The sequence below is a fragment of the Methanobrevibacter sp. genome (assembly GCF_030539665.1).
Taxonomy (GTDB): Archaea; Methanobacteriota; Methanobacteria; order Methanobacteriales; family Methanobacteriaceae; genus Methanocatella.
Map to the genome: position 1 here is coordinate 216,431 of NZ_JAUNXR010000004.1, position 56,793 is coordinate 273,223.

General features: G+C 32.5%; 62 protein-coding genes and 1 tRNA gene (1 of these 63 running past the window's edge). 48 read left to right on the forward strand and 15 right to left on the reverse strand.

Annotation, left to right across the window (positions count from 1 at the left end; genetic code table 11):
• From Q4P18_RS06685 to Q4P18_RS06710, 6 genes are all read left to right on the forward strand, one after another.
• A protein-coding gene (locus Q4P18_RS06685) for an MBL fold metallo-hydrolase (protein ID WP_303337090.1) crosses the window boundary here: on the forward strand, positions 1-92 show its end. 748 nt of this gene lie to the left of the window's left edge; the window shows 92 of its 840 coding nt (coding positions 749-840); its start codon lies off the left edge, out of view; it ends in the stop codon at positions 90-92.
• A gap of 235 nt (positions 93-327) precedes the next feature.
• Positions 328-1,404, forward strand: coding sequence for a Coenzyme F420 hydrogenase/dehydrogenase, beta subunit C-terminal domain (locus tag Q4P18_RS06690; RefSeq protein ID WP_303337093.1), 1,077 nt, complete (start codon positions 328-330; stop codon positions 1,402-1,404).
• A 33-nt stretch (positions 1,405-1,437) separates the two neighbouring features.
• Positions 1,438-1,932 (forward strand): GNAT family N-acetyltransferase, encoded by a 495-nt coding sequence (locus Q4P18_RS06695; RefSeq protein WP_303337095.1) that lies wholly within the window; start codon positions 1,438-1,440, stop codon positions 1,930-1,932.
• An 80-nt stretch (positions 1,933-2,012) separates the two neighbouring features.
• Entirely contained in the window at positions 2,013-3,281 is a 1,269-nt protein-coding gene (locus Q4P18_RS06700) for an ATP-binding protein (RefSeq protein ID WP_303337098.1), read from the forward strand.
• 83 nt (positions 3,282-3,364) lie between these two features.
• Positions 3,365-4,393, forward strand: coding sequence for a M42 family metallopeptidase (locus tag Q4P18_RS06705; protein ID WP_303337100.1), 1,029 nt, complete (start codon positions 3,365-3,367; stop codon positions 4,391-4,393).
• A gap of 37 nt (positions 4,394-4,430) precedes the next feature.
• Entirely contained in the window at positions 4,431-4,850 is a 420-nt protein-coding gene (locus Q4P18_RS06710) for a thioesterase family protein (RefSeq protein WP_303337103.1), read from the forward strand.
• A gap of 20 nt (positions 4,851-4,870) precedes the next feature.
• On the opposite strand, the gene tsaA is transcribed toward Q4P18_RS06710, so the two are convergent.
• Positions 4,871-5,356: a tRNA (N6-threonylcarbamoyladenosine(37)-N6)-methyltransferase TrmO gene (tsaA, locus tag Q4P18_RS06715; RefSeq protein ID WP_303337105.1), complete on the reverse strand. Its 486-nt coding sequence runs from the start codon at positions 5,354-5,356 to the stop codon at positions 4,871-4,873.
• Between the two features lie 118 nt (positions 5,357-5,474).
• Here tsaA and Q4P18_RS06720 point away from each other — a divergent pair, with 118 nt between their 5' ends.
• On the forward strand, positions 5,475-5,681 hold the full coding sequence (locus Q4P18_RS06720) for a molybdopterin-binding protein (RefSeq protein ID WP_303337107.1): 207 nt from the start codon (positions 5,475-5,477) through the stop codon (positions 5,679-5,681).
• A 213-nt stretch (positions 5,682-5,894) separates the two neighbouring features.
• On the opposite strand, the gene Q4P18_RS06725 is transcribed toward Q4P18_RS06720, so the two are convergent.
• Genes Q4P18_RS06725 through Q4P18_RS06735 form a run of 3 tightly spaced genes read right to left on the reverse strand, consistent with a single transcriptional unit; the run spans position 5,895 to position 7,593 of the window.
• Positions 5,895-6,332 carry a molybdenum cofactor biosynthesis protein MoaE gene (locus Q4P18_RS06725; protein WP_303337109.1) on the reverse strand — a complete coding sequence of 146 codons (438 nt, stop codon included), beginning with the start codon at positions 6,330-6,332 and terminating at the stop codon, positions 5,895-5,897.
• Positions 6,333-6,341: 9 nt separating this feature from the next.
• The gene (locus tag Q4P18_RS06730; protein WP_303337111.1) at positions 6,342-6,878 is read right to left on the reverse strand and encodes a nicotinamide-nucleotide adenylyltransferase; all 537 of its coding nucleotides are present in this window, start codon (positions 6,876-6,878) and stop codon (positions 6,342-6,344) included.
• Positions 6,879-6,894: 16 nt separating this feature from the next.
• Positions 6,895-7,593 (reverse strand): hypothetical protein, encoded by a 699-nt coding sequence (locus tag Q4P18_RS06735; protein WP_303337113.1) that lies wholly within the window; start codon positions 7,591-7,593, stop codon positions 6,895-6,897.
• 348 nt (positions 7,594-7,941) lie between these two features.
• On the opposite strand from Q4P18_RS06735, the gene Q4P18_RS06740 reads away from it, so the two are divergent.
• The 8 genes from Q4P18_RS06740 (at position 7,942) to Q4P18_RS06775 (ending at position 16,983) form a co-directional block, all read left to right on the forward strand.
• On the forward strand, positions 7,942-8,601 hold the full coding sequence (locus Q4P18_RS06740; RefSeq protein ID WP_303337115.1) for a hypothetical protein: 660 nt from the start codon (positions 7,942-7,944) through the stop codon (positions 8,599-8,601).
• Positions 8,602-8,605: 4 nt separating this feature from the next.
• Positions 8,606-9,121 (forward strand): DUF367 family protein, encoded by a 516-nt coding sequence (locus Q4P18_RS06745; RefSeq protein ID WP_303337117.1) that lies wholly within the window; start codon positions 8,606-8,608, stop codon positions 9,119-9,121.
• A gap of 138 nt (positions 9,122-9,259) precedes the next feature.
• Complete coding sequence (locus Q4P18_RS06750) at positions 9,260-9,406, forward strand: 50S ribosomal protein L40e (protein ID WP_178648034.1); 147 nt, start codon at positions 9,260-9,262, stop codon at positions 9,404-9,406.
• A gap of 57 nt (positions 9,407-9,463) precedes the next feature.
• Positions 9,464-10,213 (forward strand): geranylgeranylglyceryl/heptaprenylglyceryl phosphate synthase, encoded by a 750-nt coding sequence (locus Q4P18_RS06755; protein WP_303337121.1) that lies wholly within the window; start codon positions 9,464-9,466, stop codon positions 10,211-10,213.
• A gap of 70 nt (positions 10,214-10,283) precedes the next feature.
• Positions 10,284-11,330: a DNA double-strand break repair nuclease NurA gene (locus Q4P18_RS06760; protein ID WP_303337123.1), complete on the forward strand. Its 1,047-nt coding sequence runs from the start codon at positions 10,284-10,286 to the stop codon at positions 11,328-11,330.
• An 11-nt stretch (positions 11,331-11,341) separates the two neighbouring features.
• Positions 11,342-12,853 carry an ATP-binding protein gene (locus Q4P18_RS06765; RefSeq protein WP_303337125.1) on the forward strand — a complete coding sequence of 504 codons (1,512 nt, stop codon included), beginning with the start codon at positions 11,342-11,344 and terminating at the stop codon, positions 12,851-12,853.
• A gap of 138 nt (positions 12,854-12,991) precedes the next feature.
• Positions 12,992-14,227, forward strand: coding sequence for a DNA repair exonuclease (locus Q4P18_RS06770; RefSeq protein WP_303337127.1), 1,236 nt, complete (start codon positions 12,992-12,994; stop codon positions 14,225-14,227).
• Positions 14,227-16,983, forward strand: a complete 2,757-nt coding sequence (locus tag Q4P18_RS06775; RefSeq protein ID WP_303337129.1) for an SMC family ATPase — start codon at positions 14,227-14,229, stop codon at positions 16,981-16,983. Before Q4P18_RS06770 ends, Q4P18_RS06775 begins: the two co-directional genes overlap by 1 nt.
• A 47-nt stretch (positions 16,984-17,030) precedes the next feature.
• Here Q4P18_RS06775 and Q4P18_RS06780 read toward each other — a convergent pair whose 3' ends face one another.
• Complete coding sequence (locus Q4P18_RS06780; RefSeq protein WP_303337131.1) at positions 17,031-17,447, reverse strand: nuclease; 417 nt, start codon at positions 17,445-17,447, stop codon at positions 17,031-17,033.
• Positions 17,448-17,556: 109 nt separating this feature from the next.
• Here Q4P18_RS06780 and Q4P18_RS06785 point away from each other — a divergent pair, with 109 nt between their 5' ends.
• The 3 genes from Q4P18_RS06785 to Q4P18_RS06795 all read left to right on the forward strand — a co-directional run bounded on the left by Q4P18_RS06785 (position 17,557) and on the right by Q4P18_RS06795 (position 20,806).
• Positions 17,557-18,840 (forward strand): Mur ligase family protein, encoded by a 1,284-nt coding sequence (locus tag Q4P18_RS06785; protein WP_303337133.1) that lies wholly within the window; start codon positions 17,557-17,559, stop codon positions 18,838-18,840.
• Between the two features lie 78 nt (positions 18,841-18,918).
• Positions 18,919-20,109, forward strand: coding sequence for a hypothetical protein (locus tag Q4P18_RS06790; protein WP_303337135.1), 1,191 nt, complete (start codon positions 18,919-18,921; stop codon positions 20,107-20,109).
• A gap of 37 nt (positions 20,110-20,146) precedes the next feature.
• Positions 20,147-20,806: an NTP transferase domain-containing protein gene (locus Q4P18_RS06795; protein WP_303337137.1), complete on the forward strand. Its 660-nt coding sequence runs from the start codon at positions 20,147-20,149 to the stop codon at positions 20,804-20,806.
• Here Q4P18_RS06795 and Q4P18_RS06800 read toward each other — a convergent pair.
• Genes Q4P18_RS06800 through Q4P18_RS06810 form a run of 3 tightly spaced genes read right to left on the reverse strand, consistent with a single transcriptional unit; the run spans position 20,792 to position 25,130 of the window.
• Positions 20,792-21,472, reverse strand: a complete 681-nt coding sequence (locus Q4P18_RS06800; protein ID WP_303337139.1) for a DUF169 domain-containing protein — start codon at positions 21,470-21,472, stop codon at positions 20,792-20,794. The two genes, Q4P18_RS06795 and Q4P18_RS06800, sit on opposite strands and share 15 nt — an antisense overlap.
• 26 nt (positions 21,473-21,498) lie before the next feature.
• Positions 21,499-22,710, reverse strand: a complete 1,212-nt coding sequence (locus Q4P18_RS06805; protein WP_303337141.1) for a PD-(D/E)XK nuclease family protein — start codon at positions 22,708-22,710, stop codon at positions 21,499-21,501.
• A gap of 11 nt (positions 22,711-22,721) precedes the next feature.
• Entirely contained in the window at positions 22,722-25,130 is a 2,409-nt protein-coding gene (locus Q4P18_RS06810; protein ID WP_303337143.1) for a UvrD-helicase domain-containing protein, read from the reverse strand.
• Between the two features lie 256 nt (positions 25,131-25,386).
• On the opposite strand from Q4P18_RS06810, the gene Q4P18_RS06815 reads away from it, so the two are divergent.
• From Q4P18_RS06815 to Q4P18_RS06860, 10 genes are all read left to right on the forward strand, one after another.
• Entirely contained in the window at positions 25,387-25,752 is a 366-nt protein-coding gene (locus Q4P18_RS06815) for a hypothetical protein (RefSeq protein ID WP_303337145.1), read from the forward strand.
• 73 nt (positions 25,753-25,825) lie between these two features.
• Positions 25,826-28,483: a DEAD/DEAH box helicase gene (locus tag Q4P18_RS06820; RefSeq protein WP_303337147.1), complete on the forward strand. Its 2,658-nt coding sequence runs from the start codon at positions 25,826-25,828 to the stop codon at positions 28,481-28,483.
• Positions 28,484-28,562: 79 nt separating this feature from the next.
• A complete protein-coding gene (hypA, locus tag Q4P18_RS06825) occupies positions 28,563-28,940 on the forward strand; it encodes a hydrogenase maturation nickel metallochaperone HypA (RefSeq protein WP_303337150.1) in 378 nt (125 codons plus the stop codon).
• An 11-nt stretch (positions 28,941-28,951) separates the two neighbouring features.
• Positions 28,952-29,608 (forward strand): hydrogenase nickel incorporation protein HypB, encoded by a 657-nt coding sequence (gene hypB, locus Q4P18_RS06830; protein ID WP_303337151.1) that lies wholly within the window; start codon positions 28,952-28,954, stop codon positions 29,606-29,608.
• Positions 29,609-30,649: a DUF354 domain-containing protein gene (locus Q4P18_RS06835; RefSeq protein WP_303337153.1), complete on the forward strand. Its 1,041-nt coding sequence runs from the start codon at positions 29,609-29,611 to the stop codon at positions 30,647-30,649.
• Between the two features lie 58 nt (positions 30,650-30,707).
• Positions 30,708-30,780, forward strand: a tRNA-Ala gene (locus Q4P18_RS06840).
• A 38-nt stretch (positions 30,781-30,818) separates the two neighbouring features.
• Positions 30,819-31,904 carry a hypothetical protein gene (locus Q4P18_RS06845; protein WP_303337155.1) on the forward strand — a complete coding sequence of 362 codons (1,086 nt, stop codon included), beginning with the start codon at positions 30,819-30,821 and terminating at the stop codon, positions 31,902-31,904.
• A gap of 14 nt (positions 31,905-31,918) precedes the next feature.
• Positions 31,919-32,374 (forward strand): DUF1890 domain-containing protein, encoded by a 456-nt coding sequence (locus Q4P18_RS06850; protein ID WP_303337157.1) that lies wholly within the window; start codon positions 31,919-31,921, stop codon positions 32,372-32,374.
• A complete protein-coding gene (locus tag Q4P18_RS06855) occupies positions 32,374-32,673 on the forward strand; it encodes a DUF1894 domain-containing protein (protein ID WP_303337159.1) in 300 nt (99 codons plus the stop codon). The genes Q4P18_RS06850 and Q4P18_RS06855 overlap by 1 nt, the downstream gene beginning before the upstream one ends.
• 5 nt (positions 32,674-32,678) lie before the next feature.
• Positions 32,679-33,623 carry a methionine synthase gene (locus Q4P18_RS06860; protein ID WP_303337161.1) on the forward strand — a complete coding sequence of 315 codons (945 nt, stop codon included), beginning with the start codon at positions 32,679-32,681 and terminating at the stop codon, positions 33,621-33,623.
• Between the two features lie 7 nt (positions 33,624-33,630).
• Here Q4P18_RS06860 and cobM read toward each other — a convergent pair whose 3' ends face one another.
• Positions 33,631-34,383 (reverse strand): precorrin-4 C(11)-methyltransferase, encoded by a 753-nt coding sequence (cobM, locus tag Q4P18_RS06865; RefSeq protein WP_303337163.1) that lies wholly within the window; start codon positions 34,381-34,383, stop codon positions 33,631-33,633.
• Positions 34,384-34,586: 203 nt separating this feature from the next.
• Here cobM and Q4P18_RS06870 point away from each other — a divergent pair, with 203 nt between their 5' ends.
• The 5 genes from Q4P18_RS06870 (at position 34,587) to Q4P18_RS06890 (ending at position 37,905) form a co-directional block, all read left to right on the forward strand.
• Positions 34,587-34,937: a hypothetical protein gene (locus Q4P18_RS06870; protein ID WP_303337165.1), complete on the forward strand. Its 351-nt coding sequence runs from the start codon at positions 34,587-34,589 to the stop codon at positions 34,935-34,937.
• On the forward strand, positions 34,937-35,437 hold the full coding sequence (locus Q4P18_RS06875) for a class III signal peptide-containing protein (protein ID WP_303337167.1): 501 nt from the start codon (positions 34,937-34,939) through the stop codon (positions 35,435-35,437). Before Q4P18_RS06870 ends, Q4P18_RS06875 begins: the two co-directional genes overlap by 1 nt.
• Before the next feature lie 61 nt (positions 35,438-35,498).
• Positions 35,499-36,641, forward strand: a complete 1,143-nt coding sequence (cofH, locus tag Q4P18_RS06880; protein ID WP_303337169.1) for a 5-amino-6-(D-ribitylamino)uracil--L-tyrosine 4-hydroxyphenyl transferase CofH — start codon at positions 35,499-35,501, stop codon at positions 36,639-36,641.
• 17 nt (positions 36,642-36,658) lie between these two features.
• Complete coding sequence (locus Q4P18_RS06885; RefSeq protein ID WP_303337171.1) at positions 36,659-37,336, forward strand: diacylglycerol/polyprenol kinase family protein; 678 nt, start codon at positions 36,659-36,661, stop codon at positions 37,334-37,336.
• Positions 37,333-37,905, forward strand: a complete 573-nt coding sequence (locus tag Q4P18_RS06890) for a thymidylate kinase (protein ID WP_303337173.1) — start codon at positions 37,333-37,335, stop codon at positions 37,903-37,905. The genes Q4P18_RS06885 and Q4P18_RS06890 overlap by 4 nt, the downstream gene beginning before the upstream one ends.
• On the opposite strand, the gene Q4P18_RS06895 is transcribed toward Q4P18_RS06890, so the two are convergent.
• Together Q4P18_RS06895 and priS are read right to left on the reverse strand one after the other, a co-directional pair.
• Positions 37,900-38,157, reverse strand: a complete 258-nt coding sequence (locus Q4P18_RS06895) for a hypothetical protein (protein WP_303337175.1) — start codon at positions 38,155-38,157, stop codon at positions 37,900-37,902. The genes Q4P18_RS06890 and Q4P18_RS06895 overlap by 6 nt on opposite strands.
• Positions 38,158-38,172: 15 nt before the next feature.
• Positions 38,173-39,144: a DNA primase catalytic subunit PriS gene (gene priS, locus Q4P18_RS06900; protein WP_303337177.1), complete on the reverse strand. Its 972-nt coding sequence runs from the start codon at positions 39,142-39,144 to the stop codon at positions 38,173-38,175.
• Positions 39,145-39,295: 151 nt separating this feature from the next.
• On the opposite strand from priS, the gene Q4P18_RS06905 reads away from it, so the two are divergent.
• Positions 39,296-39,814 (forward strand): hypothetical protein, encoded by a 519-nt coding sequence (locus tag Q4P18_RS06905; protein WP_303337179.1) that lies wholly within the window; start codon positions 39,296-39,298, stop codon positions 39,812-39,814.
• Here Q4P18_RS06905 and priL read toward each other — a convergent pair.
• Positions 39,811-41,148, reverse strand: a complete 1,338-nt coding sequence (gene priL / locus Q4P18_RS06910; protein WP_303337181.1) for a DNA primase large subunit PriL — start codon at positions 41,146-41,148, stop codon at positions 39,811-39,813. The two genes, Q4P18_RS06905 and priL, sit on opposite strands and share 4 nt — an antisense overlap.
• A 172-nt stretch (positions 41,149-41,320) precedes the next feature.
• On the opposite strand from priL, the gene metG reads away from it, so the two are divergent.
• The 12 genes from metG to Q4P18_RS06970 all read left to right on the forward strand — a co-directional run bounded on the left by metG (position 41,321) and on the right by Q4P18_RS06970 (position 53,618).
• Positions 41,321-43,303, forward strand: coding sequence for a methionine--tRNA ligase (gene metG / locus Q4P18_RS06915; protein WP_303337183.1), 1,983 nt, complete (start codon positions 41,321-41,323; stop codon positions 43,301-43,303).
• A gap of 36 nt (positions 43,304-43,339) precedes the next feature.
• The gene (locus Q4P18_RS06920) at positions 43,340-44,920 is read left to right on the forward strand and encodes a DUF530 domain-containing protein (protein WP_303337185.1); all 1,581 of its coding nucleotides are present in this window, start codon (positions 43,340-43,342) and stop codon (positions 44,918-44,920) included.
• 7 nt (positions 44,921-44,927) lie between these two features.
• Complete coding sequence (locus Q4P18_RS06925; RefSeq protein WP_303337187.1) at positions 44,928-45,410, forward strand: hypothetical protein; 483 nt, start codon at positions 44,928-44,930, stop codon at positions 45,408-45,410.
• Between the two features lie 9 nt (positions 45,411-45,419).
• Entirely contained in the window at positions 45,420-46,436 is a 1,017-nt protein-coding gene (locus Q4P18_RS06930; protein WP_303337188.1) for a multidrug transporter, read from the forward strand.
• 15 nt (positions 46,437-46,451) lie between these two features.
• Complete coding sequence (locus Q4P18_RS06935) at positions 46,452-47,234, forward strand: pyrroline-5-carboxylate reductase (protein WP_303337190.1); 783 nt, start codon at positions 46,452-46,454, stop codon at positions 47,232-47,234.
• Between the two features lie 105 nt (positions 47,235-47,339).
• A complete protein-coding gene (locus Q4P18_RS06940) occupies positions 47,340-47,627 on the forward strand; it encodes a UPF0058 family protein (protein ID WP_303337192.1) in 288 nt (95 codons plus the stop codon).
• Positions 47,628-47,969: 342 nt separating this feature from the next.
• Entirely contained in the window at positions 47,970-49,349 is a 1,380-nt protein-coding gene (locus Q4P18_RS06945; protein ID WP_303337194.1) for a 2,3-diphosphoglycerate synthetase, read from the forward strand.
• Positions 49,350-49,425: 76 nt separating this feature from the next.
• Positions 49,426-50,013: a TetR/AcrR family transcriptional regulator gene (locus tag Q4P18_RS06950; protein WP_303337196.1), complete on the forward strand. Its 588-nt coding sequence runs from the start codon at positions 49,426-49,428 to the stop codon at positions 50,011-50,013.
• A gap of 12 nt (positions 50,014-50,025) precedes the next feature.
• Complete coding sequence (locus tag Q4P18_RS06955) at positions 50,026-51,291, forward strand: YhgE/Pip domain-containing protein (protein ID WP_303337198.1); 1,266 nt, start codon at positions 50,026-50,028, stop codon at positions 51,289-51,291.
• A 70-nt stretch (positions 51,292-51,361) separates the two neighbouring features.
• Entirely contained in the window at positions 51,362-52,078 is a 717-nt protein-coding gene (mtxX, locus tag Q4P18_RS06960) for a methanogenesis marker protein Mmp4/MtxX (protein ID WP_303337200.1), read from the forward strand.
• A gap of 12 nt (positions 52,079-52,090) precedes the next feature.
• Positions 52,091-52,855 (forward strand): polyprenyl diphosphate synthase, encoded by a 765-nt coding sequence (gene uppS / locus Q4P18_RS06965; protein ID WP_303337203.1) that lies wholly within the window; start codon positions 52,091-52,093, stop codon positions 52,853-52,855.
• A 1-nt stretch (position 52,856) separates the two neighbouring features.
• Positions 52,857-53,618 (forward strand): TatD family hydrolase, encoded by a 762-nt coding sequence (locus tag Q4P18_RS06970; protein WP_368660195.1) that lies wholly within the window; start codon positions 52,857-52,859, stop codon positions 53,616-53,618.
• Here Q4P18_RS06970 and Q4P18_RS06975 read toward each other — a convergent pair.
• The gene (locus Q4P18_RS06975; protein ID WP_303337207.1) at positions 53,615-53,785 is read right to left on the reverse strand and encodes a zinc-ribbon domain-containing protein; all 171 of its coding nucleotides are present in this window, start codon (positions 53,783-53,785) and stop codon (positions 53,615-53,617) included. The two genes, Q4P18_RS06970 and Q4P18_RS06975, sit on opposite strands and share 4 nt — an antisense overlap.
• An 11-nt stretch (positions 53,786-53,796) precedes the next feature.
• Entirely contained in the window at positions 53,797-54,183 is a 387-nt protein-coding gene (locus tag Q4P18_RS06980) for a carboxymuconolactone decarboxylase family protein (protein ID WP_303337209.1), read from the reverse strand.
• A 229-nt stretch (positions 54,184-54,412) separates the two neighbouring features.
• Here Q4P18_RS06980 and Q4P18_RS06985 point away from each other — a divergent pair, with 229 nt between their 5' ends.
• Positions 54,413-54,919, forward strand: a complete 507-nt coding sequence (locus tag Q4P18_RS06985; RefSeq protein ID WP_303337211.1) for a hypothetical protein — start codon at positions 54,413-54,415, stop codon at positions 54,917-54,919.
• Here the strand turns inward: Q4P18_RS06985 and Q4P18_RS06990 are convergent.
• Positions 54,916-55,053 carry a hypothetical protein gene (locus Q4P18_RS06990; protein ID WP_303337213.1) on the reverse strand — a complete coding sequence of 46 codons (138 nt, stop codon included), beginning with the start codon at positions 55,051-55,053 and terminating at the stop codon, positions 54,916-54,918. The genes Q4P18_RS06985 and Q4P18_RS06990 overlap by 4 nt on opposite strands.
• Before the next feature lie 186 nt (positions 55,054-55,239).
• Here Q4P18_RS06990 and Q4P18_RS06995 point away from each other — a divergent pair.
• The coding region (locus Q4P18_RS06995) for a DNA methyltransferase (protein ID WP_303337215.1) at positions 55,240-56,793 on the forward strand (1,554 nt) is incomplete at its 3' end.

Below are 56,793 nucleotides of genomic sequence, written 5' to 3' on the forward strand. Positions count from 1 at the left end.
ATTGTACTGGAGATGTTGCAACAGAATGGCTTGGGGAAATTCTTGGGGATAAGTTAGTCAATATTCATTCGGGCATGATTGTTGATTTGTAGTGAGGTAAACAATTCAATAATTAAATCGGAAAACACTTTCCAACAAAACAAATTATTGTTAATTTATGGAATATTTTAATAATTATCTTAATTGATTAGTAAATTTTAAACATTTTAAAGCATTTATTTGATAATTTGAATATCTGTTTATAATTTAGATACATTTAAATTAAATGATTAATAAAAATACTATTAATATAAATCTTATTTATTATTACATTAATGAGGAGAAACAATGAGTAGTGAAAAGATAGCATTAGTAGGAACACCATGTCAAATACTAGCTGCAACCAAAATCAACAAATATGAGGATTATACTGGTGGTTCTGACATTGATTTTAAATTAGGATTATTCTGTATGGAGAACTTCTCATATTCCTACCTTGAAAAGTTCTTAGAAGAAAGAGGAATTAAATTATTTGAAGTAAAGGAATTCAGAATAGATAAAGGATACTTTATAGCATTCTTGATGGACGGTTCCACCTTTAAAATACCAATTGCAGAGACAGAATTATTTACACGTAAAAATTGTCACGTATGTACTGATTTCACTTCTGATGCTTCTGATATCTCAGTAGGTTCTGTAGGTACTCCTGAAGACCATTCAACAGTGATTGTCAGAACAAAAAAAGGAAAGGAAGTAATTGACAATTGTATTAAGAAAGGATATATTCAGGCTGAAAAACTTGATGAAAAAGGAGAAAAAATCCTTAGAAGCGTAGCTAATAAAAAGATATCCGGCAATTCAAAAATAATTGCAAAGAGAGAGGCTGTTGCAAGACCTGTTTTATCCAAAAGATACATGTCTGACGATGAAGTAAAGGCAGAAGCACTTATTTGCCAATTCAAAAACTTAGAAAACGATGTCATTAGTGTTGGATCATGTGTTCTTTGTGGTGCTTGTGAATACGTATGTCCTATTGACTCAATTCAGATTAACCGTAGAAAACCAGTAGCTACAAAAGAATGTGAAGACGATTGTCATGCATGCTACTTTGCATGTCCAAGAACTTATGTAAGTGAAGAAATATTTGATAAGGACATTGATGAAAAGCCATTAGGAGACTACATAGAATTGTTGTCTGTAAAAGCAGAATCAATTATAGGTCAGGATGGTGGTGTAGTATCCGCTATTTTAATTTATTTACTTGAAAACGAAATAGTAGATGAAGTGTCTATTGTAAGACAGGACAAGGATGCTCCATGGAGGCCTCAATCATTCTTAACTTCAAGAGTTCAGGATGTAGTATCTGCTGCTGGAACCAAATACAGTACAGTACCTATTGGATTTAAAGCACTTTCCGACAAATAGAAACTAATGTTTCTATATTTTTCTTTTTTTAACATGACAATCAAGATAACTAAAACAGAATTCGATAATCTGGCCGAAATTGCAGAGTTGGCTGAGGAAATATGGAATGAATGCTTTATTGACATTATTTCACAAGGCCAAATTGACTACATGGTGGAACAATTCCAGTCATTGAAAGCTATGGAAAATCAGGTGAAAAATGACAACTATAGCTATTATGGCGTTTATTTCGACGATAAACTTTGCGGATATTTTGGAATTCGATTAGAGGATGAAAAATTATTTTTAAGCAAATTATATCTTCACAAGGACTATCGTGGCCAAGGAATCGCTTCCAGAATGCTTCAGACCATTTTTGAAATAGGTAGAAATGAAGGCAAGAAATCAGTCTATCTTACAGTTAACAAGTACAACGATCAGGCCGTTGATGTTTACAATGCAAAGGGATTTGAAGTAATTGATAGTGTTGTAACTGACATTGGGGAAGGCTATGTGATGGACGACTATATTTTTGAATATGTCTTATAGCTTTTTCCAATCTTTTTTTTTACAAATGTGTCTAATGAAAGTCTACAAATTTATATAATTTATTAAATGTTGGGATTGGCATGTTTTATTATAATAGGATATTGGATGATTCATTGAAAGAATATTTGGAAATGGTGGGTGCAGTTTTAGTTGTTGGTCCTAAGTGGTGTGGTAAAACCACTACTGCTAAAAGACATGCAAAAAGTGTAATTGAATTTCAAAATCCTGATAAAAGAGATTCCTATTTGGAATTGGCTAATTTCAAACCCTCTCTTCTTTTAGAAGGAGAAAAGCCAAGACTTATTGATGAATGGCAAATAGCACCAGTTGTATGGGATGCTGTTAGAACAAGTGTAGATAAATCAGAAGATGATGGATTATATATTTTGACTGGTTCCACATCTGTTGATGAAAGTCAAATCATGCATAGTGGTACGGGAAGAATAAGTAGGCTAATGATGAGGCCGATGAGTTTATTTGAAAGTAAAGAGTCAAATGGGAAAATCTCTTTAAAAGATTTATTTGAAAATCCCGATTTGGATATTGATGGCATCCAATCAGATTTATCGATAGAAGATTTAGTTTTTGCAGCTTGTAGGGGAGGATGGCCCGACAGCTTAAATAAAAGAACTGATCATGCCAAATTATTTGTAGCTTATAATTATGTTGACAGCATATGTGAAAGTGATGTGTCAAGCGTAGATGGCGTAAAAAGAAATCCTGAAATTGTTAGGGCAATATTAAGGACTTATGCTCGAAATATTTCTACATTAACAACCAACAAGACATTAATTTCCGATATTAGATCTAACTTTACAGAAATGTCCGATGCCACTTTTTATTCTTATGTAAATGCATTGGAAAGGTTATTTGTCATTTCAAATGTGGATTCCTGGAGACCAAACGTGAGATCAAAGTCATCCATCAGGGCTAGTTCTAAAAAGGAGTTCATTGATCCATCTATAGCTGTAGCTGCTTTAAATTTATCTCCTCGTGATTTGTTGTTTGATTTGGAAACATTTGGTTTTATTTTTGAAAATCTATGTATTCGTGATTTAGCTGTTTATTCATCTCTTAAAAGAGGTCATATTTCTTATTATCGTGATAGGGGAGGATTGGAAGCAGATTGTGTAATTCGTTTAAGGGATGGGAGATATGGGTTGATTGAATTTAAATTAGGTTCTAGAGAGCTGGACAAGGGGGCTAAAAACCTTTTGAAATTAAATGATTTAATTAAAGAAAAAGGATTTATGGAGCCAAGTTTTTTAGCTATTCTTACGGGAACTGAAATTGCATATACTCGTCCAGATGGAGTAAAGGTAATTCCGATAGGCACTTTAAGAGATTAAGTATTTTTATATATTCTAAAAACAATATTATAGAATATAAATTTAAATATGATAATAAAATAATTGATAGTAGGTGAATAAGTATGGATTTAATGAAAGAGCTTTCTTTAACCCCAGGTATTTCTGGTTTTGAAGAAAAAATTGCTGATATTATTGAAAGAGAATTAAAAGATAATGTCGACTCCATTGAAAAGGACAGTATGGGAAATATTATAGCTACCAAAAAAGGTGAAAATAAGAAGGCACCTACAATAATGCTTGCATCTCATATGGACGAAATAGGATTGATGGTCAGATACATTGATGATAAAGGATATATTAAATTCTCCAAAATCGGCGGAATCAACGATCAGATGTTGATGAATCAAACCGTAACCATTCATTCCGCCACTGGTGATCATGTTGGAGTCATCGGTTCAAAGCCACCTCACGTTACAAAACCTGAAGAAAGGAACAAGGTTGTCCCGGCTGAGGATATGTTTATTGATATTGGAGCAAAGGATAAGGAAGACGCCGAATCAATGGTCTGTGTAGGAGACCCAATCACATTCAAGTCATGGTATGAAGAATTCCCAAACGACTTGATTATGGGTAAGGCTTTGGATAACCGTGTTGGATGCTATGTGATGATGGAAGTTTTAAAAAGAGTGGACACTAGAGCTACCGTATATGGTGTAGGTACTGTACAGGAGGAAGTTGGTCTTAAAGGAGCTAAAACTTCATCATATAGATTAAATCCTGACATGGCTATTGCTTTAGATGTAACTTTATCTGGTGACCATCCTGGAATCAAGCCAGATGAGGCACCTGCAGTAATCGGCAAAGGACCTGCAATCATTTTGATTGACGCAAGCGGACGTGGAATCATCACTCAAAAGTCAATCAAGGACATGTTAATAAAAGCAGGTGACGAAAATGATATTGATTATCAATTGGAAGTAAGTGACGGCGGAACCACTGATGGTACTGCAATTCACTTGACAAGGGAAGGAATTCCAACAGGGGTTCTTTCAGTTCCAACAAGATATATCCACACTACAGTTAGCGTATGCAGTAAGAAGGATATTGAATCAACTATCGAATTAATCGTAGAAGCTATTAACAATCTCTAGCTTTTACAACTTTTTTTTATATTTTTAAGGGTTTTTTATGTTTAAAATAAGTATGACTCCTAGGTTTGGAGATATTGACGGATTAAGACATGTAAACAATAATGTTTTAGGGGTTTGGTTTGAAACAGGAAGAAATGACATTTTCAGATTCTTCACTCCAAATTTAAGCTTGGATTATGAAGACTGGAAATTGATTCTTGTTCGTACAGAGTATGATTATCTGGGCCAAATGTTCTTTGACGGTGATGTTGAAATAAGAACTTACATTACAAAGATAGGCAACAGTTCATTTACAATAGGTCATGAAGCATGGCAGGATAATGAGCTTAAGGCAAAAGGTTTGGCGGTTCTGGTCCATTTTGACTTTATAGAGCAAAAATCAGTACCGATTCCAGATGATATTAGAACAAAGCTGGAAGAACATTTGATAGATGAGGCCGACATTGGCAAATTATAAAAAAATGAGGATTTGATAGCTTATTTAAATCTATCATCTGATTTTTTAGTTTTTGCATTTTGATGCTTTTTCTCAAACCATCCTATTTTTAATTCATCTATTGTATCTTCATATAAATGAGGAACATAAGGTTTGATGTCAAGCAATGGTGTTCCATTCAAAACATCCACATTACTGATGTGCACAACATTTCCTTCGACTTTTTCTACTTTTACAACAGAAGATCCAATGCGATTTGGTCTTTTTGGTGATCTTGTAGCAAATATTCCATGAGTATTGTCGTCTAAAAAGGGTTTTACTTCAAGTTTATACCCGTCAACTTTGTGCAACAAATAAAGTATGTTGATATGTGAGAAGCCTTCAAGGTCTTTTAAGCCTTCTTGAAACTTTTCATCAACTATGATTTGTCCTTCAACTCCAACTGCTCCAGTTGGTTGGATAGGCATTCCTTCAATTTCATTAAAAGGAGTTTTTATTGTTCCTAATTGTTCCATTTCAATAATCATGGTAATATTTTTTTACTTTTTAATTATTATATTTTAATAAATTTTTTTAACTTAATGTGAAAATATATTAATATCGAATTTTATAATTATATTATATAATACAAATGGAAGTTTTATTATGGAATTAAGTGCAAGAAATCAATTAAAAGGTAAAGTAAGCGAAGTAAATCTTGGTATGATAACTGCAAGTATTAAAATCGAAGTGGAAGATCCTACCACTATCACTGCTGTAATTACCAAAGAGTCTGCTGAAAAATTAGGTCTTAAAGAAGGGGATGATGTTAAAGCTATCATCAAATCCACAGAAATTATTGTTGGAAAATAAATATTTTCCAATCCTTTTTTTTTAACTAGAAGAAATTATGTTCCTTATAATTTCTATTAAACTAAAATCAAAGTAGCTTTGAGCTAATAGTATTAAGAATATTATCAGCAATATTATAAAAATTGTTTTCAGGTGTTTTACAATACAATAAACAATTCCAAACAATAATAGAATTTTTATAAAAAAGAAAATTAGAGAAGATAATTCCATTCATTATCCTCCTGCCATAATGGTTTTCACGCCTTCATTTGAAATTTCTTCTTTTTTAAATTCAACTTCGAATTTAACCCTTTCAATAACATCTTTCAAGGCATCTAAAGTTTCTCCTCTATGGTTTCCGAGAACGGCTACTAAAAACAATGGGTCGCCAGTATAGAATTCACCTATGTGGTGTATTACGGAAATTTCAAATACGTTATATTTTATTTTAGCTGATTCCACAATCTTTTCAATCTCTTCAGTAGTTTTTTCAACGTCAGGTGTAGTTAAAATTAACTTGTCCAGAGTCATTTCGTCTTCTTTTCCACGTACAATTCCTTCAAATGTAAAGATGGCTCCTGAATAGTCAACTTTCTGACTTTTTTTAAGATCAGCTATCAAGTCTGCCATTTCAATTTTTTCTTCCTTGTTTTCAATAATTTTCACGACCATTTCAATCACTCACAAATCACTAATTTCTTTTTTACATAAGTTTTTAAGTCTTTCAACACCATTTATTTCTTCTATGATTCTTACAGTTGATTTTGGAACTAGCTCTTCCCAATCTTCATCATTCAACATTCTTTTTCTAATTTCAGTTCCTGAAAGATGAAGTCTGTCATATAAATGGGGAGTTCTTATTTCATAACCATCTTCTGAAAACAGCTGTTTCACTAAAGGATTTCCAGAATAAACCTTGGAAAATGGTGGTGTCATCATTTTAACATGCGCTGTCCAAATAGCATTGAAATTAATGTCTTCCATTGGGATGACATAGAATCTATTTGGGGCAATATTATTTTCGGCCAATGCCTGTGTCACCATCATAACACGTTCTCCTGCAGTAAACGGATTTTTTAGTTCATGGCTTAATTGTGCACTTCCAATTCCAATAATAATTTCATCAACCTCTTCCAAGGTTTTTTTAATGACTTGGATGTGTCCATTATGGACGGGCTGCATTCTGCCAATCAATATTCCTCTGATTTTGGTATTCATTTTAAATCCCAGCTTTTTAAGGTTTTAAACTGTCAATTGAATAAATTAATTTTTTAGCAATTGCTTCCTTGTCGTGTATGCTGTTTGTGATGGCTGTTTCAAATATCAATGTATTTATTCCCTTTTCTGAAATAGGCTTTGTAACAACTTCAGGACTTGTTCCTTCCGTAAAGTTAAACCTAACTACGTTTATATCTTTAGATATTTTATCTGCATAGTTGTTTGTTATTGAATTGTTTGAAATAGGGCATATGAAGTTTGAATACTCATAATATCCATCAATTTCATGTATGTCCACAACAACAAACGGATTTTCACTTTTTATATTCGGAACAATTACTTGATGGGCTAAACATTCCCCGGCACTTCTTGTTTCTTCCCTAGATGTAATATTGTCATTAACAACTACATAATATATTACAAATTTTTTAGAAAGTTTACTTCCGTCATTGTTTGTTATATTTTTTATAGTTTCATTTACAGCTTCATGGATTTCATGTTCTCTTGGATGGACACCAAGTATTAAGACTGCAGTTTCATTGGAATCCAAATTTCCAGTAGTTATCTTGTAAACAGTCCCATTGGCATTGCTTCCAATTGCGGTTGCTTTTTCATGGTCTGCAGTAGATTCATTAAGAACAATAAAACCAGTATTCGCTATTAATATTACAACTAGTGCTAAAAGTAAAATTTTATATATGTTTCTTTTTTTCATAAAATTCCCTAATAACGCTTTATTTATCTAACTTTTGTTATTTTTAATTAAAATAGTTTATTATTTTGTTTTTAAGTAATTATGCAATTCTCAATTAAAAAAAATTAAGCATTGTTTTAAAAGATCGACAACGGATCTTCTTTTAGTTGGCTGTTATTTTTTCCATTATTCTTCTTTCAATTCTTAATTTTAACATTTGATTGCATATTTTTGCTTATGGATGAATGGGGCATGTTAATTAGCTTTAAAATCTTTAATAATGAAGAATTAGACATTTGATTATTTTTGGATAATTTATATTAAATAGTTTTTATAAATATTTTCTATATAAAACTGGAGTTTTTTAAAATGGATAAAAATAAAAAGATTATTCTAGTAGCGGCAATTGTAGTTGTAGTGGCTATTGTTGCAGGAGCATTATTTTCAGGTATTTTAAATTCTTCATCTAGTGAGGGAACCACTCCTTTTTCCAACGAATTTATGGAAGGGGATTTTGTAGGTACTGTTAACGTAGTTAACAATACTGATAAATGGGCTGTTGCTTATAAGGATCCGGTCCATCACATTGAATATAATGTTTCCACTTGTAAAAACGCATCCTTTTTAGTTGACTTGTACAGTGTTCAGGGAATGACAGGTCCGGAGCATAGAACTTTTAACAACCAGAACTGGGACATATACCTTGGACAAGGTCAGCAGGAAATCAACAATAGGAACGTGACTTTACAGATTTTCATGTGTGTGGCTGATAAAGATAACCAGAGCTATGTTATTTACGCAATATTCAACAACAACACTCAAGTTAAAGTGGGCAACAATCTTTATTGTGATGCATTTACAGAATATATTGAACCTTTACTCACATCCATCACATTGAAACATAATTCCGGAGCTCCGGAACTTTATGATTTGTTGGGTGTAGATAAAGCAACCTTTGATCAACAGGCTGATTTGCTTAAAGAGGTTAAAAAAGGAAACCAAACAGCTATAGCACAATTAAGTGGATGATAATATGAACATAACAGTTTTTCATGCAAATGAATGCGACAGAAAGAAATGTACAACAGTAAAAATGGAAAAACTAGGCAAATGTAGGATTGTCAACAACATTAACAAAATTCCTTCAGGAGCCATTGTCCTGAATCCTTTTGCAGAGAAAGCTGTTTCCTATGAAGATTATCGATTCGTATCAAGAAGGGGAATTGTGGGTCTTGACTGCTCTTGGAATGAAGTTACAAAATCCAAAAAGTTTTTTGCTCTTTCCAAGTATCACAGATCCCTTCCATTCTTAATAGCTACCAATCCTGTAAACTATGGCAAGCCATGTATTCTGTCAACAGTTGAAGCAATCGCTGCAACTCTTTATATTACTCGATTTAAAGAAGAGGCTGAAGATATGCTTCAGGGATTCAAATGGGGTCATACTTTTTTAGAGTTAAATCATGAACTCTTAGAAGCATATAGTGAAGCCGATACAAGTAAAGAAGTTGTAGAAATTCAAAATAATTTCTTAGAATCTAAGAAATAAGGCAGTTTTACTAAAGATTTAAATACTATTAAAATTAAAATATTTATTAATAGTTATATTAAACGGAATTTAAATCTGATTTTGTTATAACGATTATTAATTTAATTTGTTTTTAATATTTATAAGGAGGAATTACCTATGGCAAGATTCGAAGAAGCGGAAAACAGAATGTTTAATGTTAAAATTTGCTTAAAATGTAATGCTCGTAACCCTGCTAGTGCAACCACTTGCAGAAAATGTGGTTACAAAGGTTTAAGGTACAAAGCAAAAGAACCAAGAGGATAGATTTATTCTCTTTTTAACTATTTTTTCTTTTTTTAAAAATTATTATTAGATGATATTATGGCAATTGTAGAAGAACAAATTAAAGAAATCTTAAAAACTAGGAAGATTCATTTCACACTTATTGATCCTGATGAACAAACTCCTGAAGAAGCTTTAAATATTGCAAAATTAGCTATTGAGGCCGGAACCGATGGAATTATGATTGGTGGATCAACTGTTAATAATGAAGATGTTGATAATACTTGTAAAATTTTATCAGAAAATGTTGATGTGCCTATTATTATTTTCCCAGGAAATACTAGTAGTGTAAGCAAATATGCTGATGCAATATTTTATATGAGCTATTTAAACTCAAACAATCCGTACTGGATTATTGGTGCACAAGCTTTGGGTTCAATGGCTGTTAAAAAATCAGGTATTGAAAGATTACCTATGGGATATGTCGTAGCTGAACCTGGCGGAACAGTTGGTTGGGTTGGAGATGCAAAATTGATTCCAAGGGACAAACCAAAACTTGCAGCAGCTTATGCATTAGCTTCTGAATCTTTAGGTCAAAGATTCTTCTACATTGAAGCAGGTTCTGGTGCTGATAAACCAATACCTCCAGAAATGGTGGCTTACATTAAAATGGCTACCGATGACATGGTTTTAGTCGTTGGTGGTGGTATTAGGGATGCAGAATCAGCATACACTGCAGCTAAGGCTGGTGGAGATATCATTGTAACTGGTACTATTGTTGAAGAAACCGATGATATCAAAGCAAAAATATTTGAAATTACATCAGCTATTAGAAAAGCATCAGAGTGATTTCTTTTCAATCACTCTTACTATTTATTTTAATAATACTATTCACATAATATAAATTATGTTAGACTCATTGTATTTAGAAGCAGCTAAAAAAAGAGGCTCTATTAAAGAAATTCTTCCAGAAATCAATGATAATGGAAGCATTTCCGAAATGTGGGAAAATATTCCAATTTCACCTAGTTCTAATAAAATCTCTATCGGAGCCGGAGATGGCAGTTTTAATAAAAAAAAGTTTTTGGCATTTACATTTTACGCAGTAGGATGTGAATCCCTGGTTTTTGACGATGAATTTGTAAAAATTGACGATTCAATCCTGGATACAATAGAACATCACCATAATATTGACGATTTATTAAGATTGTATATGGGTGTTTTAGAAACCAAAAATGCCATAAAAACAATTGAAGGTTTTAATATAGATTATTATCTTTTTGATGGATCATTGTTAGGGGATTTAATAAGGCCCTTCCCATCTGGAATTAACATATCTAAATCAATGAGGAATGAAATATTGGATATGGCCTTGGAGGAACTTAAAGAGAATATTAGATTTTTCAATTTTAAATTACAGGCTCCTAGAATTATTGAAAAATATTACAATATTCACAGGGATAAAACTAATTATATAATGTTTTTAACTTCAATAGAGCAGTTGCTTCTTTTAAAACAACTGCTAAAGTATAAAAAAAAGATAATTGCAGTATCAAAAACTTCAACTAACAGGGATCTATTCAGAAGCAACATTCCAGACATATCCATTTTTGACAAGTATACTAATGGAAAATCAGGAATATCCAAGATAATTTATAAAAAGGTTGCTAATGAGGTTAAATACAACTTTTTAGTTGAAAATGAATTTTTTAAGGATTTGATTTTCACAATTTTTTATTTAAGGCTAGATGATAATAAAAACGTGCTGAAGGTTGAATTGCCTTACAGGGCTTCCAGAGATGAAGTTTTGGAGATTGTAAAAAATATAAAGAAATATTCTACTGACGGTTATCCATATTTGCTTAAAAAAGCACATAATGATGTCGTCATTACTAACCGGGATATGGATTCGTTAGCGGCAATGGTTAATTTAAGGGAAAAAATCGGTAGGGAAATGTTAAGATAGGAGTTCTTTTTATGATAATCGGAAGATGTATTGGAGAAACCTCTCCAACTGAAGTTAATTTTATATCTGATGAAATGCCTCAGGTTGGAGAGTATGTATGTTTAAATTATGATGATAAACAGGTTTTGGGAATGATAGAAACAATGGTTCGTGGAAATGTCTCTTTAAATGAAGATATATACAATCCCGCGACCGTTAAAATGATTACTGAAATTGAAGGAACAGAATCTTACATTAAGGGAAAAGTAAGAATCCTTGGTGATGTTAACGATCATTTAAAGCTTCCAAGAACTCCCGCACCTCCAGGAACTCCTGTAGAGCTTGCCAATAAAGAAATATTGAAGGACGTATTTAAGGTCAAAAATCCTTTAAAACTGGGTTCTTTAATAAATCAAAAGGACATTGATGTTGAAGTAAATGCAAATTCTATTCTAACACGACATTTGGCCATTCTGGCAATGACTGGTGCTGGAAAATCCAATACCGTCTCTGTCCTCATCGATGGGATGCTTGATTATGATGTTCCTGTTTTTGTTTTTGACATGCATGGGGAATACAAGGATGCTGAATTTAAGAATGGGGAAGTAAACGTAATCAAACCTTCTATCAATCCAAGATACATGTCATTTAATGAGATAAAAAAACTAGCCAATATTTCCAAAAATGCATTTAAACAAGAAAGATACTTCAGACGCGCATTTAAAAAGGCAAATAAGCTGGTAGAAGAGGGAGCAGCAAGCACCAATAATTTTTTAATGATAATAAAGGGTGTTTTAATAGAAATGGGCAATGACGAAGAGTTAAGCGCTGGTGAAAAAAATGATATATTGGGCGTGTTGAATAAGGTTGATGACTTAATAGAAAAATATGCTAATTTATTTGATACAAACAGGGGAAACATTCTTGGAAATATTCAAATAGGTAAAGCCAATGTATTGGATTTAAGTCAAACGGATGAATATGCCGCTGAAGTTCTTGTAAGTCATATTTTAAGAAACTCATTGCAAAGACGTAAAAATTACTTTAACAAGAGTTCAAACGAAACTCTGGAATTCCCAGTATTCTTTATTCTTGAAGAGGCTCATATTTTAGCACCTAAAAGAAGAGAATCCGATTCTAAATTCTGGATTCAAAGGGTTGCACGTGAAGGACGTAAGTTTGGTCTTGGTTTGTGTTTGGTAAGCCAATCCCCAAAAACAGTGGATCAGGATGCATTGTCTCAGATGAACAACATGATTATTCTGAGATTGGTTGAGCCTGATGATCAAAGGCATGTTCAATCAGCCAGTGAAAGTCTGTCTGAAGATTTGGTCAAGCAATTGCCTTCTTTAAATGTAGGGGAGGCTGTTTTGTTAGGTTTGATGACAAAAGTTCCTACTTTAGTTAAAATTGATGAATTTAAAGGAAGGATGTATGGAGGGGACATTGACGTTATTGGGGAGATAGCAAAATATAAAAAAGACAGTAAAGAGGAATTAAAACAGCAAGAAGAGGATTTGATGAATTTGGGCTATGATTATTAGCTGCCGGATTGTTTGTTTTTCTCATGAAATATGGGTTTGCAAACAATTAAATAATTCACAAGACAAATATTAAAATACAAAATTTAAATTAATTTTAAAAGTGTTTATTGATTATATAAAAATTTAAGGGTAATTATAATGAAATTTGCACATTTAGCAGATTCTCATTTGGGTTATAGACAATACGGGCTTGAGGCACGTGAAAAAGACCTAATTGAAGAATTTGATAAAATTATAGAAAAGATAATTGATGAAGATGTTGATTTTGTGATTCATTCTGGTGATTTGTTTCAAACTGCAAAACCATCACCAAATGCACTTTTGCCTTTTCAGAAAGGTTTGTTAAGGTTAAAAGGTGCAGGAATTCCAATGTATGCCATTGCTGGAAACCATGACTCTCTTTTATCTAGTGGAGCTATTCCGCCACAAGTTTTATTTAAGAAATTCGGCCTTAAACTCATAAGTACCATCAATACCAATTATGTCCATAATGGGGTATTTATTGGTGGAATACCGTTTATGCCAAGCTCTCATAAAAAAAGCTTGAAAAATTCCTTAGCTAACTTGTCTTCCAAAGCTGAGGATTATGATAAAGCGATTTTAGTTCTTCATCAAGGAATTGATAAGTATCTTCCATTTGCACATGAATTGGAAATCGGAGATTTGCCGGATAACTTTGATTATTATGCATTAGGCCATATTCATAAATTCATTGAAGATGATTTTGGAAAAGGAAAATTGGTATATCCTGGTTCCATGGACATTTTAAGTAAAAGCGAATATGACGATTATGTTAAAAATGGTAAGGGATTCGTTGTTGTTGATTTGGACGGTCCTAAACCAACAGTTAAAAGAGTTCCTGTCAACCCATCAAGAGAATTCATTAGGCGCAATATCGATTTTAACAATTTGGAAAATGATTTGAAATCCATAAAACTTAGTGTTGAGGGTCTTGATAAAAAACCAATGATCTTTTTAAATGTTTACAATGTTGATAGAAGCATTAAAGATATTCATGAACTAATCTCAGCAGAGCTTGGTCCTGTCTCATTAAATGTTAGAACAGTTTTCAAGTTTATTGACGAAGAAGATGTTGTAGATTTCACTTCTTCAGGTAAAATAGGTCCTAAGGAACTTTTAGAAGATAAGCTAAAAGAATTCGGCAACGAAAGCATTGTTAAATTAGGTGTTGATTTGTACAATAAACTTTCAATAAATCATAATGAAGAGGCAGTTAATATAGCTAGAAGCTATTTTGAAAACAACTTTGATTCCATGGTTATTGATAATGACACTGATGAAAAGAAATCTATTGAAGCAGACGATAAAAATCAGGACGATGATTTTAAAATAACTTTTAAAGAGGCTATCTGATGATTTTCAATAAATTAACATTAAAAAATTTCAAATCCTATGAAGATGCTAAAATTACATTCAATAAGGGAATTACTATCATTGTAGGTGAAAACGGGGCTGGAAAATCAACAATTTTAGAGGGAATCAGTTTCGCTTTATTCAAACAGCATGGGGCGAGAAAAATAGATGATCTCGTAAGAAACAACAGTAACGGAAACATGATTGTTGAATTGGAATTCACTTCCAATGGTAAAGAGTATAAAATAGTTAGGGATAAAACCAAGTCAAAGTTATCTTCCACTTTGCTTAGAAAGGCAATTGACAATGGGGATTACATAACAATGTGTGCTGGGGATAAGGAAGTTTCTGCACAGTTGGCTTTAATTTTAGCCATTGATACAGATTTATTCCTAAATGCAATATATGTAAGGCAAGGTGAAATTGCAGAACTGGTTGAAAAGACTCCTGCTGAGAAGAAATTATTGATCGGTAAGCTTTTAGGTTTGGATTCACTAGAAACTGCATGGAATAACATTCGTCCAATCATTGCACAATATGACAATAGGAAGGCTGAACTTAAAGGAAAACTGTCTGTTTCAAATAATCTTGAAGAAGAACACAATAAAAAAGTAGGTCTTCTAAACTCGTTAAAAGAAAATGGCTTGGCCTTGGAAGAAAAAATTAAAGAAATCAAGAATATTCAAGAGAAAAACCACAATGATAAAATTAACATGGAACGTGAAAAGGAAATCTATGATAATTTTGTCAATAATCTAAAATCAGAACAGGATGCCCTAACAATTCTTGAAAAAGACAAGAGGGTAATTCAAGAGAGATTAGATGAAATTGCATCTTCTGAAGAAAAATTGACCAGATTGGAAAAATACGTCAAAAAACTTCCTCTTTATCTTGATTTCGAAAAATCTGTCAACAGCATTCAACAATTGAAAAGAGAAGAGATTGAAATATCTGAAAAGATTGACTCTATCAAAACCCAACAGAAAATTGTTGAAGATGAAAAGGAAGGTTATGCTAATTATAACTCTGCCAATGAAAGCCTCAAAAAGCTCAATGACAAAAAGTCACTAATTGAAAAAGAACTTATTGGCATTGATAAAATAGAAAACGAGAAAATAGAATTATTGGAAAACATTGAAAAGAGTCGTGATGAACTGGAATCATTTTTCTCAAAATCTAAGGAACAACTTCAGAACTTGGGAGTGGATCAAGATACTTTAGCGGATGTTGACAATTTCTTGGAATTGGATGGGGTTGTTGAAAATTTCATGGATTACATTTCCACAAAGATAACTTCCATCAATGAAGACATCATTGACAAGAATGAGGAGATAGCTAAACTTAAAGAAGCTATTAGCTCATCTGAAAAACCATTGACAGAATTGGGTGATGTTGACAATGTCTGTCCTGTTTGTCAATCTCCAATCGATCGTCGTAAGAAAATGGAGCTTGTTGACTATTACCAATATAACATTGAGCAAAGCAATAGGTTAATTGAAGAGGATAAAGAGACTATTCGTCTTTTAAAATCCAACAAAGAGAATTTTGAGGAAAAAGAAAAGAAAGTTAAAAAGGTATCAAAAGATCTTATTGAGTATAATTATAAGTTTAATGACCTTGAAAAGGATCTAAGAAAACTTAAAGATCTTGATGAAAGTCTCGAAACAAGGGAATATACCAACAATAAGCTGGCTAAGATTGTTTTGAAAATTTCTCAGACAGAAAAAGAGATTGAAGAGTTCAAACAATCTTATGAGGAATACACAAAGGCTAAAGGTGCACTTGAAGTTTTAAGTAGTGAAACTGAAGCCCAATATAAATTAAATCAAATAGCTAATGAAATAGATCATCATGTTAACAATATCCAATCAGCTGTTGAAAAGGATGGTCATCTATCCACTAACATTACAACAAAAGAGCTTGAGGAACGTATTGAGGATTTAAAACAAAAGGATGCCGAATATAATCAGCTTAAAGGTTTCATCCAAAATAAGAAATCCCTTGAAGATCAACTAATCTCTAAAAAAGAAGATATGGATTGGAAATATAACAAAATTGCCAATATCAGAGACAATATTGAAAGTTCCAATTATGATAAAGAGAAATATGATAAGTTACTTTATTCATATGAGCTATTTGAAAAAAGGGAAAAGGAATATAGTTCTGAGTTAAACACTATTAAAGGTCAGTCTAAAGAACTCATTGCTCAGGTTAATGATTTAAAAGATAAGATTCTCCTTAACAATTCCATCAGGAAAGAATATGAAGCTACTGATGAGTATTTAATCATTTTAAATAAAATTAGGGACCTTTATAGTAAGAATGGTATTCAAAAAGAATTGAGGGGTTATTCAAGACCTTTAATTCAAAAATATACAAAAGAGTTCTTCAACAAATTTAACTTCAACTACTCTGATTTGATTTTAGATGACGAATATAATGTTACAATCTACGGTCCTGAAGGCGAATCTTCCCTGGAAATGGTGAGTGGTGGTGAGAAAATAGCTATTGCCCTTGCTTTAAGACTTGGAATTACTCAAGCCTTATCTGAAGGTAATTTAGAAACAATTCTTTTAGATGAACCTACTGTTCATTTGGATGCTTCCAGAAAACAGGAGCTTATCAATCTTTTAAAAGAAATTACCTTATTGCCTCAAATGATTATTGTAACACATGAGGATCATCTTAAAAACGCAGCAGATAACTTAATAAATGTTGAGAAGAGAAATGGAATCTCTGAAGTTGAGATTAAATAAACTCTTCTTTCTTTACTTTTTTTTTTAAAAAAATAGATGTTTAATGTTTATAATTCACATTCTTCGTTTTCATTAAGGTTTATTGCACTTTTTATAGAGTCAATTATGCAATTTGCATTCCATCCAACAATTGTTTTTGCCTTTTCTTCTAGCTTTTCAGGAACTTCTTCTAATCCGTATGGTCTTACTAGGACTATTGGGATATCGTATTTTTCGCTGGCTTCCAACAGATCATTAAATGTATCTTCATTATAATTATATAAACCTGCAAGGAGAATTATTGCATCAATGTTTTCAAAAAATTCAGGACTTGCTGATGCATATGATCCTGATATGGATTCTTTCCATAGGAATTCTGGTTTTGAATATATTTTTTCTACAAATTGCCTGTATTCGTGTTCTTTATCGAATCCATTACTTATTATTAAATTATAAATTTTATCATCATAATCTTCTTCGAACATTTTTTCACCTATTTTATTTATTTAATATTGTTTCTTTTGTTTAATAAATATTTATTAACTTTTAAAAAGATATTATACTATTGAAATTATTTATTAAAGGTACTATTATATGAAGGCAACAGTTATTGGTTTGGGCGTAGAGGGAAAAAAGGCCACTAATTCTCTTTTAAAACATGGTTGGAAGGTTTATGCTACTGATTTGAATCCGAATATTGATTTGGAAGGATTGGATGTGTCAGTAGTGAATCTGGATGTTCCTAATATGGGGAATGGTATGACAGTCATTTCTAAAAATATTCAAATTGATCTGGGATATACTGATGAAAGTTCCATTGAGAATGCAGATGCGGTAGCTTTTAGTCCTAGTATGTGGGGAAGCAGTTTTGCTAATAGGATTGTTGAAAGTGGAAAACTTCTTTCAGACGTTTTGACCAAGCATAAGGATATTTTTACTATTGGAATAACAGGTACCAATGGTAAGACCACTACTGTACATATGATTAAGGAAATTCTTGAAAGCGCTGGTTTAGAGGTCCTTGTAGGTGGAAACGGTGGTGGTGGCTTTGACGGATATTATGATTTAATTTTAGAAGCTGAAGAGTCCAGTCCGGATGTTTTATTAATTGAAGTTTGTGACATGACTCTTGATTTCTGCAATTATTGTTTTGACTTTGATTTGATAGGTCTCACTAACATGGGCATGGATCATATGGATGTTCATGGAACTGTTGCAAACTATAAAAACGCTCTTGTAAGGTTTTTCAAGGGAAATGATGTTGTCATAAACCATAATCAGGATTTTAAAAGTAATTTTAAGGAAGCTGCAGATAATTTATTCTATTATTTTGAATCTCAAGCAAATCTGCAAATCTTTGGTGAATTTAATAGGTTTAATGCAGGTCTTGCAACTGCAATAGCCAGTGAGCTTAAGATTCCTAAAGAAACCATTTTCAAGGCATTGGCCGATTTCAAGGCTGTTGAAGGTCGTTTGGATGTATATCCTCTAAACGATTCAAAGATTTATATAGGTAAAACTGATAATATTGATGCTTTAAAGTCTGTTTTAAATGAGGATGAATTCCACGCCATATTTATGGGAACTCCTAGATTCAATGAGTCAGATAGGCTAGATATGCTTGATGAAGTCGTCAAATACAATCCTGAAGTAATTGTTATTTTCCCAGGTTTGGATGATACTGTTGACATGGCTGTTCAAAAAGTAAACTATTTGGGTTATGATGGTCGATTGGAAGTTGTCAACAATCTTGATGAATTAATTGCTCTTGTAGCTGAGTTTTCTCATGAAAACGCCATGTTTATTGGAGGAAATGGTCAGGAAACAATTATTGAAATTCAGGATAGAATAAAAACTTTGTCTAAAAATTGTAGTTAGCGAGACAATATATAAATAATAAGATTTTTATATAAATATATATTATTAATTTATCATTATTATTAAGGTGTTTATTTTATGAGTAATTGGAGAGACACATCAGTAAAAATTATTCTTGTACTTTTTTGTGTTTCCATTCTCCTTTTTGCATTTTCATTTGTTAATCACCCTACATTTTCTGGTAAAACTTTAGCTGAAGCATATGGTTTTCCAATAGGGCAATCAGTATATGAGGGGGATTCAATTCTTGGTGCTGATGGAGAAGTAATGGAAGTTCCGCTTATTAGCAATTTTAATTTTTTAATTCATCAGATTACTAGTTTAGATTTGTCTGGTATGATGATTTCATTAACAACTGGTGCCGTACCCTTTGATATGACTTCGGTGTCAAGTGGAAATATTGATGGATATGGTAGGGCAACCGGTTTTGATGGTCCTGGATACTTAACTTATGATGGAGATAACTTAGCTATTCACAAACCTGATACATATATTTGGGGTTACAGCGTACCATCCAAAACTCTTGTGAAAAATGACGATGGTGTGGATGTGGTTGTTAACCATACTGTTATTGAACATGTTCCTGTTGAAAAAATCAAAGATCAGAATTGGACCAGTGACTTTTTCAATATAACAACAATTCAGAACTGGTATAATGACGAAGCTAAAAATGGTTCTACCTTCGTAATTGAAAAGGGTATTTCTAACTTCTCTGATGGAAGGGCAGATGTGTTGGCTGATCAGGTATATGACATATTTGGTAAAAACGTTTCAGATTATGTAGCTGCTTATCCTGTCGGAACTCCTATTGTATTGTATATGGGTAATACTACTGATAAGTCAGGTGAAGTCTATAGTACTACCTTAGGGTCACATCCAGAATATGGTGATACCGTTAGGGAGTATAATGCTCGTCAATTTGTAGATGCATGGAATAATACTATTATTCCTCCACATTCTTCAGGTAATGGTAAGGCATATATTGATTTCGGTTCTGCTTCAGATTCAAACGCTCCGGGTGGAAGTGCATCTCACGGGGTTTGCCCTCCTGCTAGAGCTTTAAGAGGGGCTGTGCTTGCAGAAGGATTTAGCTTGCCTGTTGGTATGGTAAATGATGAAGATGCAGTATTGTTTGGATATAATCCTGCAGAAGATATTAAAGTAACTAACACCTATGATGTACCGATAAAAATAATAATGTGGACTGAAGGTGAAGGTCCAAGTATGTATATTTATGCTAAAATTGTAAAATTGGAACCTGCTAAGTAATCCAATTTTCTTCTTTTTTTTTATATTTTTGATTTTCATGTCAATTTCAACTATTATTACTGCAGCTGGAAAGAATTCCAGAATGCGTAAAGACCAACTGGAAAACAATCTTGAAGTTAAAAATAAACTTGTTCTTCCATTAAATAATTCTACAGTAATTGAGAATACAATCGATAATGTATTATCCTTAGATATTGGGGAATGTATTGTTGTACTTGGTCATTATAAAGATGAAATAATTGAAGCTATTTCTAAAAATTATGATGATAATGTAAAATTTGTAGTTAATGATCCTGTTGATGTAGGTTTATCAGTATCTCTTTTGAATGGTCTCCAAAATACCAATTCAAAATATGCATTATGCGTTACAGGAGACCAACCGACAGTATCAACAGAAACATTAAACAACATAATCGATACTCTTTTAAATGCCGACAATCCGGACAATACGGTTTCAGTTTTAAGAAGAAGAAAAACAGGATTGTTAGATACCGCCGAAGGATTGGGAATGCCCTTTGCAATGAATAGAAATAATTTAATAGAATATATAAAAAATGAAAATGATAATTTAAATCCAATCCTTAGAAGAATCTTTAAGGACGGATATGAATTTTGGGGTATAAAAGAAAAAAATGAATTGGAATTATTGAATATAAATCATTATAAAGATTACAAACATCTTCTAGATATTCATTAAACTTTCAACGACTTGTTCAATTTTCTCTTTTGCAATTCCAATAGCCAATTCATTATCTTTAACTTTTGCCGCTTTTCTGGAACCGTCACATCCCATGGTGATATTGACTCCCTTAGTTATGATAGGATTTGCTACTGCATCACCACATAATGATTGGATTCCAGCAAAATTAGGTCTAACTTTATCCCCATCATTGTAAACCAGTGCTTGAGCTATTTTCATTGCACTAATAGGTTCGGAAATAATTACAATAACGTCAGGCTCATATGTTGCTTCATCAAGAGGAGCATAAATAATTCCTTTATGTTCAACAGGAACGACGGATAATTCATCTACAGTGTCTTTAGCAATTTCAAGACTTTCAAATCTGCCAAGATTGTAGTAAGTCTCTCCACTGGCTACTTTTGGAGGCATTGGTCCAAGTCCAAGAGCTCCAGCTCCACCTTTACATTGTTGCTGTTCAAGAGTACTGTAGAATTTTTCACCGAATGATGCTTTTTTAACCATTTGGCAATGTCTAATAGTTTCATCAATTAAATCTATACCTTCAGGAATTTCGTCTGGGCTGTCAAAGAATTTAACAGCTACAGGTTTTGAAGTTACCTTTGCATGCTTTTCAAAAATTTCACAATTGTCCTTGTTTGTTTTTAAAATTTCATCTATCATACTACCACTTACTTTTAATTATTAGATTAAGGTATTTTAAAATTTTTCTTTTTATTCTTTTCGTTTCCGCAGAAGGTTTTAAAATCGCAAGCGTTGCATGTTCTCTCTTCAGCCTCCGCCTTCCAGGCCTGCTTGATATTGCAGCCATCTCTTTCATCAATAATTGACTTTTCTATATCATAAACAACAGCATCAAATTTTTCAAGTGCATTGTCAATTTCATCTTCATTTATGGTTATGATCCTAAAGGACCTTTTTTCTTTTAATTCATCGGAAAGCTGAGGATAGTCTTTTGTTTTATCCCAGTTCATAATTTTATCAAAATCTTCTTCACCAATTTCAATGTCTGTTTGGTCATTTTCGATTTCTATTTGCATGGACTGTAAATCCTCGTATGATGGGACAAGTTCGTTCAAATAGAATATTATTCCTGCAACAATAGGTTTCGCATCCTCCTGCTTTGATCTAAGCCAGGAATATGTTAGGATTTGCTGTTTGTGATGTTCCCAAGTTTTATCGGAAGTTGATGGTCTTTTCATTCCCTTATAATCGATGATTATTTCATATTCATTTCCATCAATCTCAGAGATGTTCTTTTGAAAATCGGTGTCCTTTTTTAGAAATTCAATTATCTTATTTGTATAATTATCCAGAATGGACTGATTGTTTCCAATCGTTTCATCAATTTTTATTGAACTTAAAACGTCAATCACTCCATTTATCCCATAATAGTTTGACCTGCTTTTCTTTTCATCATAATTGGGCATATTTCTTAATCCCTTTATCAATAATTCAGCAGAGTCGATTAATGGAAACAAATGAGGCCCCCATGTGTTAATGGCTTCGTGGGCACGAGCACTAGCTAATTTTTTATGGTCATGTGCATTTATATCATCGGAAGTTATTTTGCTATCAGGTGAGTTTGTTGTAAAGAAATGATTTTTCGGAGGATACAACCCTCTTACTTGAAGTCTTAAATCAATCATGTCTTCAATAGGTCTCACATCTTCTTTCCAATCCCATGGGAATTGTTTTTTTGTATTTTCCCATTCTAAAAATGCTTCCTCCATAACTCCATGAATAAATTCTCCAAACCATAATTGCACCGGCATTGAAGGCGGAAGAGTTCCCCTATTTTGATATCGGTATTGGAGATTGCATGTCAAAAAAGACAAAAGGTCTCCTGTTAAGCTGTATTCAGGTATTATGTAAGCGTCACTTCTTGCAGATAATTTCATTTTATCCCTCTTCATATCATATAAATTTCATCAAAACCTTTAAAATTCTCGTCTCTATCCCATCCTAAAGCAACATTGGGGATTTTTACTTTCTTGTTTTTAATGTTATATCCATCTATTCCCTGATTTAGGCCAACTAGAATAAGAACGTTTTCAGCTCGTGAAAATGCAACAAAATATAGTCTTGTCAAATCATCAAATGCACGGTCCTTTTCTTCCCTTTCGTTTTTTCCAAGAGCACTATGGTTGCGTATTGCATCTTCTAGGGATTCTTTTTCAGGAGGCTTTTTCGGAAATCTGAATCTTTGAGTTCTAACATCGTTTTTATTAAATCTGGAACCTACATCAACAATAACCAATGGAAATTCCAAACCTTTTGACTGGTGGATTGACATTATGTTTATCCTATCATTCGGAAGAGTTTCAAGAAGCGATTCGTCAATTTCAACACCTCCTGTGGCTATGGGAATAAAAATGTTGTAAATGGCCTCTTTTATGCTTTCTTCATTATTCTCTTCACTATCGAAATAAACGTGTCCTGAGAACTTGTTGAAGAATCCTGTTTGTGTAATTGTCTGTGTAATTGCTTCTAAATAGACGATACCTTCAACATCTTCTTGCAAAGGTTCAATCCATGTAATGAGCTTATATGCAAGTTCCATCAAGCTAGCTGTTTCGGGCCATTTTTCATGACCTTTCGGTTGTCTTAATTGCCATGCGGTTACAAATTCTTTTAGCGTAAATGGTTCATGGGGCTCCGGATTTGTCTTTATGAAGTCTCTTGCTAATCTGCGCCATTTATTCATATTTCTTTTAGCTAAATTGGAAATTCCCTTGTCGTTTTTTTCTATTTTCTGTTCTGGATCAATACATTCCAACATCAAGCCACAGAATATTGCAACTTCTTCGATATCCTGCAGATCCTGGCCTCTTGGGTTGTATACATAAATCGGCTTTTTCAATCTTTCAAGGTTTTTTCTCAAATAGAACGGGAATAGATTTTTTCCCAAATTTGTTTCTTTTGGTGAAAAAGTTAAAACGGCTATGTCTGAAGCGGAACCATATTCCTCATCTAATTTAAGGGTTATCTTTTTAACGTCTCCTGCAGGTTCACTAATGCCATGTTTGATAATCTTTTTTACTTTTAAATCAACTTCTCCTTTATTTACCAGTTTTCCTATCATTAAAGCCAAGTCATGTGTTAGCATTTCCACATTGTTCCTAAACATTCCAAGAACAGGTATGCTCTCTGTTTTCAAATTAGGCGCGATTATCTTGGGTTTTTCTTCCACCCTTGCATGCTGGTATTTATGGTCGATTTCAACGAATCTGTTACAGTGGTTGATTATGTTTTTACTGGACCTGTAATTTGTTCTCAAATTGATTTCTTTCACTTCTATTCCTAATTTTTCAAAGGCACGTTTCTTAAAATTAGTGAAAAGGTCTACTGTAGCTCCTCTAAAACGATACAATGATTGATCGTCATCTCCAACTACAGTTATGTTTCCCCCATTCTTTAAGGCGGATTTGGCTATTGTGAAATAGATTTCTTCCTGGATCAGGTTTGTATCCTGATATTCGTCAACAAGAATTATTTTTATATCATCTAAAAACACATCCAATTTGTTGTTTTTCAGATATTTGAGAAATTTTGCTTCAAGCATTGGAAAATCTATAATGTTTCTCCTTTTGATATCCTCTTCATAATCTTTGATTGCATTTAATGCTTCTATAGCTCCAGGATTGTTGTTTACAGTTTCTAGAAGTTTGCCTTTATCAATTTGGTCATAGTACATTCTGTTTTTCATCTCCAGTAGGATGTCTCCCATCTTTTCAGGATGCTCTTCTAGTCTACCGTAATTGCTAAATGCTTTTAAAAATTCTTGCAAATCCTTATTTTGATGTCTATTGGTATTCAAAAGTCCGGAATTTACCATTGCTGCCTTTGCAATAAAATTTTCAATCACTACTGGCTGGTTGGTTCCAGGTTCCTTATGGACTCTTAAAACTTCTTCAGCTATTCCGTCAATTGTACCTATATTTATCTGGTTAAAATCAATTTTTTCAATCTTAAGTAAATTCTCTTCAACGGCGTTGAAATCACTAAAATCGATGTTGATGTTTTCCATTAGATATTTTTTAATCTGGTCTCCCCAGCTTAGGATACGTGAATAAAGCTCATCAGCAGCTTTACGGGTGAATGTGGTGGCCATTATTTCAGTGGGATTTATATCGTCTACAAAAATGTATTTCAATATCTTCAGCACTATTACGGTTGTTTTTCCTGATCCCGGTCCTGCCACTATAAATAGTGATTCGTTTGGATTAGCAGAAATTGCTTCATTTTGCTCTTCATTTGTGGATATGTCTCTTTTGAGTATATCTACAACAATTTCTTCAAATTCTTCATAACTAATCATATTAATTCCAATTTTTCTTTCAATTGTTTATTTTTATTGAGTTAATAATATTTATAAGTAGTTTAAAGGTCCTTTTTTATAACATTATTATAAAATATTTTTCATATCGTTTCTATATAATTTATATATGAGTTTTAATATATTTTAAATAAAGAATAATTGCTATATTTAAGAATTTTAAATTGATATTTTATTAAAATAATAAGTTTAAATCTTTTATTTTAAATATAATTCTTGTATAATTGAAGAGGTTGTTATGAATAATAATGATATTCGAAATCTATTGGAAAATAAACTAAACAATGAAGGTTTTCCAGTTAAAATCGAAAAGCCTGTTGGGGTTCACTTCAAAGTTCGTTTTGGCAAGCCTCTTTCCAAAAGTATTTTTTACAACAGGGAATGGATTAATACGGATATCTTAATAAAAGAAGAGGGATTATTAATAAAAAAATTCTTAATCAAATTCAATGACATCAGAACCATAGATCTAATCAAACCTCAGCTATTTTCATCAGGATACATTGAATTAACAGATTATTATGATAATTATTTTAAAATTAAGGCCAGCAGTCAATTTTTAATTATTTTATTCGAAATTTTAAAAGAAAAATTGAACAATTAATGTAATATTTATTAATATTAACAGCTATAACTATTATAGTTAGTTGAATGTAAAACTTTTTTTATAGATTATTATGGCTAAAAAATTAAAAGCGATTGATACATTTAAAAATGATATTAATTATAGGGATAAGATTGCACATGTGGAAACAATCCCTGCCAAAGAAGCTAAATTTAAAAAAATAGATGGTTTAAATGATGTTCTAATAAAATATCTAGAATCTAATGGAATCAAATTATATTGTCATCAGGCTGACGCATATGAACATTCGAAAAATGGGGAAAACATCATCATAACAACTCCAACGGCTTCTGGAAAAACCTTGGCTTTTAATTTACCCATAATGGATACCTTAATAGAAAATGATGAGGCTACAGCATTATATATTTATCCTGCAAAGGCATTGGCTAACGATCAATTAAATGTTTTGAAAGGCCTTGAAAAAGATTTGGAATTAAATTTGAATCCCAATACCTATGATGGGGACACTCCAAAGTCAAAAAGGGCCAGCATAAGATCAAGCTCAAGATGTGTTTTAACAAATCCATATCAACTCCACTTGATATTGGCCTGGCATCATCAATGGAAAAAATTCTATAAGAACCTAAAATACATAGTCATTGATGAATCACATTTTTATAAAGGAGTTTTTGGTTCAAATGTCGCTTATTTAATTAAAAGGCTTAAAAGGATAGCAAACCATTATGGGGCCAAACCTCAATTCATTTTGTCTTCAGCCACTTTAGCCAATCCATTAGAATTGGCTAATAAATTGACTGGGGAGGAATTTGTTTTGGTTGACAACGACACTTCCCCTAGCGGAGAGAAAGATTTCATTTTATACAATCCATTTAAAAATTATAGGCGCAGGGCAAAAAATGCAACCGAAGCACCTTCCGTTCACTTGGAAACCGAGAGAATATTCTTATATTTGATGCTGAAACAGATTCAGACTTTATGTTTTACTGTTTCTCGTAAAACCGCAGAACTGATTGCACGCTGGTCTAAGCATGACATGAATCAGATAAAACCAAAATGGACAGAAAGAATTGCAGCATATCGGGCGGGATATCTGGCTGAAGAAAGAAGAGACATTGAGAATAAGTTAAAATCAGGAGAGTATTTGGGAGTAACCTGTACAAATGCATTGGAAATGGGTATTGATATAGGGTCACTTGATGCAGTTGTCATTTCAGGGTTTCCGGGGACCATGATTTCAACATGGCAGCAAAGTGGAAGGGCTGGAAGAAGCAATCAAAAATCATTGGCAATTCTCGTTGCTTTTGAAAATCAATTGGATCAATATTTCATGAACAATCCTAAGTTCTTTTTTGACAAGCCACATGAAAATGCAATCATAGATTTAAACAATAATATTTTAAGGGATGCGCATTTGGCTTGTGCGGCATATGAACTTCCAATTACCATTGAAGAGGGCAAAAAATATTTTGGAGTAGATAAGGAAATATTGGATAAATTTTCACGTGATAGGATACTTAGGAGAACTCCTCAAAATCAATATATCTATAATCACAACGACAATCCTGCTTTCAATCATTCTCTTGACCAGTTATCCAATGAAACTTTTATGATAATGAACAGGGGAAAGGTTTTGGAGACAATGGACCGCTCACAGATGTATCGTGAAGCTCATGAGGGAGCTATTTTAATTAATAAGGGTGAAACTTATAGGGTTGAAAACATTAACTTCTCCAAAAAGATTGTAAATGTCGTAAAGGAGGATGTTGACTATCACACAATGGTCTTGCATGATACTGCAATCAATATAGATAAAAAAATATCTAAAACAAGGTATGGCAATTTAACTATTAATTTTGGGGAATTGACAGTAACTGAAGATTATTATAAGTATAAACTCATGCAATATTCCAAAGTATTGGGAGTTAATATGCTTGATTTAAAGCCCCTTAAATTCAAAACTAAAGGTTTGTGGTTTACAGTACCTGAGGACGTCAAAAACGCCATCGAAAAGGAATTCCCTGAAGATGAATCTTATCCTGGCGGTCTTCATGGGGCAGAACATGCTTTGATAGGTCTGTTTCCATTGCATGTGATGTGTGACAGGTTTGACATTGGAGGACTTTCAACAGACTACCATCCAGACACTCAAGAGGCAAGCGTTTTCATTTACGATGCCTATGAAGGGGGTATGGGAATTACAGAAAAAGCTGCTGACGTCTTTGTGGATCTATTGAAATCAACAAGGGATTTGCTTGAGAATTGTGATTGTAAAGAGGGATGCCCTTCTTGCATTTACTCTCCAAAATGCGGCAACGATAACAAGCCACTCAATAAAAATACCACAAAATACATAATTGATTATCTCTTGAGTCAGGTAGAGGATGAGGAAGGAGTAAAAGAGATTATTGTAGAAGAAAAACCAAACAAAAAAGAAATCATTCATAAACCGAAGATCAAAAAGGTTGAGAAACCTAAAAAACCTCAAAAGGAACCAACCGTAAATGAGGAAGACATTTTATATGAGGAAGCATATGATTTGTACGTTCAGGAAGATTATTTTTTAGCCAAAGACATCCTAAACGATATCATTGCTAAAAACTCAAGATATGCAGACGCCTATGCATTGCTTGGCAGGATTTTATATAGGCAAGGCGACAAATCTGGAGCTGTAATGTTCACCAAAAAAGCCCTTTCAATTGATTCGGCTAATGAAATGGCCTCAGAGCTTTTGTTCGAATTAGAATATTAAATTGATTTTTCCAAAGATTTATTAATATTTAAATAACATATATAATATATTAAAGTTTATTTTATAAGGAGTAATAAGAATGCATGAACTGTCAATGGCTCAAGGAATAATAAATGCTGTTCTTGAAACAGCTGAAAATAATAATGCTACGGAAGTTACTGAAATTTATATTGAAGTGGGCAGATTAGCCATGTTAAATCCGGAGCAATTAAGATTTTTATTAGATGTGCTTGTAGAAAATACAATTGCTGAAAATGCAAAAATTGACATAAGTGAAATTCCTGTTACAATTAACTGTCCTGAATGCGGATATGAAGGAGTGGCTAATTTGGATGACAGCGATCATTATGCTCCTATTATAGAATGTCCAAATTGTGAAAACTTAAGAATTTCTATTTTAAATGGAAAAGATTGTGTAGTAAAGAATATTGTAATTGAAAAACCTGATGAAGAATAGAGGTGATTTTAGTGCATAAAGTAGCAGATATTGAAGTTCAAAAAAACATTATGGATGCTAATAGAAAATTAGCAGATAGAAATAAAAAGAATTTTGAAGATAATGGTATTTTCTGTGTTGATTTCGTAGGAGCTATTGGTTCTGGAAAAACATCATTGATTGAAGATATTATTGAAAATACAGATTATAATATTGGAGTAATCGCTGGTGACGTAATAAGTGAGTTTGATGCAGGAAGAATTGAAAAGCACGATGTTCCTGTTGTAGGATTAAATACGGGTAAGGAATGTCATTTGGATGCACATTTAGTGGGTCATGGTGTTGCAGACTTACCTTTGGATGATATTGATTTATTAATTATCGAAAATGTTGGAAACTTGATTTGTCCTGTTGATTTTGAACTTGGTTCTCACATGAGGATTGTTGTTGTAAGTGTTACCGAAGGTGATGACACTGTAGAGAAACATCCTTTAATATTCAAGGGTTCCGATTTAATTGTAATCAATAAAGTGGATTTGGCTGATGCAGTTGGCGCTGATGCAGATAAGATGGTTGCAGATGCTAAAAGATTAAATCCAGATATTGAAGTTATCAAAAGTAGTTTAAAAGAAGGAATTGGACTTCAAGAAATTATCGATGCGATAGCTAAAAGAAAAGAAGAAATTTAGGTGATTTCATTGAAGATATGGATAGACATTTCAAATGCCCCTCATGTTAGATTTTTTAAAGATATAATTAAATATCTTGAAAATGAAGGTGAAGATGTTATTATTACAGCTAGGGACTTTGGTGATATCCATAAATTAATGAATATGTATGATATTGATTTCATATCTGTTGGAAAACATGGAGTAAGCCTTTATGACAAGTTAAAGGAAAGCACTGATCGTATTGTTGGGCTTTTGGATGTCATTAAAGACGAAAAAATTGATGTGGCGGTTAGCAAGCATTCCATCGAACTTCCAAGAATCTCCTTTGGTCTTGGTATTCCTAGTTTATATGTTTTAGATAATGAACATGCTCTGGCTGCAAACAAGCTTACTCTTCCATTATGTGATCGAATCATCACTCCAAATATAATTGACATGTGGAAGTTAATGAAATTTGGAGCTGATCCTAATTCAATTATTTCTTATAATGGGACTTCTGAATTGATGCATTTCAAATCTTTCGAATATAATGACAATATCTTTACAGATTTGAATCTTAATTTGAAATATCCCAAAACTATTTTAATGAGACCGGAGCCGTCTCTTGCTTCTTATTTAAATACAGATTGTCATAAATCTGTTTTATCTCCTATTGTCGATGTTTTAAAAGATTATGCTAATATTTTAATTCTTCCCAGATTTAGGGCTCAGGCTGAAATTTTTGAAAACATCGATAACGTGACAATTCTAAAACCTCCAGTTGACACATCTAGCCTAATTAAGAAATGTGATTTGGTTATTGGTGCTGGGGGAACAATGAATCGTGAATCAGCTATTTTGCAAACTCCAGTTATCTCATGTTATCCGGGTGAGACATTATCAGTTGATCAGTATTATATTAATCAGGGTTTGATGTTCAGGTCCAATAACATTGATGAAATAACTCAAAAGGCATTGGATTTCATCACTGCTGACAATAGTGAAATCCAACTAAAAACAGATGATTTATTTAATCTGATAATTGAAAATATTTATGATTTGGGCAATTACAATAAATAGTTATTTATATTAAAATAACTTAAAATAATTATAGTATTGTATTATATATTTCTCGTTAGGGCTGGTAGCTCAGATGGTAGATCGTCGCCTTGGCATGGCGGAGGCCCCGGGTTCAAATCCCGGTCAGTCCATTTAATTTTTTTATAAAAATAAAACTCGTGATTAAATTATGATATTAATTGCTCAAAATCATTTACAATTAATTGTTGAAGTATTTTTGATGTTATTGGTTTCATTTATATTTATTATTAATTTAGCACCAATTTCATTAAGTATAGTGACATTCTTATCACTTTTTATTTCTGGTGGTTTAGTTCTTCTTTTTGGAGTAGATATTGTACTTCTTGTGGTTTCAGGTGGGCAAAGTGAATTTACACACCCTTATGGACCGTTTGCAGTTCTTGGAATTATCGCTGCTTTAGCATCGTTAAAGGTAATGGAAGAATCGGGAGTTAATGTACATAGTCTTAAGAGATTTGTATATCTTTTAATCCTTTTAATTACAATATTTGGTGGATTGATGCACAGGTCTTTCTTATTATTATGGATTGTTGGTTTATTCATAGGAAATTTAATAATTTCCAAATCTTTCAGACAAAAATCAGTGTTTACTATCAAAAGGATGTTTATATTCTTAGGTGCCGCACTTTTAGGTTTCCTGGGATTGGAAGGAATTGCTAGAGCCACTGGAATGACAATTTTCAGTCCGATGTTACGTCTTCAAAGAATTGAGCAATATTCATTATCAAGTATTAAGATGGTGTTGAACAACACTCAGTTAATAGGTCATAGTGGAGCGGTTTCCTTTTGGGGAACTGAAGGTACTGCATTTGCTGAAGGGTACATTTCATTACCTATGCAATTAATTTTGGCATTTGGTTTACCATTCCCATTGTTCTTCGGTGTACTTGTAAATCAAAAGGATATTGTTGATTACATGCTTCCGGGAATTATGGGGTATACATTTGACTTTGGATATTTAGGTTTAATTGCTTTAATGATATTTGTTTTAGGAACAATTATTGTTGGATTTAAAGTATTGACTATTTATAGGCAAAAAAGAGAAAGCAAAAACAAAAAATATTTAGGTAAGGAAGTATTATTAATTGGTGCGTTAACTGCATTTATCAGCCAGTCCTTAATTGGTTTATTTATCTTTAACAGAACAATTAATGGTATGGCATTGCTTTCGTATATGGTGATATCAGCATTTATTCTGTCAAATGCAATTACTTTAAAGAGAAGAAATAGTTAAAATTGGTGATAGTTATGAAAAAAGCTTTAATATTATTGGGATGTCCTGAAGTTCCTTCACAAACTCCAATGGCGGTTTATGCTGCTTATAAATTATCAAAATTAGATTATGATGTAACAATTGCTGCAAATCCTGCAGCAACCAAACTTGTAACAGTGTCTGATCCTGAAAACTATTATGTTCACAATTTGGTTGATTTGGATGAATGTTTAAATGAAATCGGTCCTGGGGATTTTGATTTGCTTGTTGGTTTTGTCCATAAGGATGCTGCGGCTTCATTTTTCGTGACATTTTACCATCTTCTTCAAACTAAATCAATAGCTTTGGTATTTGAAAAAGACCCTGAACTTCTTAAGGAATATAAGGATATAGTTGAGGAAAATACTGATGCAGACATAGTTGCTGTTAGAGCATTCCATAATCCTACACCTTTAAGAGTAAGATTCGATAAAGCATTGGAGGGGTTATAATGGCTTTTTGTTTAGAGACTTATCTTCAACAATCTGATGACTATGAAATTCTTGCAAGTCAGGCAGGTTTTAAAGACTGTGCAATGATTATCCGTTTCAAATCTGATGAAATCATCAACGTTAAACCTGGAGATGAAGTTTTAGGTGTTAGAATAATTGGAATACCTCCAATACCAATTGGAATTAAAAATGATGAAAAAAGAGTATTAATTCCATACACTAAACCTTGTCATGGTACTGCTGTCGTAGAGTTGCCGATTGATGATGAGGAACTTGAAAAAATTAAAAAATTGGCTTGATTTCTATGTATTCCACAGTAGTTGGCAGTTTTCCTGCTGATGTAGAGGAACCTGCTTCTTTTAAGGACAAACTTCTAAATGTTTTTAATTTATATGATCCTTACAAGTCAGCTATTAGAAAAGCCGTTTTCAAACAATTGGAAGCTGGCATTGATGTAATTTCTGATGGTCAGGTAAGGGGAGATATGGTAAGTTCTTTTACAAAATACATTCCTGGAATGTCTTTGGAAGGAACTAATACTGTTATCAATGGCAAAATACAAAAACCAACTCAGGAAATAACCGTTAAAGATTTGAAGTATGCCAAATCTTTAATTAATGAGTTTTTTGATGGCGATGTTCCTGAAAAAAAGGGGATTAAGGGTATTATAACCGGTCCGTCAACTATTGTTTTTTCTTCCAGAATTGCTTCTTTTTATAAAAATAAGAATGATGCTATTCTTGATTTGGCAAATAGTCTCAAATATGAAGTGATGGCTATTGAAAAAAATGTCAATCCAAAATATATTCAAATAGATGAACCGTTCTTGTCTACTGGAATGGTTGACTTTAAAACTGCAAGGGAAGCCATTAGCATAATTTCCGAAAGTGTTGATGTTCCGATTTCTATGCATGTTTGTGGAAATCTGGATTCTGTTTTTAAGGAATTGACTAAGTTCAAAATTGATATTCTTGACTGTGAATTTGCAGGAAATGATGTTAATATTGATGTTTTAAGAGAAAATGTCGGTTTAATTAAAAATAAGAAAATAGGTTTTGGTTGCATAGATACTTCAGTAAATAAAGTTGATTCATATGCTGATGTTCAAAACCTTGTTCGTGAAGGCATAGATATTCTTGGAACTAATCATATTATTTTAGATCCTGATTGTGGTCTTAGAAGAGCTTCTCCTGATGTTGCCTTTGAAAAATTACAATTGATTTCAAGAGCCGAAGAAGAATTTTCATAACTTTTTTTTATCTATATTCATGTTTAAATTTAGCATCATATAACTTAGATGGTGTAAAATCGCCAGGGTTTAATACATCTCCAACAATTATCATTGCAGTCTTTGTTATATTAGCTTCTTTTACTTTTTCTGCAATATCCTTGAGGGTTCCTTTAATTATTTCCTGGTCATTCCAGGTTGCCTTTTTAACAACAGCTATTGGAGTATCTTCCGTATAGCCCTCAAGCAATTCCTCCACGACTTTGTCTATCATTCCAATACCTAAAAATATGCACATTGTTGCTTCATGTTTAGAAAGACTTGCTATGCTTTCTTTTCTAGGTTTTGGTGTTCTTCCTTCAGGTCTAGTAATTATAACGGTTTGTGAAATTTCAGGCAATGTTAATTCGGCTTCAAGGACAGATGCTGTTCCAAATAAGGAACTAACTCCTGGAATTATTTCATATTCTATATCATTTTTTTGAAGCTCACGAATCTGTTCACCAATAGCTCCATAAATTGACGGATCACCAGTATGCACTCTTGCAACAAGTTTATCTTCAGCTATTCCTTCTTTGATTATCTCAATGATTTCATCTAAATTAAGAACTGCACTATTGTAGACAACAGCATCCTCTTTTCTAACGTTCAAAACTTCTTTATTGACAAGTGAACCTGCATAAATTATAATGTCGGCTTTTTCAATCGCATTTCTTCCTTTTACTGTGATGAGGTCAGGGTCTCCTGGACCAGCACCAATAAAAATTACTTTACCTTTCATATTATCTTATTTGATATTTTTATTATATATTACTTTTGAGCAAGAGCTTTTTAATATCTTTAAATAAATTTCACATGATTATTTGAACAAATTATTTTAAACAACGCTTCAATTATCTAAATATGGATAATAAAGGGTTTATTTCAATTCAATATCTATTTTCTATATTTTTGATAATTTTAATTGCTACATTTATTTTATTCATGGCAACCAATAATGCAAATTCTCAGCAGAATATTGCAATGCATTCCTATTCGCGGTTGGTTTTAGATGATGTTTGCGATAACATAAATCAGGTCAATTCAAACGGTGAAGGTTATAGCAAAGAATTTACTCTTCCCGACAAAATTTCCGGAAGCCCATACAAGCTGAAGGTTTCTAAAGATGATGTAATATTTCATGGAGGTGGCAGAACGGCAAAAAATCAGATAATGCCAATAAATCTGGTTAAGAATAATTTAAAAGTAGATTCTGTGGAATTGCATGGTGGAAATACTTACATTATTAAAAAGCATGAAAACAATGGGATATCTATTGATGGAGTGTGGATCTAATGGATAATAAAGGACAGTTGAGTATGGAATTCATATTTCTTGTAGGAGTTTTAATCGTGATTCTTGTTTCAAGCAGCATTTTTATTTTAAATGAAAACGAACTGATGGTTGCAATGGCCGCTGCAAGAAACGGTGTCAATGAGGGGATAGCTGTTGGTGACGTTGCCGTTTTTCCCGATGATGTGTATGGCGATTATGAAATTTCTAAAGATGATTTGCTAATTCCAAATTCGGTAAATCTAATTAAAATCAAGTATAATTATATGGGTTTTGATTCTAGATACAATAAGGAAAAAATACAGTTTAATGTAACGGTAAGCTCAGATACGATAACTGATAAGAAAGAACAGGATTCGGTTGGTGATAGGATTAATTATAATTTAAGAAAATCTGTTGCATTATCTTTTAGCACAGAAAATTTGACTAATGGCCTTTTTAACCCAGTATTTTCAAAACATTATATTTATACAACTTCTAAAGTAAAATGGGTAAAAAATTAGGAGTATAATGTAACTTTAATATTAGAAATCTTTATATTTAATCATCCTCATATAATTATATATGTTTGATAAATTACCTGTTTCTTCTGAAACAGAAAAAATATTAACCAAGGCTTTAGATGAGCCTATTTCTGTTGAAGAGGGAAATTATTTGATGAATATTAAAGGATCAGATTTATATCCTTTACTCGCAACTGCTGATTATTTAAGAAGCAAAATCGTTGGAAATAAAGTCACATTCATTAATAATTGTAATATCAACTTTACTAATATTTGTACTGTAAGATGCGGATTCTGTGCCTTTGGAGTAGATGCAGACAATCCGGAAGCATATATTATGGATGATGAGTCTATATTGGGAAAAGCGGCCCCTGCTGTTGAAAATGGTGCTCATGAATTCTGTCTGATGGGAGGAGTTCTTCCTGATGCAGACATAGAATATTATGAACATCTTCTAATGCTTTTAAAGGGGGAATTTCCAAATACATTAATTCATGGTTTTTCACCGACAATGATAAACGATGCTGCTAAAGTATCTGGAATAGATATAGCAGAAGCTTGTGAAAGACTTAAAGTTGCAGGACTCGATACTCTGCCTGGAACAGCTGCTGAAATTCTTACAGACAGGTCTAGGAAGATTATTTGTCCTGAAAAGGTATCTACACAGGAGTGGATTGATATTGTAAGAACCGCTCATGAAGTTGGAATCCCTGGTTCTGCAACCATCATGTATGGGCATGTAGAAACATTAGAAGAACGTGTAGAACATATTGATATCATTAGAAACCTCCAGGAAGAGACTAAAGGTTTTACAGAATTTATCCCAATGACTTTCATGCATGAATATTCCCCTATATTCTTAGAAGGTCAGAAAAATTTAGGAGCTTCAGGAACTGAGGATTTAAAACTCTATGCAGTTTCTAGATTGATGCTCCAAGATTTAGTTCCTAATATTCAAGTTTCTTGGGTAAAAATGGGATTCAGATTCGCTCAAGTAGCACTTACAGCTGGAGCTAATGATTTGGGTGGAACTCTTGGTGGAGACGAATTATCTGCTGCTTCTGGAGCACCTGATGGTGTTGAGGCTTCCATATCCACATTAAGTGATATGGTTAAAAACTTGGGAAGACACCCTATTGAAAGAAATTCAAAATACACTGAATTTTATCCTATTACGTCATCTGGGGAGATGGCATCTAAATAAATTTAATTAATGATAACATGGATTTTTACGATATTATACCATTAATAATAGTTTACGTTTATGTTGCAATCGTTTTCGTATCTTCGGAAAAGTTTTTGAAACATAAACCTGAACTATCTCGTAAATTCCTACATATTATGGTAGGAAATTGTATTTTTATAATGCCTTTCTTTAAAGACCCTATGGTTATGGTTTACTTCTTAACATTGCCATTGACTGTCTTCGCGTTCTTGTTAACCAAATATTCCCCAATTCAAATTCAAAACACTGCTACTGAAGCAGGTCATGATTTGGGATTGGTATATTATGCTGGAATTTGGACTATTTTAATATTCTTATTGCCTAATCACTTATGGATTGTTGCATTGGCTATTGCTTCTATGGTATACGGTGACGGTTTTGCTTCAGTGGTTGGTCAACAATACGGTAAACATAAATATAATATATCAGGAGACCCTAAATCAGTTGAAGGTTCAATAACTATGTTTATTGTTATTATTTTAGCTTCAATTGTTGTATTTGCATTCTATAATGCTATCGGTTATCCAAGCACTCCTGCTTTAAACATTCCGATTATTATTTTAATGAGTTTAATAGCTACTGTTGCTGAAGCTTCAACTCCTAAAGGATTGGATAACGTTTCAGTTTGTATTGTAACTGCTATTTTATATTATGTTATTATGGTGGTATTTTGAAATTTATTGTAATTGACGGTCTTGATGGATCTGGAAAGGACACACAGGTTAATCTGTTGGAGGATATGTATAGAAGCCAAGGAAAGAATGTTGTGATTCGTTCTCATCCATCCCCTGACAATTACTTTGGATTAAAATCAAAAGAGGCTTTATTAAAAACCGGAAAATTAAATCATTTGAAGGCTACCCTATTTTTTGCTGGGGATGCAATCAGATCAGTAATAAAATATTATTATGGTAGTGATGACATTGATGTTCTTATTTTTTCAAGATATATCATGTCTGTCGTTTATCTTCCGAATGTAATTAATATAATTGTTTATAAGATAGTTTCAATCGTTTTGCCCACTTCAAACTACATGTTCTTTTTGGATGTTTCCCCTGAGGAATCTTTAAGAAGAATAGCTATACGTTCTGAAGATACCGAAATGTTTGAAAATTACGATTCTCTTGAAAAAGCAAGGGAAAAATCAAAAAAAGTTGCCGACGATTGGCATGTTATCCCTGGAGACGGGGATGCGATGGATATTGGTAATAAAATAAAAAGTATTTGTTTAGAAGATTCATAAAACTTCTTTTATGCCGTCTTCTGTTATTATTAATATTGAGTTTATATTCTTTAAATGAACTGAAGCTATTGGATGATTCTGCACATGTTCATTCATAAGCATTAATTCTTCTTCTGTTATTATAACCCAATTTACATCATAAACAACAATGCTGTTTACAATTAAGCCTAAGTATTTTGGGATATATATGTTTTCATTATTTTTTTCGAAGTATTCACTTTCTTCTAATATTTCTTTTAGTATTTGATTCATGGTATCATCTTCTTATTAGTTTCTTTCATAAACAAATTTTGGAACAGCTTCTTTAAACGGATCAAAGGTTTCTCTATTTTTCACTTCAACACATTTCATGCTTACTTTGGAATGAAGTGATGAAGGTAAACGCAATATCCTTTTTAAATCTATTGATACTTTTGCATCAATTGTTTCAAGATTTGTTCTGGCCATTGCCTTTGTTAGTTTTTTATAACGAATTGGTCCGATGTTGTTTTTAAACATTCCCCATTGTCCCTCATCAACCAAATGACGATATTTTATGATATCCTTCATTAAAGGTTTATTGATGCCGTCTATCTGCTCGTTTCCAACAAGATGTTGGATATTGTATTTTACTCTTTGCGTAAATACTTTTGGATATCCTATCGGTATTGAGAAATGCTCGAAGTTGAATGATTTGTTGGATAGATTGGAGTTTGAAAATTCGGTATTGGGCACTTCTGCACCTGCAGCATACTTTAACAATTCTCCTCTAAGCTCACTTCCCTCTGTCATTACTTCCTCATCAAGAATTCTTATGTGGTAACCTCTTCCAGAGTATATTAAATGAATGTTTTGAAGGCCTAAATCGTCTTCTAATGTGTCAATGAGGTTATTGACGATTTCTTTAGCTTCTCCAAGACAAACTTCACAAACGCCGTCGCACTGGCAGGTTCTGATTGGAATATCTTTTGCATCCACATCAAAAATGAATTCTGCCTTTTGCCAATCCTGCCTTTTTGAAGGGTTGTTATAGAAAGCAACAGAGACATAGGCTGCAAATGGTGACTTGTACCTTAGGAATTTTCTTAAAGACTCCTTTCCCTTAAACACTTTGTACCTATCATTTGGTCCATTTCCTATATGGTCAAAACCAAACTCTCTTTTTGTTATTTCCTTGCTTATAAAGTCAGGCAAATCTTTTTCAGACCATTCTTCCCTATAATACTGTCTTCTTTCTTTCAAAGTAGCTTTAGAGAACATAAAAATCATTTATTTAATATTTATTTTTCCATTCATTCAGTTATTATTTTAAGATTATTAATAAAAATAATTTGTGATTTTTAAAATTAATAGAAATAGTTATAAAGGTTTAAATTAATATTAGGTTTTGATAATAATTAAGGTGATAGATATGGAAGAAGAGTATATTGAAGTTATAGGTGTAGAGCAACTTAAAACTATTTTAACAACTTTAAGTCCTAAAGACATTGTTGAATTTGCTTATAGGAAATGGATTCCTTGTCAAAGGTCAGGTTACACCATTCTTAATCTAGAAACTGGTGAGGTTTCAGGTTTAGGTGTTGAACAAAACCAATTGCCTTTAGACGATAGCTTATTCATAGTATTATACACAATAATGGCCATTGAAAACCCTGTAAAACCGGAAGATTTCCTTTCAGAAGAGGAATTGGAGGAGTATGATGAATTTAAGGATGATGATCCATCTGAATACACTCCAGACATTTTATCTGAATTCTGTAAAGAGGAAGGAATTGACGAGGATGAAAGAAAAATCAGTGTTTTAGCTGACAGATTTGAAGAAAACGAATATTGGAATTACAATAAATGGGAAACTGGTGTTTTAAATGAATATTATGATGCTATTCAAGAGGAGCATTATACATTTAAAACTGTTGATGAAGAAGTTTAACTACTTTCTTTTTTTCCTTTTTTATCTATCTGATATTTTTTACGCCCATAACATGATAATGGGTTATTAAGGCCTTTACATGAACCGTCTGGTTTACATAGTTGAGGTAAATGCATTTTTATTTTTTCACAGCTCATTGGAGTGTACCATGTTGTTTCCCCTTCATTTTCAAGGCTAATTTCATCATGAAGGCCGAATCCAAGCTTTGAAATGATGTTTAGCTTTTCCTGTGGTTGGTCATCGAAAAGTGGGGGTGTGCAATTGTCTGCCGCCTGATATATCAATGGCAATATTTCGTTTTCAGTTATTTTTAAGTCAGTGTCAATATCTGATATCTTAACGGATTCGTCAGAACCAAATATTCCGGGATATAGTCTGGCATATGATACGAATGAAGTTAAAAGAAGCACAATCGCATCATTACGTCCTCCAGAGCTTACTCCTTCAATGGTATTTTGAATACATGGTGGGAATGCTTCAGGAACTAATTTTCCACCTTTTACAGTTCCATACAAGCCTCCGCTACCTGCATAATAAGTGTTATATTTGGACATTTCTTCAGGGATAATTTCCTTCAATTGTTCTCCCAGCTCAAGAATTATTGGATGCATTTCAATGATTTTTGACATTTCCTTTATTCTTTTTATGTATTCTTCTGTTTTTTGCATTATCAATCTTGAAAGTATCAATTCTTTTATTTTCTGCCCTACAATTATGTCATATATTCTGTCTGCAGGTCTTCCGTCAAATTTGTCCCCATACTTTTCCAGGAATTCCTCTTTTTCAAGTATTATTTCACCATTGTCCAATAGCAGTTGAACCAATGAGAGCTTTTTGGATCCGATTACTTCTTTTAGGGAAGTCCATTTTATTGATCCATCCACTGCTATGTCTCTGAGGATTTCATCTATTATCTCATATCTGATGCTTGGGGTAATTTTTGATAGTCTTTCTTCAATCAGAAGACCGATGGAATCGATAAATAGTTTTGTTTCACGGGAACTTGTGTTAAATTGAATGGCTAGTGCTTGGCATAAAACGTGGAATGCTATTACATCTTCCTGATATATTTCACTGTTTGATAGATATTCATATTCTCTTGAATCGAAGTTTTTATTGTTCTTTTTTTCAATAGCCCATTTGATTTTGTTTATAGCCAATTCTTTAATTGATCCAGGTATCAATTCATCATCCGAAATCTTTTGATTTGGTGTATGCATTATGCTACTTACCAAATCCTCATTTTCTTCAGTCAGCTGATTCAAATCCCCGTATTCTTTTACTATGCCTCTTCCTTCTTCTGAAAGAGGGTTGATATATGAAATCTCTGCCATGAATTTATATTTGATTTTTATAATTAAAATATTATCTAATTTGACATTTTTTCATCATAATTTTTGGTTTAATCAATACTTTTAAATGTTTTTATTGACATATTTTTTAGTAATAGGCATTTTTAAATGCTAATCTATATTTGAATTTAAATTTTAAGGAGAAATAAGTAAGATGTCAAAGATTTTTATTTCATGTGCACTTCCATATGCAAATGGGCCATGTCATTTGGGACATTTGCGTTCTACTTATTTGCCGGCTGATATTTATGCCAGATACAATAGGATGATAGGCAATGATGTATTGATGGTTTGTGCAACTGATGAACATGGAACACCAATTGCCGTAAAGGCAGATAATGAAAATAAAAAACCTATTGAGATTTCTAAAAGATATCATGATATGATTGCTGAGGATATTAGGTCAATGAACATTTCATTGGACAATTTTACTAGAACTACCGATAAAAAGCATTATGATATAGCTCAAAATTTCTTTTTAGATTTATATAATAAAGGATACATCTACAAAAAAGATATTACTCAACTTTACTGTGAAAACTGTAACAAGTTTTTGCCTGATAGGTATGTCCAAGGTTTATGTCCTGTTTGCGGTTCAGAAGCCCGTGGAGACCACTGTGAGAAGTGTGGAAGACATTTGGAACCTACTGAACTTAAAGAGCCTGAATGTTTGACCTGCGGAAGCACTCCTGTTATTAAAGATACATATCAATATTTCTTTAAGTTAAGTGATTTTCAGGATGATGTTGAAGAATATATAGATAACAACGAATATCTTCCGCCAAACGTTAAGAATTACGCTAAAAACTGGTTAAAAGAAGGATTGAATGACTGGGTTTTAACTCGTGATATGGATTGGGGTATTCCAGTTCCTTTGGATGAGGCAATAGGCAAGGTAATTTATGTTTGGGGTGAAGCATTTTTAGGTTATATCTCTTCTGCAGCACAATGGTCAGAGGAAACCGGAATCAGCTGGAAAGACTATTGGGATGATTATGTGGTTCATTTCATAGGTAAGGATATCATTTACCATCATGCAATCTTTTGGCCAGCTTTACTAGCAGCCCATGGATGTAAAATGCCCGACAACATATATGCTGGTGAATTTCTATCTCTCGAAGGTCAAAAAATGTCAACCAGTAAGAATTGGGTAGTCTGGATTGCTGATTTTGTAAAGGAATTTGATCCTGATCTTTTACGTTATTACTTGACAATTAACGCTCCTTTAAATAAAGACACTGACTTTTCATGGAAGGATTTCCAAAGAAGAAATAATGACGGGCTGGCTGATGTCATTGGTAATTTCCTACATAGGACATTTACATTTACCCATAAGTTCTTTGACGGGAAAGTCCCTGAATACAAAGATCCATCTGTGGAGGATTTGGAATTTGAAAAAAGCATTGAAGAGCTTCCAGATAATGTAGGGGAGTTAATTGCAAACTATGACTTTAGGGAAGGTTTGCTTGAAATATTTAGAGTAGCTAAATTGGGAAATAAATATTTCAACGATCAGGAACCTTGGAAAGCTGTAAAGGAGAATCCGCAAAAAGCAGCTAATACTTTATACCTTTCAAATCAATTAGCAAAAACATTGGCAGTTGTTCTTAAACCTTACATTCCAACTAAAGCTGATGCAATTGCTGAAATTATTAATATTGACATTCCTGAAAAATGGGATGATGCGAAGGTTGCATTGCCGACAGGTCATGAAATAAACAAGGCAAAACCTTTATTTAAAAAAATCGATGACGATGTTATCGATGCACAAATAATCAAATTAAATGAAACTTTAAAAAATAATGAGGATGAAAATATGAGTGACATAATTACAATAGATGACTTTGATAAAGTGGAAATTAAAATAGGACAAATTAAGGAAGCAGAAAAAATCGAAAAATCTGATAAGTTATTAAAATTGCAAGTGGATATTGGGGATGAAGTAAGACAAATTGTAGCAGGTCTTGCTAAATTTTACGCTCCAGAAGAACTCATTGACAGAAAAGTGGCTGTTGTCGTAAACCTCAAACCGGCTAAATTGTTCGGTACATTATCAGAAGGTATGATTTTAGCTACTGGAGAAAGCGGCGCTTTATTGACTCCTGATGAATGTGAAGTCGGTGAAAGAATACAATAATTAAGTTATTAAATAATTTATATCCTTGGTGATAGGATGGAAGAATCTAGGCTAATATCTAAAGCGGAAAACTATCTCTCAGAAATTGGGGAAGATAAGATTGTTTTAGATAACATTGATGATTTTGAATATTTTAAAGAATTATATTTCAAATTAGATGATAGGCTAGATAAGTTATTGGAATTTAAGGATTCTATGGATTCCCAAGGATATAAAAGTCCTTTTAAATCATTAAACAAGTATGGGACAGGTACAATTGGTGAAATTAGTCTGGAAGAGGTAAGTGAAAACAGTCGTCATAACCAGATTTTCAGAATGAGAGCAAATGCTAAGAAAAACATTTTGGAAAGAGTTAAATCTGCAATAGATTCTCATCAGATAGCTATTGGAAACTTGAATAATTATGCCAATATTAAATGTGAAACCTGTTACAAGCAATATAAAATTGATGAATACAAGCAACTTGATGGAAAGTGCAGTTGTGGTTGTGAGAATTTTTCATTCAAAGTCAATAAGGACAAGACTCATAGGATAGAGATAATACCATACTTGCCTTTATCAGGTAATTATATGGTTTTGATGAGTCAATTTTCAAATTGGGGAAGGGATGCATTTAAAAAAGTGTTGAATTTCCTTAAACAAGAACGTAAGGGTCTTGTTAAAACTATTTCTCTTGTTATCAAATTCAAGGATAAGAATAAGCGTTGGATTCGTAAAAACGTTACTTTGGATTCAGAATTCATTGACAATTATGAGGAAGAGGTAAGGAGAATTTATGGAAAAGACGTCAGAATTGAAATGTTGAGATTCCATAGGAGCAAACCTGCAATCATTGACGACAAAAATGCAAGAAATGCTCTTGCAATTGCCTATGTCAAATATGGTGAGGAGCTAGTTAACGAAATCAGGGACTCATTGCTGAAAAGAAACATCAGTGATTTTAAAAGAATCAACAAATATGATGAAATCATTGCCAAATATGAAAACAATGTTCCTTTCTTTATAGAAAAGAATGATATTGAAGGGTTGGAAATCTGGAGAAACTCTGAAATAGAGCGTGAATTCAAAGAGCTTGGATATATGGATTCTTTTGGTAATTTAACACGTTCCTTAAAAAGGGATTTGAAAAAAAGAGAAAACATTGAAAAAAATATTTTCACACACATTCCTGTTATTTTGATAATGTGGGATATTTTCAAATATTATCTGACAACTTCTTATCATAATCGTAAGTATGCTAATGGTCCGTTTCCAAGAATTAGGGTAAATTTGGATAGGCAACAAAGAAAGGCATTCCAAACTAATTACAATAGTGTTATTAGCATATTGAATAGGGAAACCAATCTAAAAATTATTTCCATTCCTGAGATGGATTTGATTCTTCATGAAAAGTTCCATCTTGAAAAGTTAATCAGCGATTCAAATATTAAAGTTAACAATCCTGCTTTAGGGGCTGCCTTAATTAACCATATGAATTCTGACATAGATACCAAATCTTTAGGAAATGCTTTCAATATCAATGAGTCTAAAATCAACAAAGAAGTTAAAAATATAGAGAAGCTTAAAAAACCTAAAAGTGAAAAATCTAAGAAATTTTTAGAACTTATTAAAAAGTAGTGATTTTATGTATGATGAGGAAACTACGGAGATTCATATAAAACAGGCTCTTACCTCTTCAAAGATTATGGAATTGATGGATCAATACCCTAATTTACATACTATTACTTGTTCTAGAAGTGTTTACAATAGGATTTCTAAGAGATATATAGAAGCATTGAACACTCTTGACATTGAAGTCAAAATAAAATATAATTGGGGAAGAAAGTCCAAATACGATTTGTTAAAAAGCAAGGTTATTAAGATGGCTGAAGAGGGTTTTTCGGCCAAATCAATTGCTAAAAAATTGGATATTCCACTCAATAAGGTTTATTATTTGGTTAGAAGTAGCGATAGTGATTTTAAATTTAACAATTATAAAAAAGAACATGATGATGATAAAAGGAATTTAATTTTTGACTTGAGGGATGGGGGCAAAAAGCCTAAAGAGATTTCAGAAGAATTAGATATTCCTTTAAGAACTGTTTATTATATTTTAAATAAAAAATAAGTGATTTCCATGAGTAATATTCTTCCACAATTACCACTGTATTTTATAGCTATTATATGTGGTATTATATCATTTTTAGTAACTCGTTTGTCAATGCCTAAGATTATTAAAAAACTTGAAAAGGCAGAAATTGTTGGAAAAGATATCCATAAGTCTTGGAAACCTATTGTAGCTGAAATGGGTGGTTTTGGGATTCTTTTTGGTTTTATTATAGGTATTTTTGCAGGAATTGGAATGCACGATCTTTTAACATTCCAGTTAATGGTTGTCTTGGTTGTTATTTTGCTTGTTGGAATCATTGGTATTGTTGATGATTTGTTGGTTTTGTCATCCAAGGAAAAATTCTTTTTGCTCTTTTTAGCGGGAATTCCTCTTGTTTGGGCTGCACCTCCTCACGTAGGTATTATTTATTTGATTTGCATTCCTATAGCTTTGTCTATTGGTGCTAATATTACAAACATGTTGGCTGGTTTAAACGGTATTGAATCCGGTTTGGGTATTATTTCCTTAACTTCTTTAACCATCGCATGTATTATTCTTGGAAAATATGACGTAACCATTATTAGTATGAGTATGTTGGGGTCTCTTGTTGCATTTCTATACTTCAACAAGCATCCTGCAAAGGTATTTCCTGGAGATACAGGTACTTTGATCATTGGTGCTACTATTGTTTCTATCGCATTCATCGGTAGGGTTAAGTTAATAGCTTTAATCGTTTTGTTGCCTAACATTATTGATGCTGCTCTTAAGTTTTATAGTGCTGGTGTTATGGAGAGGCAGCAGTTTGAACCTACTAAAGTCAATGATGAGGGAAAGCTTGTAAGGCCGGAGGTAGGTTTCAAATCTTTAATCAGACTTGTTTTAAGAAAACCTATTTCTGAGAAAAAGGCGGTTAGAATCATTTGGGGCATTGGCATTGTATTTGGAATCATTGGTATTGCTGTTGCTTGCATAATGCCTGGTGTTTTGGAAAATCAGACTTTGGCTAATTTCATGCAAATTAAGGAATTTTTCTATCATATGTAGTTGGGATTGTTTAAAATGAGGCTTGGAATTATTGGTTATGGTAATATAGGTAGCTTGATTTCTAATAATCTGGAAGCTGTTGGATTTTTGGAGGATAATGTTTTGAACTTATCCAACAGATCTTTCTCCAAGATTGAAAGTCTTGATTCCAGGATTAACAAGTTTGAAAGTAATGTTGATCTTGCTAAAAGTTCTGATGTTATATTCATTTCAGTTAAAAGCCCTGATTTAATTGAGGTTATTGAAGAGATAGCTCCTTTTATTGAAGATGAAACTTATTTGGTGCATTCATCTGCAGGAATTAGTTTTAAGGATATAGCTAATGTATATGATGGTCAAGTTTCCTGCGTAATCCCTTCAATTTCATCATGGCCATCTGAAAACAATCAAAAATCAGGAATCTCTATTTTTTATCATGATGAGAACGTGTCAATGGAAAACAGGAGAAATATTGAAGGGCTGTTTTCAAAGTTCAGCAAAGTAATAACCGCTGACAACTATGATGACCTTGAGGCATTGACTGTTGCAACCAGTTGCATGCCGGCATTCATAGCTTTTGCAACAGCACTGTTTGCAAAGGAATTGGAAAGAAATTCTAATTTGAGCTATGAGGACATTTACGGATATTTGAATGAAACTAACTATAGCACTGCCAACTTGTTGAATCAGGATATTTTCGGAAGTGATGAATTAATAAATAAAGTTGCTACAAAAAATGGTATCACTCAAAAGGGTTTAGATTATCTTTATAATGAATTACCTTTAATTTACAATAATTTAATAAAAAAATTAATGTGAAAATCGTGTAAATAGCCATATCTTTAAATATAATGGCTATGTAAATATTATATGTCAAATTAATGTCTTGGAGAAATGTGTTAATTTTAAGATGAGTTAGATATTATGTATAAGGATGAAATGATACAATTACATCAATTTTTAGTTTATGTTCTTAAGTTTTTAGCAGAAAACGATCAAATTCAAAATGACTGTAGCGAATATATGATACTCAATATAAGTCCTCATCATATTCATAAAACTAAAGCTGAACATAAGCATGCAATTTTTGTTCTTTGTAAAATAATTTCTGAAATAATCGCTGATAAAGATAATAATTCCATTCCATCTAATGTATGTAATTCTTTATCTGACTTAGTTGCTAGATCTGAAAAGGAACTAAAAACTGCTTAAATTTAAAATAAAAAAAATAGAAATGAGAGTTTTCACTTCTCATTTCCAAAAATATTTTAGTAAATTATCTATAATTCGTCTTTTCTTTTATATTCGAATTCTTTTTTTGCGTCTTCTACTTTTTTGATTTGTTCTTCTTTGAATTTTCTTTCATCGAAATTTGAACCGTTTGCCATATTTTCATCTCTTTATTTGTTACTTATAATCAAAGATAGTACCTATTACCTTAACGATGATTATAGTGTATAATGAGTACGTTTATGTATTATTTAAACATTTGTTATTGTACCTTAGAGAAGTTTAAATATAAAGTGTTTATAAATTAAGAGTAAAGGTGATTTAATGACTAAAAAAATGCTTTGCTTAATTGATGGAGAACACTATCTTCCAGTAACTCAAGAGGCAATCGATACTTTAAACAAATTGGAATACCATGATGTTAAAGCGGCTGTATTTATTGGAGGAACTGAAAAACTCAAAAACGATGATGAAGGATCTTATTCCAATATTTTGGGAGTTCCTGTAAAATTTGGTGATGGGAATGGCATTCCTTATGAATTGATCAAGAACATGATTCAAATCTATGATGTTAACACTGTTTTTGATTTGAGTGATGAACCTATTTTGGATTATGAGAAAAGATTTAAGATAGCTTGTTTGGTTTTGGAACAGAATATTACATATGAAGGGCCTGATTTTAAATTTGAACCAGTTACCCAATATGAAATAATGGAAAAACCTTCACTTAAAATCCTTGGAACAGGTAAAAGAATAGGTAAAACAGCAGTTTCCGGTTTTGTTTCAAGATTGCTTCATGAAAACGGCCACAACCCTTGTGTTGTAGCAATGGGAAGAGGCGGACCTGAAGAGCCTGAAATAGTGCATGGTGATGAAATTGAGATTTCTCCTGAATTCCTATTGGAGCAATCTGAAAAGGGAGTTCATGCAGCTAGTGATCATTGGGAAGATGCATTGATGAGTCGTATTTTAACCATAGGGTGCAGACGCTGTGGTGGGGGTATGGCTGGTGAAGTATTCTTAACCAATATGAAAAAAGGAGCCCAATTGGCAAATAAGGTCGATTCTGAGTTTGCCATTTTTGAAGGTAGTGGTGCAGCTATCCCACCTATTAAAACAAACAAGAATATAGTTCTTGTAGGTGCAAATCAGCCTATCAACAATATTGTTAAATATTTCGGACCTTATAGGATTAGCTTTGCTGACCTGGTTATCATGACAATGTGTGAGGAGCCTATGGCAAATGCTGAAAAGATAAAATATATTGAAGACGCCATTAAGGAAATTAATCCTGACGCTAAACTAATAGCTACTGTATTTAGACCAAAACCATTAGGTGATATTACAGGTAAAAACGTTTTATTTGCAACAACAGCACCAAGCAGTGTACAGCCTAAATTGGTAGAGTATCTTGAAACCAATTACGACTGCAATGTTGTTGGAATCTCTTCAAATCTGGCTAATAGGCCGCTTTTACGTGAAGACATTAAGGCCCATATTGACGATGCTGATGTTATGCTAACTGAACTTAAGGCAGCTGCCGTTGATGTGGCAACTAAGGAAGCTATTGATGGCGGTCTTGAAGTAGTCTATTGTGACAACATTCCTATTCCTTTAGATTATACCTATCCTGACCTGGAAAAATCTGTTTTAGATTTAGTACAATCAGCTATTTTTGATTTTAACAATGAGATTGAAGATTAATCTCATTTTTTTTTCATTTTTTTTATAGTGTTTTTTTGGGAAAAACTTTATATGTATGTAAGTAATTACTTACATTATGAATATTTTTGATAAAACGGAAAAAAGAATCATTGAAGCGACACTTCAAACCTTATTGGAAAACGGTTTATCTTCAACAACAACAGTAAAAATAGCTAAAAACGCTGATTTAAACGAAGTTACAATATTCAGAAGATTCAAATCAAAGGCAAATCTTTTAAAGGAAACCAAAAACTATTATCTGAATTTTGCCTTAAACGAAATTGGTAACGTTTTTAAATATGATGAAAATAAGGATTTTGACGTTTTATTAAATGAAATATTTATAGATATAATAAACTTCTTTGAAAATAATATGGATATTATACAGGTGGCCATTGACGTAAACTTTACTCTTGGAAACACTCATATTGTAGATGCAGTTACAAACAAGATAATAGATAACTTAACTAAAATTTTTGAAAATGCAATGAAGAGTAAGAAAATAAGAAAAGTAAATCCGAAAATGGCAGCTTTCAATATTTACAGCATTATTTTTCAAACATTTATTCATTGGAGAATATATGGTGGAGAACAGATACCGAATTTAGATAAGCAAATTGCTGATTTTCTTGATATGTTCCTCAATGGGATTTTAAAAGAATAAATGGTGGATTATATGGGGATAGAAAAAGTCACACATATCTTTAAAAATGATTTACATTCACTTGTAAAAAATCCTGCTGTAATGATTACAATTATTGTAATTATTATTTTACCGTCCTTATATGCGCTTTTAAATGTAGAGGCATGTTGGGATCCCTATGGAAATACTGATAATTTAGATTTTGCAATTGTTAACAATGACATTAACTCAACATATAACGGCAAGTCTTTGAACTTTGGAGATCAGGTTGTAGACGAGCTTAAGAAAAACGATGATTTTGATTGGAAATTTGTAAGTGAGGATAATGCAAGGCTTGGAGTGGAAAATGGGTCATATTATGCGGCCATCATAATTCCTGAGAACTTTACTCAGGACATATTGTCAATTGATTCTCAAAATCCATCAAAAACAAGCTTAACTTACTTGATAAATGAAAAAACCAATCCTGTCGCATCAAGAATGAGCAATAATGTAGCCAACGAAATTCAGGAAAAGATAAATTATAAGGTCATTCAAACCGTTGACAGCGTAGCATTTAAACAATTGGCACAGTTAGGTCAAGCAACCCAGCAGTCACCGTTAGTGCAACTGAACATGGTAAACGAAACAGGAGTCGACGATTATTTCTACTCACCAGTCGATATTGATCGTGAAGAGATGTTCTCTGTTGAAAATTACGGATCAGAGGTATCTCCATTTTACATAGTTCTGTCAATCTGGGTTGGATGTGTCATTTCAGTAGCTTTAATTAAAACAAGATATCTTGGCCAGTCAAAGTACACTCCTCTGGAACTCTACTTCGGAAGAATGGGATTATTCATATTGATAGCGTTGCTACAATCAACCGTTACATTAATAGGAGCATTCTGGCTTGGAATACAAATAGAAAATCCGGTGTTGTTCATTGCATTCACATACATGATTACTGTGGTGTTCATAGTATTGATTTATTCATTCGTATCTATCTTTGGAAACGCTGGAAAGGCAATAGCTATTGTATTGTTGGTGTTCCAGATATCCTCAACAAACGGTATTTATCCTGTATACGTTATGAATTCATTCCTCCAAACAATAAGTCCAGTTTTACCGATGACATATGCTATTGACTTGTTGAGAAACGCTCTTCTAGGTATGTATTGGCCTAATGCGATGCCTGACATCTATGTATTGGTTGGAATATTAATGGGAATTTTGCTAATTTCAATTTTAATAAAAGAGCTATTTGACAAAGCGGCCAATAAATTTGAACAATCACTTATTGATTCTGGACTATTCTAGAATCATTTTCTCCTTTTTTTAGTAACTTATAGTTATCTTTATAAATAATTTATTACATATTTAAATACTAATGAAAACTATAGCTGTTGGTATTGGTGAGAATAAGAATATTCTAAAAGCTATAGATAGTAATGAAAATGAAGATATTGATTTTAAATTGATCTATAATGACGAGGATTTAACTGATGCAATCTTAGATCCTGAAGTTGATGCTGTTATTAGGGGATCTTTACCTGCATCAAAGGTTATGAAAAGTTTAAAGTCAAGATTTAAGGAAAATTTTATTTTTAGGGCTACCTATATTATCGATACTGATAAAGAGTTTCTGCTGACTCCTGTTGGAATTGATGAGGGGGATTCAATAGAAAACAAACTTAAAATAGCTATGGAATGCGGTAAGTTTTTAAGAAAACAGAAAATAGAACCTAAGATTGCAGTTCTTGCTGATGGCAGGAAAGGAGATTATGGGAGAAGCTCCAGAATCAGCAACTCTATTGATGAAAGCGAAAAACTTACTGAGCTAATTAAAAAAAACACAGACTTCAATGTTGAAAATTATTATATTTTGATAGAGAGGGCTTTAAAGGACAATTGTAATGTCATAATAGCTCCAGACGGAATTTTCGGAAACGTTTTATTTAGAAGCTTGGTTCTTATTAATTCATGGCCAAGTTATGGTGCCGTGACATTCGGATTGTCAGATATTTACATAGACACTAGCAGAGACCAAAGTGAAGAAGGATATGGTCGTTCAATTGAATTAGCATATAGATTAACTAAAGTTTAAATGGGGATGGAAATGGGAGAGAATTTACTTTATAAATTTTATGAATGGAATATTTCTAGGAAATTGGATCAGGAAAAAATGCCAAAGCATGTTGCCATAATCATGGATGGTAATAGAAGGTATTCCAAGCTTCAGGGAAATATTGATGTTGTAAAAGGCCATGAGATAGGTGTTGATACCCTTGAAAGAGTATTGGATTGGACTATTGAACTTGGAATTGAAATAGTTACTGTTTATGCATTTTCCACAGAAAACTTCAACAGGCCAAAACATGAGGTTGATGGTTTGATGAATCTTTTTGTTAAGAACTTCAAACGTCTTGTTAACCATGATAAGATACATAACAATGAGGTTAAAGTTCAAGTAGTGGGAAAGCTTGATTTAATACCTGAAGATGTTCTTGAAGCGATTCATGAGGCTGAAAAGGCAACAGAACACTATGATAAGAGAATCCTTAACATAGCTATTGGCTATGATGGAAGACAGGAAATTGTCGACTCCGTCAAAAAGATTGCGGAGGATGTTAAGGATGGAAAATTGGATCCTGAAGATATTTGTGAAGATGACGTAAGCAGAAACCTTTACACTGCAGGATTGGATGATCCTAATCTCATTATCAGAACCAGTGGTGAGGAACGTTTAAGCGGATTTTTATTATGGCAATCATCCTACTCAGAGCTTTATTTCTGTGAAAGCCTATGGCCTGAACTTAGAAAGGTTGATTTTTTAAGAGCTATCAGATCCTATCAGGAAAGGGAACGTAGATTTGGTGTTTAAATTGATTGATACTCATTGTCATGTTAATTTTGAAGATTATGATGCCGATAGGGATGACGTTATAAGCCGTGCTCAAGACAAATTGGATGCCGTAATAGTTTCAGGAACCAGTCTTGAAAGCAACATCCAACTTCTGGATTTGGTTGATGAATATAAGGAATTTTTATATCCTACTTTTGGTTTTCATCCTTTAACTTCACAGGATTCAACCGAGGAAGAGTTAAAGGAAGCTCAGAATTATCTAATTGAAAATAGGGATAAATTTGTAGCCATCGGTGAAGTGGGAACCGATTATTTCTATGTTAAGGAAAAACCAATAAGGGAAAGACAAAGGGAGATTTTCAAAAGCTTTATGGATATAGCTAATGACTATAAGATTCCTTTACAGATGCACGTTCGTGACAGCGAAAGAAAGGCTTTCAATCTTCTTGAGGATTATGAGGATATTCCTTATTGCATTTTCCATTGTTATGGCGGAAGCATGAAAACCGCTCGTAGGATTATGGAGAAAGGCAATTATTACATGAGCTTTTCGACAATGGTCTGTTATTCACAACGCCATCAGGAATTAATCAAGGACATTCCTTTGGATTTTGTTTTGACAGAAACCGACAGTCCTTATCTGGCAATGACAAAAGAGGAAAGAAACGAACCTGCTAATGTAAGTCTTGCCGTTGAAAAAATAGCTGAAATAAAAGATTTGGATGTAGCTACTGTAGATGAAGTAACTACAGAAAATGCAAAAAAAGTCTTTAATATCTAATGACAGACGCTATGCATCAATAATGCTAGCTCTATCTCTTCTTGTTCTCTTTTTTCTTTATCGATTTGTGCTTGTCTGTGAAAACTTTCAGGAAGTTCTTTTCCACAGTATTGGCAGTATCGGCTGTCTTCCAATAAGTCATTATTGCAAAATGGACAATATGTCATGGAATCACCATTTATTCTACTGGAAGCAAATCTCTTTTTTTGAAAACTTCCTTAGCCGCCATGACTCCGTTGATTGCTGCTGGAAAGCCTGCATAGGCAGACATCTGCATGATAATTTCAACTATCTCTTTAGGGCTGTTTCCTGCATTCAATGCAGCTCCGATATGATCTTTTAGTTGTGGTGTTGCATGGCCTAAAGCTGTTAGTGCAGCAACTGTACATAATTCACGTGTTTTCAAATCAACTTCTTCACGAGTATAGATTTCGGAATATGGGAACTCAACGATGAATCTGCCCAAATCTGGTGCGATGTCTTCCAATTCCTTAAATATCTCTTCTATCTTATCACCATTGGTAATGCTTAAAATACTCATTCCTTTTTTGAATCTATCTTCCATTTTAACACCTATTTATTAATATCTAATTCATTTAATATAATTGTTTTTATTTTAAAGAGAAATTATTTATTTTTTATTGATAATAATTTATCATTAGCTTCAATTAAAGAAAATAGTGGTTTAAATTAAAATTAATAAAATAGATATTGAAAAAGTTAAAAATGAATATGTTTGTGAAACTTTAAATTCCAATCATTCTTTATCTTCCTTCAAATTAGATTCTGATGATTTGAATGAATATTTAAGGGATGATGCTTTAAGACATCAAAATTTTAAATTTAACATGACCAGTTTAATTTTATATCAAGGACAGGTGATTGGATATTTTACATTGTTGGCTGACTTAATTGAAATAAAGAAACTTAATATGTATGATTATAATAAAATTATTTTTAAATCACCCTTTAAGACTTTGCCTGCAGTTAAATTAGCTAGATTTGCAATTGATAAAAAATTTACCAATATTGGATTAGGAACTGAAATCCTATCTCGAATTTTGTTAAGTATTTATGACAAGTCCAATTATATTGGTATTAGATATGTAACAGTTGATGGATTTGCAAAAGCTTTTAATTTTTATACAAAAAATGGTTTAATTCCATTTAAAAAGGAAGAACAAAAACTAAATAAAATAAATAAAATTATTAAAAAAGATCCAGAAAAAACTATTTCATTATATTTTGATTTATATAATTATAAAAAATTCCTGATGTTATTAATGCCATATTATATTTAAAAAATTTTTTTAGCTTTTTTCATTCTTTCAAACATTTTTATCTGTTCTTTGCTTGGAGGTTGATTCATTCTTTTTAAAAATTCGATTGCATCTTCCCCTTCTAAAACAGGGGTTGGTTCAATAGGTCTTGCCATGATTCAGTCTCCTTTATTTTTACTTGTTAGTTATTGTGTATAATGCTGATGTTTTAAGTAATTTTTCTTACTTTTAAGAGCAATTTTCTTGGTTTAAAGCAATTTTTCATTTATGAATACCAAATTAATATATACACTTTATTATAAACTTATATTTATTCAAATAAATTGACAAAAGGTTTAATAATGGTAGCTATAACAAAAGAAGAGGGCTTGAAAGAAGCTAAAAAATTGGTTGAAAAGTTTGAATTAAATGAAGATTTATATAAAAATGACAAATACAATGAGGAACAATTAAAGACAGAGTTTTTAAACCCTTTTTTCAAAGCATTGGGGTGGGACGTTAATAATCAGCAGGATGCGGCACCACAATTCAAAGAAGTTATTTTTGAAGATTCAATTAAAGTAGGTAAAGAAACTAAAGCTCCAGATTATTCCTTTAGAATTGGTGGTCAAAGAATATTCTTTTTAGAGGCTAAAAAACCATCTAGAGACATTAAAAATGATAAGGATCATGCATTTCAGGTAAGGAGATATGGTTGGAGTGCCCAATTAAAAGGCTCTATATTGTCTGATTTTGAAGAGTTGGCTATCTATGAAACACAAACCAAACCAGAATTAAACCAAAGTGCAAGCATTTCAAGATTAAAATACTATAATTATAAGGAATATGTTGAAAAATGGGATGAAATATGGGATTTATTTTCAAAAGAAGCTGTAATGAAAGGTAAATTCAATAAATTCTTCAAATCAGAGAAAAAATTAAAAGGAACAACAACTGTCGATGAGGAGTTTTTAAAAGAAATTAACCAATGGAGAGAACTTCTTGCGAGAAATATAGCACTTAGAAATGAATTGCTAAGTGAAAGTGAATTAAATTATGCAGTTCAGTTAACAATCGATAGAATAATTTTTCTTAGAATGGCTGAAGATAGGGGAATTATAAAATATAGAACCCTTTATAATTTATTGGATAAGGATAATATTTATGAAGCTTTTGGAGAACTTTGTTTAAAGGCAGATTTAAAATACAACAGTGGATTATTCCATTTCTCTCCAGAATCTAAGGATGATGATGGAGTAGACACATTTACTTTAGATTTGACTATCGATGATAATGTTTTCAAAAAAATATTGAAGAATTTGTATTATCCTAACAGTCCTTATGAATTTAGTATGATTTCTCCAGAGATTTTAGGAAATGTTTACGAACAATTTTTAGGAAAAGTCATAACTTTAACAAAAGGCCATAGAGCAAAGGTTATTGAAAAACCGGAAGTTAAGAAAGCCGGTGGGGTTTATTATACTCCAAATTTTATTGTTAAGTACATTGTGGAAAATACTGTTGGGGAATTGTTAAAAGGCAAGACTCCAAATAAAGTGAGCAAAATGAAAATCTTGGATCCATCATGTGGTAGTGGTTCTTTTTTACTAGAAGCTTATCAATTTTTGTTGGATTGGCATTTGGATTATTATACTGGATTGAAAAAACCTCCAAAAAATGTTATTTTTCAAGCAAGGAATGGTGAATGGCTATTGACCATTCAAGAAAAAAAGAGAATACTTTTGAATAATATTTATGGTGTTGATTTAGATGAAAATGCCGTAGAAGTAACCAAACTTAGCTTGCTTCTTAAAGTTCTTGAAAATCAAAATAAGGATAGTTTGGAAGCCCAGCAAAAATTAACAGTTGAAAGAGTGTTGCCTAATTTGAAAGACAATATTAAATGTGGAAATAGT

Coding starts and splice junctions, on each gene's coding strand:
- Q4P18_RS06690 (WP_303337093.1), top strand. CDS start 328: ATGAGTAGTGAAAAGATAGCATTAGTAGGAACACCATGTCAAATACTA.
- Q4P18_RS06695 (WP_303337095.1), top strand. CDS start 1,438: ATGACAATCAAGATAACTAAAACAGAATTCGATAATCTGGCCGAAATT.
- Q4P18_RS06700 (WP_303337098.1), top strand. CDS start 2,013: ATGTTTTATTATAATAGGATATTGGATGATTCATTGAAAGAATATTTG.
- Q4P18_RS06705 (WP_303337100.1), top strand. CDS start 3,365: ATGGATTTAATGAAAGAGCTTTCTTTAACCCCAGGTATTTCTGGTTTT.
- Q4P18_RS06710 (WP_303337103.1), top strand. CDS start 4,431: ATGTTTAAAATAAGTATGACTCCTAGGTTTGGAGATATTGACGGATTA.
- tsaA (WP_303337105.1), bottom strand. CDS start 5,356: ATGATTATTGAAATGGAACAATTAGGAACAATAAAAACTCCTTTTAAT.
- Q4P18_RS06720 (WP_303337107.1), top strand. CDS start 5,475: ATGGAATTAAGTGCAAGAAATCAATTAAAAGGTAAAGTAAGCGAAGTA.
- Q4P18_RS06725 (WP_303337109.1), bottom strand. CDS start 6,332: ATGGTCGTGAAAATTATTGAAAACAAGGAAGAAAAAATTGAAATGGCA.
- Q4P18_RS06730 (WP_303337111.1), bottom strand. CDS start 6,878: ATGAATACCAAAATCAGAGGAATATTGATTGGCAGAATGCAGCCCGTC.
- Q4P18_RS06735 (WP_303337113.1), bottom strand. CDS start 7,593: ATGAAAAAAAGAAACATATATAAAATTTTACTTTTAGCACTAGTTGTA.
- Q4P18_RS06740 (WP_303337115.1), top strand. CDS start 7,942: ATGGATAAAAATAAAAAGATTATTCTAGTAGCGGCAATTGTAGTTGTA.
- Q4P18_RS06745 (WP_303337117.1), top strand. CDS start 8,606: ATGAACATAACAGTTTTTCATGCAAATGAATGCGACAGAAAGAAATGT.
- Q4P18_RS06750 (WP_178648034.1), top strand. CDS start 9,260: ATGGCAAGATTCGAAGAAGCGGAAAACAGAATGTTTAATGTTAAAATT.
- Q4P18_RS06755 (WP_303337121.1), top strand. CDS start 9,464: ATGGCAATTGTAGAAGAACAAATTAAAGAAATCTTAAAAACTAGGAAG.
- Q4P18_RS06765 (WP_303337125.1), top strand. CDS start 11,342: ATGATAATCGGAAGATGTATTGGAGAAACCTCTCCAACTGAAGTTAAT.
- Q4P18_RS06770 (WP_303337127.1), top strand. CDS start 12,992: ATGAAATTTGCACATTTAGCAGATTCTCATTTGGGTTATAGACAATAC.
- Q4P18_RS06775 (WP_303337129.1), top strand. CDS start 14,227: ATGATTTTCAATAAATTAACATTAAAAAATTTCAAATCCTATGAAGAT.
- Q4P18_RS06780 (WP_303337131.1), bottom strand. CDS start 17,447: ATGTTCGAAGAAGATTATGATGATAAAATTTATAATTTAATAATAAGT.
- Q4P18_RS06785 (WP_303337133.1), top strand. CDS start 17,557: ATGAAGGCAACAGTTATTGGTTTGGGCGTAGAGGGAAAAAAGGCCACT.
- Q4P18_RS06790 (WP_303337135.1), top strand. CDS start 18,919: ATGAGTAATTGGAGAGACACATCAGTAAAAATTATTCTTGTACTTTTT.
- Q4P18_RS06795 (WP_303337137.1), top strand. CDS start 20,147: ATGTCAATTTCAACTATTATTACTGCAGCTGGAAAGAATTCCAGAATG.
- Q4P18_RS06800 (WP_303337139.1), bottom strand. CDS start 21,472: ATGATAGATGAAATTTTAAAAACAAACAAGGACAATTGTGAAATTTTT.
- Q4P18_RS06805 (WP_303337141.1), bottom strand. CDS start 22,710: ATGAAATTATCTGCAAGAAGTGACGCTTACATAATACCTGAATACAGC.
- Q4P18_RS06810 (WP_303337143.1), bottom strand. CDS start 25,130: ATGATTAGTTATGAAGAATTTGAAGAAATTGTTGTAGATATACTCAAA.
- Q4P18_RS06815 (WP_303337145.1), top strand. CDS start 25,387: ATGAATAATAATGATATTCGAAATCTATTGGAAAATAAACTAAACAAT.
- Q4P18_RS06820 (WP_303337147.1), top strand. CDS start 25,826: ATGGCTAAAAAATTAAAAGCGATTGATACATTTAAAAATGATATTAAT.
- hypA (WP_303337150.1), top strand. CDS start 28,563: ATGCATGAACTGTCAATGGCTCAAGGAATAATAAATGCTGTTCTTGAA.
- Q4P18_RS06845 (WP_303337155.1), top strand. CDS start 30,819: ATGATATTAATTGCTCAAAATCATTTACAATTAATTGTTGAAGTATTT.
- Q4P18_RS06850 (WP_303337157.1), top strand. CDS start 31,919: ATGAAAAAAGCTTTAATATTATTGGGATGTCCTGAAGTTCCTTCACAA.
- Q4P18_RS06855 (WP_303337159.1), top strand. CDS start 32,374: ATGGCTTTTTGTTTAGAGACTTATCTTCAACAATCTGATGACTATGAA.
- Q4P18_RS06860 (WP_303337161.1), top strand. CDS start 32,679: ATGTATTCCACAGTAGTTGGCAGTTTTCCTGCTGATGTAGAGGAACCT.
- cobM (WP_303337163.1), bottom strand. CDS start 34,383: ATGAAAGGTAAAGTAATTTTTATTGGTGCTGGTCCAGGAGACCCTGAC.
- Q4P18_RS06870 (WP_303337165.1), top strand. CDS start 34,587: ATGGCAACCAATAATGCAAATTCTCAGCAGAATATTGCAATGCATTCC.
- Q4P18_RS06875 (WP_303337167.1), top strand. CDS start 34,937: ATGGATAATAAAGGACAGTTGAGTATGGAATTCATATTTCTTGTAGGA.
- cofH (WP_303337169.1), top strand. CDS start 35,499: ATGTTTGATAAATTACCTGTTTCTTCTGAAACAGAAAAAATATTAACC.
- Q4P18_RS06885 (WP_303337171.1), top strand. CDS start 36,659: ATGGATTTTTACGATATTATACCATTAATAATAGTTTACGTTTATGTT.
- Q4P18_RS06895 (WP_303337175.1), bottom strand. CDS start 38,157: ATGAATCAAATACTAAAAGAAATATTAGAAGAAAGTGAATACTTCGAA.
- priS (WP_303337177.1), bottom strand. CDS start 39,144: ATGTTCTCTAAAGCTACTTTGAAAGAAAGAAGACAGTATTATAGGGAA.
- Q4P18_RS06905 (WP_303337179.1), top strand. CDS start 39,296: ATGGAAGAAGAGTATATTGAAGTTATAGGTGTAGAGCAACTTAAAACT.
- priL (WP_303337181.1), bottom strand. CDS start 41,148: ATGGCAGAGATTTCATATATCAACCCTCTTTCAGAAGAAGGAAGAGGC.
- metG (WP_303337183.1), top strand. CDS start 41,321: ATGTCAAAGATTTTTATTTCATGTGCACTTCCATATGCAAATGGGCCA.
- Q4P18_RS06920 (WP_303337185.1), top strand. CDS start 43,340: ATGGAAGAATCTAGGCTAATATCTAAAGCGGAAAACTATCTCTCAGAA.
- Q4P18_RS06925 (WP_303337187.1), top strand. CDS start 44,928: ATGTATGATGAGGAAACTACGGAGATTCATATAAAACAGGCTCTTACC.
- Q4P18_RS06930 (WP_303337188.1), top strand. CDS start 45,420: ATGAGTAATATTCTTCCACAATTACCACTGTATTTTATAGCTATTATA.
- Q4P18_RS06935 (WP_303337190.1), top strand. CDS start 46,452: ATGAGGCTTGGAATTATTGGTTATGGTAATATAGGTAGCTTGATTTCT.
- Q4P18_RS06940 (WP_303337192.1), top strand. CDS start 47,340: ATGTATAAGGATGAAATGATACAATTACATCAATTTTTAGTTTATGTT.
- Q4P18_RS06945 (WP_303337194.1), top strand. CDS start 47,970: ATGACTAAAAAAATGCTTTGCTTAATTGATGGAGAACACTATCTTCCA.
- Q4P18_RS06950 (WP_303337196.1), top strand. CDS start 49,426: ATGAATATTTTTGATAAAACGGAAAAAAGAATCATTGAAGCGACACTT.
- Q4P18_RS06955 (WP_303337198.1), top strand. CDS start 50,026: ATGGGGATAGAAAAAGTCACACATATCTTTAAAAATGATTTACATTCA.
- mtxX (WP_303337200.1), top strand. CDS start 51,362: ATGAAAACTATAGCTGTTGGTATTGGTGAGAATAAGAATATTCTAAAA.
- uppS (WP_303337203.1), top strand. CDS start 52,091: ATGGGAGAGAATTTACTTTATAAATTTTATGAATGGAATATTTCTAGG.
- Q4P18_RS06975 (WP_303337207.1), bottom strand. CDS start 53,785: ATGACATATTGTCCATTTTGCAATAATGACTTATTGGAAGACAGCCGA.
- Q4P18_RS06980 (WP_303337209.1), bottom strand. CDS start 54,183: ATGGAAGATAGATTCAAAAAAGGAATGAGTATTTTAAGCATTACCAAT.
- Q4P18_RS06990 (WP_303337213.1), bottom strand. CDS start 55,053: ATGGCAAGACCTATTGAACCAACCCCTGTTTTAGAAGGGGAAGATGCA.